Source organism: Paraglaciecola aestuariivivens, from assembly GCF_052983255.1.
The window spans coordinates 57,672-115,342 of the sequence record NZ_JBRKBA010000006.1; the positions used below are offsets into that span (position 1 = coordinate 57,672).

51 protein-coding genes (2 of these 51 cut by a window edge) are annotated in these 57,671 nt (G+C 41.6%); 28 read left to right on the forward strand and 23 right to left on the reverse strand.

From position 1 onward, the window contains the following. Nucleotides 1-60, forward strand: the 3' portion of a protein-coding gene (locus tag ACVCDT_RS10455; RefSeq protein WP_447132721.1) for an MGMT family protein. The gene continues 291 nt to the left of window position 1, outside the view; the window shows 60 of its 351 coding nt (coding positions 292-351); the start codon falls outside the window, past its left edge; its stop codon occupies nucleotides 58-60. A gap of 78 nt (nucleotides 61-138) precedes the next feature. Then, complete coding sequence (locus tag ACVCDT_RS10460; protein WP_447132722.1) at nucleotides 139-1,353, forward strand: cyclic di-GMP phosphodiesterase; 1,215 nt, start codon at nucleotides 139-141, stop codon at nucleotides 1,351-1,353. A gap of 23 nt (nucleotides 1,354-1,376) precedes the next feature. Here ACVCDT_RS10460 and ACVCDT_RS10465 read toward each other — a convergent pair whose 3' ends face one another. Further along, nucleotides 1,377-1,559, reverse strand: coding sequence for a hypothetical protein (locus ACVCDT_RS10465; RefSeq protein WP_447132723.1), 183 nt, complete (start codon nucleotides 1,557-1,559; stop codon nucleotides 1,377-1,379). 532 nt (nucleotides 1,560-2,091) lie between these two features. On the opposite strand from ACVCDT_RS10465, the gene ACVCDT_RS10470 reads away from it, so the two are divergent. From ACVCDT_RS10470 to ACVCDT_RS10505, 8 genes are all read left to right on the forward strand, one after another. Then, entirely contained in the window at nucleotides 2,092-2,970 is an 879-nt protein-coding gene (locus tag ACVCDT_RS10470) for an NAD(P)-dependent oxidoreductase (protein ID WP_447132724.1), read from the forward strand. 341 nt (nucleotides 2,971-3,311) lie between these two features. Continuing rightward, on the forward strand, nucleotides 3,312-5,603 hold the full coding sequence (locus ACVCDT_RS10475; RefSeq protein WP_447132725.1) for a chondroitinase-B domain-containing protein: 2,292 nt from the start codon (nucleotides 3,312-3,314) through the stop codon (nucleotides 5,601-5,603). Further along, the gene (locus ACVCDT_RS10480) at nucleotides 5,600-7,804 is read left to right on the forward strand and encodes a heparinase II/III domain-containing protein (RefSeq protein WP_447132726.1); all 2,205 of its coding nucleotides are present in this window, start codon (nucleotides 5,600-5,602) and stop codon (nucleotides 7,802-7,804) included. Before ACVCDT_RS10475 ends, ACVCDT_RS10480 begins: the two co-directional genes overlap by 4 nt. 60 nt (nucleotides 7,805-7,864) lie before the next feature. Continuing rightward, nucleotides 7,865-9,172: an MFS transporter gene (locus tag ACVCDT_RS10485; protein ID WP_447132939.1), complete on the forward strand. Its 1,308-nt coding sequence runs from the start codon at nucleotides 7,865-7,867 to the stop codon at nucleotides 9,170-9,172. Between the two features lie 4 nt (nucleotides 9,173-9,176). Next, complete coding sequence (locus tag ACVCDT_RS10490; protein WP_447132727.1) at nucleotides 9,177-10,157, forward strand: polysaccharide lyase family 7 protein; 981 nt, start codon at nucleotides 9,177-9,179, stop codon at nucleotides 10,155-10,157. 282 nt (nucleotides 10,158-10,439) lie between these two features. Next, complete coding sequence (locus ACVCDT_RS10495) at nucleotides 10,440-13,469, forward strand: TonB-dependent receptor (protein ID WP_447132728.1); 3,030 nt, start codon at nucleotides 10,440-10,442, stop codon at nucleotides 13,467-13,469. Nucleotides 13,470-13,572: 103 nt separating this feature from the next. Next, nucleotides 13,573-17,223 carry a VCBS domain-containing protein gene (locus ACVCDT_RS10500; protein WP_447132729.1) on the forward strand — a complete coding sequence of 1,217 codons (3,651 nt, stop codon included), beginning with the start codon at nucleotides 13,573-13,575 and terminating at the stop codon, nucleotides 17,221-17,223. A 477-nt stretch (nucleotides 17,224-17,700) separates the two neighbouring features. After that, the gene (locus ACVCDT_RS10505) at nucleotides 17,701-17,991 is read left to right on the forward strand and encodes a GIY-YIG nuclease family protein (protein ID WP_447132730.1); all 291 of its coding nucleotides are present in this window, start codon (nucleotides 17,701-17,703) and stop codon (nucleotides 17,989-17,991) included. Between the two features lie 268 nt (nucleotides 17,992-18,259). Here ACVCDT_RS10505 and ACVCDT_RS10510 read toward each other — a convergent pair whose 3' ends face one another. The 3 genes from ACVCDT_RS10510 to ACVCDT_RS10520 all read right to left on the reverse strand — a co-directional run bounded on the left by ACVCDT_RS10510 (nucleotide 18,260) and on the right by ACVCDT_RS10520 (nucleotide 21,158). Further along, nucleotides 18,260-19,732, reverse strand: coding sequence for a polysaccharide lyase family 7 protein (locus ACVCDT_RS10510; protein ID WP_447132731.1), 1,473 nt, complete (start codon nucleotides 19,730-19,732; stop codon nucleotides 18,260-18,262). A 66-nt stretch (nucleotides 19,733-19,798) separates the two neighbouring features. Then, nucleotides 19,799-20,800, reverse strand: a complete 1,002-nt coding sequence (locus ACVCDT_RS10515; protein ID WP_447132732.1) for a sugar kinase — start codon at nucleotides 20,798-20,800, stop codon at nucleotides 19,799-19,801. 19 nt (nucleotides 20,801-20,819) lie between these two features. Further along, entirely contained in the window at nucleotides 20,820-21,158 is a 339-nt protein-coding gene (locus ACVCDT_RS10520) for a cupin domain-containing protein (RefSeq protein WP_447132733.1), read from the reverse strand. 267 nt (nucleotides 21,159-21,425) lie between these two features. Here ACVCDT_RS10520 and ACVCDT_RS10525 point away from each other — a divergent pair, with 267 nt between their 5' ends. Then, nucleotides 21,426-22,157 (forward strand): FadR/GntR family transcriptional regulator, encoded by a 732-nt coding sequence (locus ACVCDT_RS10525; RefSeq protein WP_447132734.1) that lies wholly within the window; start codon nucleotides 21,426-21,428, stop codon nucleotides 22,155-22,157. Nucleotides 22,158-22,302: 145 nt separating this feature from the next. Here ACVCDT_RS10525 and ACVCDT_RS10530 read toward each other — a convergent pair whose 3' ends face one another. From ACVCDT_RS10530 to ACVCDT_RS10545, 4 genes are all read right to left on the reverse strand, one after another. Next, a complete protein-coding gene (locus ACVCDT_RS10530) occupies nucleotides 22,303-23,463 on the reverse strand; it encodes an AAA family ATPase (RefSeq protein WP_447132735.1) in 1,161 nt (386 codons plus the stop codon). A 160-nt stretch (nucleotides 23,464-23,623) separates the two neighbouring features. Continuing rightward, the gene (locus ACVCDT_RS10535) at nucleotides 23,624-24,034 is read right to left on the reverse strand and encodes a hypothetical protein (protein WP_447132736.1); all 411 of its coding nucleotides are present in this window, start codon (nucleotides 24,032-24,034) and stop codon (nucleotides 23,624-23,626) included. A gap of 69 nt (nucleotides 24,035-24,103) precedes the next feature. Beyond that, nucleotides 24,104-24,874: an ADP-ribosylglycohydrolase family protein gene (locus tag ACVCDT_RS10540; RefSeq protein ID WP_447132737.1), complete on the reverse strand. Its 771-nt coding sequence runs from the start codon at nucleotides 24,872-24,874 to the stop codon at nucleotides 24,104-24,106. A gap of 93 nt (nucleotides 24,875-24,967) precedes the next feature. After that, nucleotides 24,968-25,213, reverse strand: coding sequence for a hypothetical protein (locus tag ACVCDT_RS10545; protein WP_447132738.1), 246 nt, complete (start codon nucleotides 25,211-25,213; stop codon nucleotides 24,968-24,970). 665 nt (nucleotides 25,214-25,878) lie between these two features. Here ACVCDT_RS10545 and ACVCDT_RS10550 point away from each other — a divergent pair. After that, on the forward strand, nucleotides 25,879-26,859 hold the full coding sequence (locus ACVCDT_RS10550; protein ID WP_447132739.1) for a hypothetical protein: 981 nt from the start codon (nucleotides 25,879-25,881) through the stop codon (nucleotides 26,857-26,859). Nucleotides 26,860-26,910: 51 nt separating this feature from the next. Here the strand turns inward: ACVCDT_RS10550 and ACVCDT_RS10555 are convergent, their stop codons facing one another. Next, nucleotides 26,911-27,693 (reverse strand): restriction endonuclease, encoded by a 783-nt coding sequence (locus tag ACVCDT_RS10555; RefSeq protein ID WP_447132740.1) that lies wholly within the window; start codon nucleotides 27,691-27,693, stop codon nucleotides 26,911-26,913. Nucleotides 27,694-27,899: 206 nt separating this feature from the next. On the opposite strand from ACVCDT_RS10555, the gene ACVCDT_RS10560 reads away from it, so the two are divergent. From ACVCDT_RS10560 to ACVCDT_RS10575, 4 genes are all read left to right on the forward strand, one after another. Next, nucleotides 27,900-28,877: an NUDIX domain-containing protein gene (locus tag ACVCDT_RS10560; RefSeq protein WP_447132741.1), complete on the forward strand. Its 978-nt coding sequence runs from the start codon at nucleotides 27,900-27,902 to the stop codon at nucleotides 28,875-28,877. Nucleotides 28,878-28,879: 2 nt separating this feature from the next. Then, nucleotides 28,880-32,197 (forward strand): DUF3427 domain-containing protein, encoded by a 3,318-nt coding sequence (locus ACVCDT_RS10565; RefSeq protein ID WP_447132742.1) that lies wholly within the window; start codon nucleotides 28,880-28,882, stop codon nucleotides 32,195-32,197. Between the two features lie 199 nt (nucleotides 32,198-32,396). Beyond that, the gene (locus tag ACVCDT_RS10570) at nucleotides 32,397-33,062 is read left to right on the forward strand and encodes a hypothetical protein (protein WP_447132743.1); all 666 of its coding nucleotides are present in this window, start codon (nucleotides 32,397-32,399) and stop codon (nucleotides 33,060-33,062) included. Continuing rightward, nucleotides 33,052-33,654 carry a hypothetical protein gene (locus tag ACVCDT_RS10575; protein ID WP_447132744.1) on the forward strand — a complete coding sequence of 201 codons (603 nt, stop codon included), beginning with the start codon at nucleotides 33,052-33,054 and terminating at the stop codon, nucleotides 33,652-33,654. The genes ACVCDT_RS10570 and ACVCDT_RS10575 overlap by 11 nt, the downstream gene beginning before the upstream one ends. A gap of 73 nt (nucleotides 33,655-33,727) precedes the next feature. Here ACVCDT_RS10575 and ACVCDT_RS10580 read toward each other — a convergent pair whose 3' ends face one another. From ACVCDT_RS10580 to ACVCDT_RS10600, 5 genes are all read right to left on the reverse strand, one after another. Next, complete coding sequence (locus tag ACVCDT_RS10580; protein ID WP_447132745.1) at nucleotides 33,728-34,270, reverse strand: hypothetical protein; 543 nt, start codon at nucleotides 34,268-34,270, stop codon at nucleotides 33,728-33,730. Between the two features lie 18 nt (nucleotides 34,271-34,288). Next, a complete protein-coding gene (locus ACVCDT_RS10585; RefSeq protein WP_447132746.1) occupies nucleotides 34,289-34,864 on the reverse strand; it encodes a hypothetical protein in 576 nt (191 codons plus the stop codon). 103 nt (nucleotides 34,865-34,967) lie between these two features. Beyond that, entirely contained in the window at nucleotides 34,968-35,333 is a 366-nt protein-coding gene (locus ACVCDT_RS10590) for a hypothetical protein (protein WP_447132747.1), read from the reverse strand. Between the two features lie 225 nt (nucleotides 35,334-35,558). Then, nucleotides 35,559-37,301 (reverse strand): hypothetical protein, encoded by a 1,743-nt coding sequence (locus ACVCDT_RS10595; RefSeq protein ID WP_447132748.1) that lies wholly within the window; start codon nucleotides 37,299-37,301, stop codon nucleotides 35,559-35,561. 98 nt (nucleotides 37,302-37,399) lie between these two features. Beyond that, a complete protein-coding gene (locus ACVCDT_RS10600) occupies nucleotides 37,400-38,137 on the reverse strand; it encodes a hypothetical protein (protein WP_447132749.1) in 738 nt (245 codons plus the stop codon). A 187-nt stretch (nucleotides 38,138-38,324) separates the two neighbouring features. Here ACVCDT_RS10600 and ACVCDT_RS10605 point away from each other — a divergent pair, with 187 nt between their 5' ends. From ACVCDT_RS10605 to ACVCDT_RS10620, 4 genes are all read left to right on the forward strand, one after another. Next, complete coding sequence (locus tag ACVCDT_RS10605) at nucleotides 38,325-39,641, forward strand: hypothetical protein (protein ID WP_447132750.1); 1,317 nt, start codon at nucleotides 38,325-38,327, stop codon at nucleotides 39,639-39,641. A gap of 191 nt (nucleotides 39,642-39,832) precedes the next feature. Beyond that, nucleotides 39,833-40,036: a hypothetical protein gene (locus ACVCDT_RS10610; RefSeq protein ID WP_447132751.1), complete on the forward strand. Its 204-nt coding sequence runs from the start codon at nucleotides 39,833-39,835 to the stop codon at nucleotides 40,034-40,036. Nucleotides 40,037-40,045: 9 nt separating this feature from the next. Then, nucleotides 40,046-40,801, forward strand: a complete 756-nt coding sequence (locus tag ACVCDT_RS10615; protein WP_447132752.1) for a nucleotide pyrophosphohydrolase — start codon at nucleotides 40,046-40,048, stop codon at nucleotides 40,799-40,801. Beyond that, a complete protein-coding gene (locus tag ACVCDT_RS10620; RefSeq protein ID WP_447132753.1) occupies nucleotides 40,794-41,093 on the forward strand; it encodes a hypothetical protein in 300 nt (99 codons plus the stop codon). The genes ACVCDT_RS10615 and ACVCDT_RS10620 overlap by 8 nt, the downstream gene beginning before the upstream one ends. 35 nt (nucleotides 41,094-41,128) lie before the next feature. Here ACVCDT_RS10620 and ACVCDT_RS10625 read toward each other — a convergent pair whose 3' ends face one another. Next, nucleotides 41,129-41,617, reverse strand: a complete 489-nt coding sequence (locus ACVCDT_RS10625; protein WP_447132754.1) for a YqiA/YcfP family alpha/beta fold hydrolase — start codon at nucleotides 41,615-41,617, stop codon at nucleotides 41,129-41,131. A gap of 123 nt (nucleotides 41,618-41,740) precedes the next feature. On the opposite strand from ACVCDT_RS10625, the gene ACVCDT_RS10630 reads away from it, so the two are divergent. After that, nucleotides 41,741-42,961 carry a WYL domain-containing protein gene (locus ACVCDT_RS10630; RefSeq protein ID WP_447132755.1) on the forward strand — a complete coding sequence of 407 codons (1,221 nt, stop codon included), beginning with the start codon at nucleotides 41,741-41,743 and terminating at the stop codon, nucleotides 42,959-42,961. A gap of 594 nt (nucleotides 42,962-43,555) precedes the next feature. On the opposite strand, the gene ACVCDT_RS10635 is transcribed toward ACVCDT_RS10630, so the two are convergent. Beyond that, complete coding sequence (locus ACVCDT_RS10635) at nucleotides 43,556-44,419, reverse strand: YicC/YloC family endoribonuclease (protein WP_447132756.1); 864 nt, start codon at nucleotides 44,417-44,419, stop codon at nucleotides 43,556-43,558. Nucleotides 44,420-44,577: 158 nt separating this feature from the next. Between ACVCDT_RS10635 and rph the strand changes: the two genes are divergently transcribed. The 4 genes from rph to ACVCDT_RS10655 all read left to right on the forward strand — a co-directional run bounded on the left by rph (nucleotide 44,578) and on the right by ACVCDT_RS10655 (nucleotide 47,061). After that, nucleotides 44,578-45,291: a ribonuclease PH gene (rph, locus tag ACVCDT_RS10640; protein ID WP_447132757.1), complete on the forward strand. Its 714-nt coding sequence runs from the start codon at nucleotides 44,578-44,580 to the stop codon at nucleotides 45,289-45,291. A 9-nt stretch (nucleotides 45,292-45,300) separates the two neighbouring features. Then, nucleotides 45,301-45,942, forward strand: coding sequence for an orotate phosphoribosyltransferase (pyrE, locus tag ACVCDT_RS10645; protein WP_447132758.1), 642 nt, complete (start codon nucleotides 45,301-45,303; stop codon nucleotides 45,940-45,942). Continuing rightward, nucleotides 45,943-46,191 (forward strand): sulfurtransferase TusA, encoded by a 249-nt coding sequence (gene tusA / locus ACVCDT_RS10650; RefSeq protein WP_447132940.1) that lies wholly within the window; start codon nucleotides 45,943-45,945, stop codon nucleotides 46,189-46,191. It begins immediately after the preceding gene. 207 nt (nucleotides 46,192-46,398) lie between these two features. After that, on the forward strand, nucleotides 46,399-47,061 hold the full coding sequence (locus tag ACVCDT_RS10655) for a transporter substrate-binding domain-containing protein (RefSeq protein WP_447132759.1): 663 nt from the start codon (nucleotides 46,399-46,401) through the stop codon (nucleotides 47,059-47,061). Between the two features lie 74 nt (nucleotides 47,062-47,135). On the opposite strand, the gene ACVCDT_RS10660 is transcribed toward ACVCDT_RS10655, so the two are convergent. The 4 genes from ACVCDT_RS10660 to ACVCDT_RS10675 all read right to left on the reverse strand — a co-directional run bounded on the left by ACVCDT_RS10660 (nucleotide 47,136) and on the right by ACVCDT_RS10675 (nucleotide 50,644). Further along, on the reverse strand, nucleotides 47,136-47,888 hold the full coding sequence (locus ACVCDT_RS10660) for a class I SAM-dependent methyltransferase (RefSeq protein ID WP_447132760.1): 753 nt from the start codon (nucleotides 47,886-47,888) through the stop codon (nucleotides 47,136-47,138). A gap of 66 nt (nucleotides 47,889-47,954) precedes the next feature. Then, nucleotides 47,955-49,259, reverse strand: coding sequence for a metal-dependent hydrolase family protein (locus ACVCDT_RS10665; protein WP_447132761.1), 1,305 nt, complete (start codon nucleotides 49,257-49,259; stop codon nucleotides 47,955-47,957). A gap of 12 nt (nucleotides 49,260-49,271) precedes the next feature. Next, nucleotides 49,272-49,817 (reverse strand): DUF1285 domain-containing protein, encoded by a 546-nt coding sequence (locus ACVCDT_RS10670; RefSeq protein ID WP_447132762.1) that lies wholly within the window; start codon nucleotides 49,815-49,817, stop codon nucleotides 49,272-49,274. Nucleotides 49,818-49,819: 2 nt separating this feature from the next. Next, nucleotides 49,820-50,644, reverse strand: coding sequence for a DUF3014 domain-containing protein (locus ACVCDT_RS10675; protein ID WP_447132763.1), 825 nt, complete (start codon nucleotides 50,642-50,644; stop codon nucleotides 49,820-49,822). A gap of 237 nt (nucleotides 50,645-50,881) precedes the next feature. Here ACVCDT_RS10675 and ACVCDT_RS10680 point away from each other — a divergent pair, with 237 nt between their 5' ends. Further along, entirely contained in the window at nucleotides 50,882-52,117 is a 1,236-nt protein-coding gene (locus ACVCDT_RS10680) for a sterol desaturase family protein (RefSeq protein ID WP_447132764.1), read from the forward strand. A gap of 10 nt (nucleotides 52,118-52,127) precedes the next feature. Here ACVCDT_RS10680 and ACVCDT_RS10685 read toward each other — a convergent pair whose 3' ends face one another. The 3 genes from ACVCDT_RS10685 to ACVCDT_RS10695 all read right to left on the reverse strand — a co-directional run bounded on the left by ACVCDT_RS10685 (nucleotide 52,128) and on the right by ACVCDT_RS10695 (nucleotide 55,613). Next, on the reverse strand, nucleotides 52,128-52,514 hold the full coding sequence (locus ACVCDT_RS10685; RefSeq protein WP_447132765.1) for a VOC family protein: 387 nt from the start codon (nucleotides 52,512-52,514) through the stop codon (nucleotides 52,128-52,130). Between the two features lie 137 nt (nucleotides 52,515-52,651). Beyond that, nucleotides 52,652-53,155, reverse strand: a complete 504-nt coding sequence (locus tag ACVCDT_RS10690) for a DUF6702 family protein (RefSeq protein WP_447132766.1) — start codon at nucleotides 53,153-53,155, stop codon at nucleotides 52,652-52,654. After that, on the reverse strand, nucleotides 53,148-55,613 hold the full coding sequence (locus tag ACVCDT_RS10695) for a M1 family metallopeptidase (protein WP_447132767.1): 2,466 nt from the start codon (nucleotides 55,611-55,613) through the stop codon (nucleotides 53,148-53,150). Before ACVCDT_RS10695 ends, ACVCDT_RS10690 begins: the two co-directional genes overlap by 8 nt. A gap of 269 nt (nucleotides 55,614-55,882) precedes the next feature. Here ACVCDT_RS10695 and proB point away from each other — a divergent pair, with 269 nt between their 5' ends. Both proB and ACVCDT_RS10705 read left to right on the forward strand, forming a co-directional pair. After that, a complete protein-coding gene (proB, locus tag ACVCDT_RS10700) occupies nucleotides 55,883-56,998 on the forward strand; it encodes a glutamate 5-kinase (protein WP_447132768.1) in 1,116 nt (371 codons plus the stop codon). 15 nt (nucleotides 56,999-57,013) lie between these two features. Then, on the forward strand, nucleotides 57,014-57,671 hold the 5' portion of the coding sequence (locus ACVCDT_RS10705; RefSeq protein WP_447132769.1) for a glutamate-5-semialdehyde dehydrogenase. 593 nt of this gene lie beyond the right edge of the window; 658 of the gene's 1,251 nt are visible here — the first part of the coding sequence; the start codon lies at nucleotides 57,014-57,016; the stop codon falls past the right edge of the window.

Genomic DNA, 57,671 nt, shown 5'->3' on the forward strand with positions numbered 1-57,671 from the left:
TTAAACGACTTTCAATGGCAGCCAGACTTGGCAGAAATGTTATGGAAATTAGAGTGTTAGCTTAATATAATGAGTTATAATTGTTTTTCTAAGTAAGTACGCTATTTTTTTTCATTAACTACAACTGAGATTTATACAGTGCTTAAAACCTTTGATATAGATGAAATAGAAGAAGGGATGTTCATTGATTCTATCGCTAAGCAGCAAGGTCAAGTTAAGATCACAAGCCGCGGAAGGGTAACCTCAAAAAAAGCGATTTTACAACTTAAAGAGCGTGGCATTTTGTCAGTTGTGGTTGATCTTAGTAAACAACCTAAAGCAGAAGTTGAAGAACAAGATATTCCAGACCCTGCGCCAGAACAACAGCCTTCAGCAGAGCCAGAAGAAGAACTCAATCAAACTCAGCAGGTTTCTTTTGATGAAGAAATCTCAGTTGCAGCTAAGTTACACACTAAAGGTAAAGGCTTACAAAAGTCTATGTTAGACAGTGTAAGCAAAAGCTTACCCATAGACATAGCCATACCCGCAGAATTTACCAACAATCTAGTTTCATCTATTGATCGCAATCCTAATGCATTAATGTGCATGACTAAAATCCGCGAAAAAGACACCTATTTGTTAGAGCATTCGTTAAACGTGGCGATATTATTGGCCAATTTTGGGGCTTACTTAGATTTTCCTGAAGCGAAAATACAAGAATTATCCTTGTCGGGCTTTTTGCACGATATAGGTAAAATTAAAATTCCTGACGAAATTCTGCATAAGCCTGGGCGTTTAGATGAGCAAGAAATGACAGTCATGCGAGATCATGTTTATTACGGTGTGCGTGTTTTAAAAGAAATGGGCATACCCGACACTATAGTGCGTACCATCTCAGAACATCATGAACGCTTAGATGGTTATGGCTACCCAGACGGCCTGCGTGGTGATGAAATTAGCGAATTTGGGCGCATGATTGCAATAGTTGATACCTATGACGCCATTACCGCCGACCGTTGTTATAAAGCCGGTATGTCATCTAAAAAAGCGTTGCAAATACTCTTGCAAGATTCGCCAAGCAAATACGACGAAGCCCTAGTAAAACAGTTTGTGAAATGTGTTGGTGTGTATCCAGTGGGAAGTTTAGTCAAGCTCGACAACGACAACCTTGCTATGGTACTTAAGCAGCATAAAGAACAGCCAGTTAAACCAATAGTCAAAGCCTTTTTTGATATTAAAGGCGACCACTATATTAAACCAAAAGAGATTGATTTAGCTGCGGCTGGTAATCGTATTAAAATAGTAGATGCGGTAATAGCCAGTGACTTTAAGCTTGATTTTAACAAGTACTTTAACGAATCAATCGCTATTTAGTAGGTATAAGCTAGCCAACAAAGCTAACGAATATCTGCTTGGTTTAGTATTACCCTAACCTGATCTGTCGTCACATCAGACGGGCATATCCCTTTATTCACTAAGGTCTCTCTGACAATTTCAGGATCATGAGTTGAAAACTGAGCGCTATTTTTTTGAAGATAGCGAGTTAACTTTTGTTGCATTTTTCGTGTTAAACAAGACATCTGTACATCTTAACCACTAGTATTTTAATAAATATATTGGCCTGCTTTTTAGTTTTTAAAGCCGCAGACACACCAAATCAATTACAGGCTAAACCATATTCAATTACCGAGCCAATTTATTTTTATCTAAGTAAGTCAATAAGATAACTAAAAAACTTGGGTAACCTCATTTTCAACTTGTAAAAAATTTTGACAATATTTTTAAAGTTTAAACCTTTGGATAACCTTTACTTAATAATCGACCTTACCATAATGGTAATACAATATTGTATTATTGGTTGACAATTGTTTGCTTTGTTTATTAGTATTGAATTGTTGAAATGATGGTTTGGTTTAGGTTTACCTTTATGCATTAGATTCGTTTAGCTTGCTAAATTGATCTCAAGGTAGGAAAGGCATAAGTCTTTGCCCAGAGTTGGCGAGCTGCTTCCTTACAAAATTTATACTAATTTTTTTACAATGTAAGCCCACCTATGTGGTGAGCAATTTTCATACTCAAATACACAGCTATTTATATATTTAGGAGCAAAATATGGAAAAGCCTACCATAGGATTTATAGGCCTTGGCCTGATGGGCAGCAATATGGTTGAAAACCTTCAAAACAGAGGGTTTGACTTAATTGTTTTGGATTTAAACAAAGATGCAGTGGATAAAGTTGTAGCACGAGGTGCTCAAAAAGCCGAGTCTGCAGCTGAGCTTGCCGCCAAAAGCGACATTATTATGCTTTGTTTAACTACCTCTAACGTTGTAGAAAAATTGGTTTACGCTGAAGACGGTATTTTAGCTGGCATTAAAGAAGGCGCAGTCTTAATTGACTTTGGTACTTCTATTCCGGCTTCAACTCGTAAAATTGGCGCTGACTTAGCTAAAAAAGGCGCTGGCATGATAGATGCCCCGCTTGGTAGAACACCAGCTCACGCTAAAGACGGCTTGTTAAATATTATGGCCTCTGGCGACAAAGAAACCTTTGAAAAGGTTAAACCTATTCTAGAACAACAAGGTGAAAACGTATTTTATCTTGGTGCTTTAGGTGCAGGCCACACCACTAAATTAATTAACAACTTTATTGGTATGACAACTGTTACCGCTATGTCTCAAGCTTTTGCTGTGGCAGACCGTGCTGGTGTAGATCGTCAACAACTTTTCGATATTATGTCTACCGGACCTTCTAGTTCACCCTTTATGCAATTCTGTAAGAACTATGCAGTTGATGGAGTGAGTGATTTAGGTTTCTCTATTGGTAATGCCAACAAAGATTTGGGTTACTTTTTAGAAATGGTTAAAGATCTTGGCACCAGAGCGCAAATTGCTGAAGGTACCTCAGCCAATCTTCAAGCTGCATTTGATGCAGGTATGGGGAACGGTAACGTGCCTGAAATCTACGACTATTTTCGTAAATTAGACACCTAAAGTCGTCTTTTACCCCGGCCAGCCATAGCTTTAACTGTGGCTGGCAATTTTTTAACTCACCCTAAGCTTTGCCTTCGAGTTTATCCATCTACCTAGAATTCTGAATGAATAAATTAGTATTACCAAATTTGAATATATTGGTAATAATTTGTAATGGTAATTGGTTGACTTTTGGTGTGGTGCTCAGTTACATTGACTTTTACTGTTTATTTTTTGTGGTGATTTGTTGCTACATTGAGTTGGCTATTGAAAGCATTAGTTCATTAAGCCCAGTTATGACCAAGCTGTTGTGCAATTCCATGCGAGCTTAAAACGTTTTGAGTGATACGAGGTTCCGTTACATGTTAGCTAAAAATTCTACATTTCCGTATTGGGCTGCACTAATTGTTTCAATACTCTTTACTTTGGGTTGCAGTCATTCCCCACAAACTGCAGACCAATCAGCAAAATTGCAAAATAATGAAAAATTGGTCAGCACTCAACAACAATTTTTAGCTGTAGCTGAATCATTGCAGCCTGGCGACACTATAGTGTTAGCCAATGGCGAGTGGAAAGACTTTGAAATACTGTTTAAAGGTCAAGGTACTGCCACACAACCTATTAGCCTAAAAGCTCAAACCAATGGACAAGTTTACTTAACCGGTCTTTCTAATTTACGTTTAGCTGGTGAACATTTGCATGTTGAAGGCTTAGTATTTAAAAATGGCTACAGTCCAACAGGCGAAGTTATTGCATTTCGTCAAGACGATTCACTGTTAGCTAATCATTCGCGAGTCACTCAGGTGGTGATTGATGGGTTTAGCAACCCAGATAAATTTAATGCCGATAAATGGGTAGTGTTGTACGGTAAAAACAATAGGTTTGACCATAACCACTTATCTGGCAAAAGTAACGCTGGGGTAACTATGGCGGTTAGACTTAACTCTGTTGCCAGCCAAGAAAACCATCACAGCATTGATCATAATTATTTTGGCCCCCGTCCTATTTTAGGTTCAAATGGTGGCGAAACCCTGCGTATTGGTACCAGTAAATATTCTTTAAGTGATTCTTTTACCCGAGTAGAAAATAACTATTTTGATCGCTGCAATGGTGAAGTAGAAATTATTTCTAATAAATCGGGTAAAAATGCCTTTATAAACAATGTGTTTTTCGAAAGTCGCGGCACCCTAACCCTACGTCACGGTAACGGCAATTTAGTCGAAGGCAATGTTTTTTTTGGTAATGGCAAACATCACACTGGTGGTATTCGTGTGATTAACGCTAACCAAACCATACGAAATAACTATATGGAAGGCTTAACCGGCATTCGCTTTGGCGGTGGCTTTACCATAATGAATGGTGTGCCTAATTCCTCTATTAATAGATATCACCAAGTTAAAGACAGCTTAATTGAAAACAATACCCTAATAGACGTAGATAATATTAATTTGGCTGCAGGTAGCGACCAAGAACGTTCAGCCGTGCCAATCAATAGTCGCTTTGCCAATAACTTAGTGGTTAATCAGCAAGCACAGCATTCGTTCAATATTTTTGATGATGTGTCTGGAATTGCCTTTGCAAATAATTTGACTAACCAAGCCCCTCCAAAAGCCATTGCCCAAGGTTTTAAGGTAGAACAATTAGACTTAGTCAGAGGTGCCAACGGTTTATTACAAAGCCAACAGGCACAACAAAGCCAAGTAGGCGCGGCGAATTTAACCCCAGTAGCTAAGCAAGATACTGGGGTAACTTGGTATCCAAAAAATTCAAACACAGTGGCTTTTGACTCAGGCAAAAAAGTCGCTATTTCATCTGCCGAACAGTTAATGCAGCAGATTGCTCAGGTGCCAGACGGCACAGTATTAGAGTTGCAACCGGGCGAATACGATATTAATAAACAATTGCAAGTTCGTTCAGTGGTGACCCTAAAAGCCGCACAAGCTGGCACTGTTACCCTTTATCCTATGCGTTCTTTAACCTTTGAAATAGAAGATGGCGGCAACTTAAAACTACAAGGCTTACACATCTCAGGAGTAAAATCTCCCGACAATGCAGGCAATGTACTGATCCGTAATACTAAAGTTCCGACTTTACTTAATTATCGATTACATATTATCGATTCAGAAATTCGTGACCTAAATGTTAATCATTCTGCTCACGTATTTGATGCTGGCTATCGCAGCATGGCCGACCATATTTTGATCAAAAACACCCAATTTAAAAATATTACTGGCGATGTTTTGCGCTTAGACAAAGAGCAAGACGATCTAGGTATTTACAATGCCGAATACGTCACTATCGAAAACGCTAGTTTTGAAAACATTCAAGGCGCAGTAGCTAAAATATATCGTGGTGGTACTGACGAAAGCACCTTTGGTCCGCACTTTAGCCTAACCCAAAGCAAAGTCATTAATGTTGGCCATGGTAAACGTAATAAAAGCCGCTCTGCTATTTTCTTGCTAGGGGTACAACAAACATTGTTGCAAGAAAACCGTTTTGAGAATAGCAAGGTGACAACCATAGACCATACTGTGGGTGAGCCTATTACTCGTATACTCGATAATAAATTTTTAAACACCCCCATGCCTAAGGTCACAGAAACCTATGCAAAAGGACCTTCTACTGCACAAATGCAAGGAAATATCACACTATGAAACAGATTCTAAGTATTTTTACTTTGTGGTTAGTAGTTAATCTAGATGTAGTAGCTGGAAACTTACTCGACACCCCTCAACAAATAGACGCTATGCGTCAGGCGGCTCAACAAAGTGGTTCTTTTAGTGATGAGTTTAAACAGCGCACAGCCAAGGTTGATGCCGCGTTAAATCGTAAAATTAATGTGCCTTTGCCGGCCGATGCTGGTGGCGGTTATACCCACGAAGTGCATAAAACTAACTATGCATTGATGCGTGATGCTGGGCGACTTTTTATCATCACCCAAAATAAAAAGTACGCCACTTTTGTACGCGATATGTTGTTTAAATATGCCGATATGTATCCTACTTTGCCTTTGCACCCAAAACAAAAAGAGCAATCACCTGGTAAGCTGTTTTGGCAAAGTCTAAACGAAGCAGTGTGGTTAGTGCACAGTATTCAAGGTTACGACGCCATTAAATCACAGCTAAGCGCCGATGAAAGAAGCAAGATTGAGAAAGGCGTGTTTGAGCCTATGGTGCGCTATTTGTCAGACGAGTCACCACAAACCTTTGATAAAATTCATAACCATGGCACCTGGGCTGTGGCTGGTGTGGGCATGGCTGGTTATGTGCTAAATAAACCTCATTGGGTAGAGAAATCTTTATACGGTTTAGACCTATCTGGAAAAGGCGGATTCATGCGTCAACTTGACGAACTATTCTCGCCTCAAGGATATTACAACGAAGGTCCATATTATCAGCGTTATGCTTTAATGCCTTTTGTGCTGTTTGCCAAAGCCATAGACGTGAATCAACCCGAACGTAAAATCTTTGAATACCGAAATGAGATCTTACTAAAAGCCATCACTACTACTATTGAGTTAAGTTACAACGGTTTGTTTTTTGGCATTAACGATGCCATTAAAGATAAAGGCATAGATACCCTAGAACTGGTACATGGGGTAACCATTGCTTATAACAAAACCAAAGAAAAAGGTTTATTAACTATAGCCAAGCAACAAAACCAAATTTTGCTAACTGGCGATGGCTTAGAAGTCGCTCAAGATCTAGATGAAGGCTTGGCTCAACCCTACCCGTTTGAATCTACTGTTTACACAGATGGAATTAAAGGTGACGAAGGTGCCTTAGTGGTACTTCGTCAAAACCAAGCGGCCGAGCACCAAACCTTAGTATTCAAAGCTACCTCTCAGGGCTTAGGCCATGGCCACTTTGATAAATTAAATTGGATTTTTTATAACGCTGGTGAAGAAGTTGTATACGACTATGGCGCAGCTCGTTTTTTAAATGTTGAAGCAAAATACGGCGGCCACTATTTAGCCGAAAACAATTCTTATGCAAAACAAACCATTGCCCACAATACTTTAGTGGTCGATCAAACCAGTCATTTCGATGGCAACACTAAAGTGGGTAATCAACGTCACCCTGAATTGCTATTTACTGAATTAGACTCACACATGCAGATCACTGCCGCGCGTATGGATAATGCTTACGATGATGTGGCTTTTGGTCGCACTCAAGCGTTAATCAACAGCCCAGAAGGATTTGTATTTGTGTTAGATATTTTAGATGTTGAAACACAAGGCCAACATCAATTTGATTTGCCAGTTCATTTTAATGGCCAATATATAGATTCAAACATCAGTTTGCAGGCTCACACCAAACAGCAAAGTGCGCTAGGTGATAAAAATGGTTATCAACACTTATGGTTACAAGCACAAGGCAAAGTTGATAATCAATTAACTCGAGTGACATGGTTAAAAGATAAAACCTTTTATACCCATAGCACAGTTGTGAATACCCCGCACAATAAAAACGCCTCTTCGCCAGCGCATGAACTTATGATGGTGCGCATTGGGGCCAACGATCCAAACTTTAATCTAATCGCTAAACAAGCTCTGATAAATCGTGTAACAAGCGATAAAAACCTACAGTTTTTAAGCGTATTAGAAGTGCATGGCGAATATAACGGTACCCGCGAATTTACCGTAAACAGTGCCAGCCAATTAAAAGATCTTAAAAATGTAAGTGATAAAAGTAGCAATAAACAAGTGCAGCTGTTTAAGGTAAGTTTTGCTCCAGATATCACCTATTTAGTGGCCATAGCTCAAAATGCGTCAGGCTCAGAAAGCCAAACTAGTTTTAAGTATTTAGACAAGGTGTTTAGCATGCAAGGCAAGGCGCAACTTTTTAAATTATAAAAGTGTGTCATCTTTGGCAAAACAACAATAACTCAAACGGATAACTCTGCGACAGGTACGATTAAGATGAAAAATTTAAGATGGTGGGTCATTGCCTTGGTTGCGTTAGCAACTGTCATTAACTATATCGATAGACAATCACTTAGCGTGCTTTGGCCTTTTATGGGTAAAGAGATCTATCCAGAAAAAAGCGATGCTGAACTAAAAGAAGTGTATGGCATTATCAGCATAGTGTTTTTGTTTTCCTATGCTTTTGGTCAGGCCATTTTTGGAAAAATATTTGACTGGATCGGCACCCGCTTAGGTTTTGTTTTATCTATAGGTATTTGGTCACTTGCCACTGTATTACATGCTTTTGCTCAAGGTATTTTAACTTTTAGTATATTCCGCGCTATTTTAGGGGTATCTGAGGCAGGTAACTGGCCGGGGGCAGCCAAAGCCAATGCCGAATGGTTTCCAACCCGCGAACGGGCTTTAGCTCAAGGTATCTTTAATTCAGGTGCGGCCATAGGCGGCATTGTTTCTATTCCACTAATCGCTTACTTAGCCTTGTTTTTCAGCTGGAAAGTAATATTCATTTTAGTTGGCTGTACAGGCTTATTATGGTTAATCCCTTGGTTGATAGTCGTTAAGTCACCACCTGGCTCTCACCCTTGGATCACAGAAGAAGAGCGCGAATATATTCTGACTGGGCAAAAAAATGAAACCCTAGATGCCGGCGGAAAAATTGTTGCCGAATATACCCCAACAACCAAACAACTGTTATCGCACAAACAAAGCTGGGGGGTGATAGTCGCCACTGCAGCCATAGATCCTATTTGGTGGCTGTTTATTGTGTGGATCCCAACCTATCTTGTTGAAGTCTATCAAATGGACGTTAAAGGCTTAGCCATATATGGGTGGGTACCTTATGTTGGAGCCATGTTAGGTGCTTGGTTTGGAGGCTTGCTGGCACAAAACCGATTAAAAGCCGGTTGGTCGGTAAACAAAACCCGTAAGCTGGTCATTAGCTTAGGTTGCTTAATTATGTTGCCAGCGTTATTGGCCTTGGCTAACCCAGGTGGCGAAGTGGCAGCTGTATTAATCATGGCAACTATCTTATTTGGTTTCCAAACCTCTATTGGTAATGTGCAAACCTTACCCAGTGATTTGTTTGGTGGAAAAACCGTAGGTACTTTGTCGGGCTTTGCAGGCATGAGCGCTAAGTTAGCAGCTGGTTTGTTGATTTATTTAGTGCCTAGCCTTACTGCTGATGGTAGCTATGCCATAGTGTTTGCTATAGGCGCCGCCTTAGCCATTGTCGCTATGTTGGGCGTGTTGTTGTTATGCCCAATCATAGAGCCTGTTAAAGCTAAAGCTCGAGATTAATAGCATGTTCAAGCGTTTAATTTTTTCATATTTAAGCTTAACTGTGCTGGCTAGCAGCACAGTTATAGCATCGGAACATACACTTCCTGAATCACATCAGCAATTAGCCGAAGGTGTATTGTTAGGTGATATGAGCAAGTTAGACCCTAACAAAAAGCCTAGTGAAAACTTTGATTTATTAGACTGGAGCTTAACCTTACCCACAGACTTAAATAAAGATAAAAAAGCCGACATGGTTTACGAAAAACCATTAAGCGAAGGCTTTGAACTTAAGCCTTTATTTTATACAGCTGCAGACGGTGGGTTGGTTTTTGCTTGTCCTAATGTAGGGGCTAAAACCTCTAAAAATACTAAATATGCCAGAACAGAACTAAGAGAAATGCTCAGACGAGGCAACACCCGCCATAAAACTCAGGGGGTTACCGGTAATAACTGGGTGTTTAGTTCTGCACATGGTTCTGAGCGTAAAAGTGCTGGAGCGGTAGAAGGCAGCTTAGAAGCAACCTTAGCGGTAAACCGAGTCTCTACCACAGGTGATGAAAAAATGGTGGGGCGGGTAATTATTGGCCAAATTCATGCTACTAAAGATGAGCCAATACGTTTGTACTACCGTAAATTACCCAACAACGCTAAAGGCTCAATTTATTTTGCCCATGAAATCAATGGTGGCGATGACATCTGGATCAATCTGTTGGGCTCTCGTTCACACACTTTGGTCGATCCAGAAGACGGTATTGCCCTCAACGAAAAGTTTAGTTACAAAATCACCGTCGAAAATGACATTTTATTTGTCACCCTTATTCGTGAAAATCGACCCAACATTACTCGCTCATTCGACATGAGCAATAGCGGCTACAATAAAAGCAATCAATATATGTATTTTAAAGCCGGTGTATACAATCAAAACAATGGTGGTGCCGACGGAGACTACGTACAGGCCACTTTCTATCATATCCACAACATTCACGACGGCTATAAATTTTAACTTAACCCCTTTAGGGATTAAGCATGTTTTTAGATCTAAGGCGTTTAAATTAATTTTAAACGCCTAATTTTTTGCCCGCACTCTAAGCTTTAACCTAAGTGATTCAAACCAATTTTAAAATTGGTAAATGCTTATAAGTCATATTGGTTGAACTTTTGGTTTATCTATTGGTTGTTAATTTGGTTTTATTTGCGTATATTCTAGTTAACAAACTCGTTACACAAATACCACAAGCGATTAGTAGTCACATGTCGCTTTTTTTTAAACATCGGAGAACTCGATATGTCGTCGATATTAGGGAAATACCAACACCAAAATGGTCAACCAAAGCAACTCGTTGTATCACCTATTGCAAAATGGGTTAGAGCTGCAGTACTGGCCGGTGTTACCAGTTCAATTGCAACCTCAGTTGCCGCACAAGAAACCCCAGCGCAACCAGAAAATGATGACTCAGTAGAAGTAATTGAGGTAACTGGTACGCGAAAAACCATTCAAGACCAAATTGCCATTAAGCGCGAATCTACCACTGTAGTCGATGGTTTATCAGCTGAAGACATTGGCGATTTGCCTGCTTTGTCTATAGGTGAAGCGCTAGAGTCTATTACTGGTGCGGCTTCACACCGTGAAAATGGTGGGGCAACCGAAATCACCATTCGTGGTTTGGGGCCATTCTTAAGTGCAACCCATATCAACGGACGAGAAGCGACTAACGGTAGTGGCGACCGCTCGGTAAACTTTTCTCAATTCCCATCTGAATTAATGAAAAAAGTGGCGATATACAAAACCCAAGACGCCTCTATGATTGAAGGTGGTGTAGCTGGGGTTATCACACTCGAAACCCTTAAGCCTTTAGATTTTGGTAAACAACGTTTTCAAGCCGAAGTTAAACTTAACCACAATCCAGACCAAAGCAATGTTAATAACTCTTTGCAAGGAGATTTAGGTTATCGCGGCACCCTTAGCTTTGTTGATCAGTTTGAATTTGATAACGGTCAATCTTTAGGGGTGACTGTAGGTTGGCAACGTCAAGATATCAGCCAACCCGAAGCTGAATACCGTAGTTCAAGCCCTACAGGTTCGTCGCTATGGGCATGTTTAAACGACCCTAGCAATATGAACGAAGGTTTCTTCCGCAGCAGTGCTGGTGATTGTGAAGACCAAGTGAATGGCAGCAATAACCAGGGTTACCAAACCGATATAGATCCTGCCACAGGACGTGCCGAAAGTGCCGGTACACCTTATGCTTGGACAGGCTCTAGCCGAAGCTTTCGTCAAAACGAAACCTCAGACCAAAGAGACGCATTATTCTTAGGCCTACAATTTCGTCCGTCGGCAGATTGGGATATAAACTTCGACGCCCAAGTGTCAGATCGTACCCAAGAAGAAGCCCGTCACGACTTACTGTTTCTACAAAAGCGTGTGACTCCAGGGGTAACAGGGCAAAGCCTAATCACTAACAATGTAGGCGGCATTCTACAGTGGGCTGGTGAAGAACGTTTTGAATCGGCTGGCGAACAGTTTTCACGTGAAGAAAACTATCGTGGTGGTGGCTTAAGTGTTGAACATTTCTTTAATGAAAAGTTAACCATAAGCGCTGATGTTTCTTACTCAAAAACTAACCGTGAAGAACTACAAATTTCAAACCGTGGACGCACCGGAAATCGCCCTTTCTTTTCATGGCAAATGGGTGACTATATTCCTCACCTAACAGTGACTAATTTTGATGTCACCGACATTTCAAACTTTACCGACAGCTTACGTACCCGTATCGACCGTGAAAACGTACGCGAAAACGAAATTGTATCTGCACGCTTAGACTTTAATTACGCCTTAGACAGCGAGGTATTTACCAGCGTACAAGCGGGTATTCGTATGTCAGAGCTAAGTTTTGTGCAATTTGGGGGGAGCAATGGTAACGGTTCACGTAACCAATTTACCCTTGACGAAGGGGTAATCTCTGCCCTAGACGTGCTACAAGGTTGCCAAATAGACTTCCCAGAAACTGATTATATGTCATCTGTGTCAGACGGTGACTTGGTTACCAATGTTGACAGTGCAGGCAACCCTATCGCCAGTGGTACTGGGTCTTCTTGGGCGACTTACGACAATGTGTGTTTCTCTAAAGCTATAGTTGCTTCTCAGGGTGGTGAGTTTGCTTACCCTGAATTAGAGTACGAAAATGCTGGCACCATAGACGTGACAGAAGAAACCACAGCTGCCTATGTCATGACTAACTTTGATACCGAAATGCACGACAGAGTCGTACGCGGTAACTTTGGTCTAAGAGTTGTCAATTCAGAAGTCACCTCAGTTGGTTTTAGACAAGGCTTTAATGTGGTGACTAACGAACTAGGTGTGCTTAGTTTAGTGTCAAACAATAACATCGAGCGCATAGTAGGTGGCGGTGATTACACCGAAGTCTTACCTAGTTTTAACCTAGTAGTAGATTACGCAGACGACATACTATTAAGAGCAGGCATTTACCGTGGCATGTCGCGCGCCGATCCATCAGATTTAGGTTACAGCCGTACTTTCCAAACAGACGACGATGTAGCACCAGAAACCATCAGCGATTTATTAGTGGGTATTAATGGTTCAGGTAACCCTAATACTCAGCCACTTATGTCATGGAACTATGATGTCGCCTTTGAGTGGTATCCAAACGAAGATGCCATTTTAGCTTTAGGTTTTTACTACAAGCAGTTTAATGGTGGCTTCCAACAGCAAACCGTATTAGAAAACTTCACTATTGAAGGGGTAGATATTGCCTTACCTATCACTAACTCTGTTACCACAGATAAAGAAAGTGACTTGCTTGGTTTAGAAGCCTCACTTGCTTATCGTTGGGACAACGGCTTAGGGGTAAAAATTGGTTATAACTACGCTGATACTGACTTTGAATTTGAAGACAGTAACTACGGCGATACTTTTGTTACCGACCTTAACGGTGTAACTACCCAACTAACTGAAGGCATTATTCCTCCAGGCGCAGTACCTGGCTTCTCTGAGCACGTATTTAGTGGACAAGTGTATTACCAAATTGGTGATTTTGACTCAGCGCTTATCTACAAATACCGCAGTGAGTACTTTCAGCCATACACCAGTAATGGCACCAGACTTCGTTTTGTCGATGAAGTTGGCGTGTGGGAGGCGCGAGCGTCTTACAAAATCAACAAGCACCTGAAAGTAAAAGTAGAAGCTATCAACCTATTTAGTGCCCCTCGTTCAGACGATTTTTATGTGCAAGGTAACTTAGGGCAACTGAGTGATTACGGTCCACGTTTATTCGCGGGAATTAGCTTCAAGTACTAGTCGCTTGAAATTAGGTCAAATACCAAGGCAGCCACCTAGAAGGGTAAATTTAATCAAGGTGGCTGGTAACAAATAAAAAGTGAAACTTTCAGGAGTAGAAAGCATGTTTAACAAATCACTTATAGTTATGGTCGTTGCATCCACATTAGTCGCTTGTGGCAATGACGATAACTCAGAATTAGACGGTAATAATCGCGGAATCATTCAAATTAGTGGTAGCGATTTTATTGCTGGTGGCGAGTTGGTGGCATCTGTCACTGACGCAGACGGTATTCAACAAGATACCCTAAGCTATGCATGGTCAACCGGTACAACAGGTACCACTTATACCATCACCGAAGCAGACGAAGGCACAGTCATTTCTGTGTCTGCTGTGTATACCGACAACGCCGGTTACACCGAAGGTGTGGGGGCAAAAACCCCAGTGATCCAGCCTACTTTAGATGTGTCTGCCAAAGTAGTTAAAGGCCCAGTAAACGCTGCCAGCTGTGATATTTTTGAAGTAGATGCGAATGGTGCAGCACAGTCCTCAGCCCAAGGCTCTGGCATGTCTACCGAAGATGGTAGCGTGACCTTTAGCGATGTACATTTTGAAGGTACCGCGTTAATTGCCTGTGCTGGTGGCACCTATGTTGATGAAGCAACGGGCGAAACCTTAGATGCACCTACACTCAGATCTGTGGTAGAAGTAGTAGAAGGTGATGCAGACACCCCTGCCCCTTCTTATGTTGTGTCTCCCCTTACCGAAATCGCCGTTCGAGCTGCTGGCTCTGATTTAAATGGTTTTGCCGAAGCAGCCGCAGCCATTAACCTAAGATTTGGCATTCGCTTTGACACTACCCAAGTGGCACCCACAGTAATAGGTGTAGAAGCCTTAGGTGCAGTTGGGGCAAAAGATGCTGATAGATATGGCTCGGTATTAGCGCTGCTATCTCAATTAGATGCTGACGATGCCGACAGAGACATGGCTAGCATACTTGCCGATATCTCGGTTGATTTAGCCGATGGTTCGTTTTCTGAATCAGCGCTAACGGCTTTCGAAAACGCACAAACCAACCTACAAACCACCTCTATGGTGGCCTCTCAGGTTGATTCGTCACTGCTTGACGTTATTGGCTCGGCTGTGGGTTACAACAACGACCCTGTTGCGGCCATTATTGAAGGTGAGCTAAGCGGAACCGCGCCTAACGACTCAAGCGCTGCGCTAATGGGTACTGTAACTGTAATCGACCCTAACTTTGGTGAAGACGTCATCATTGCTCAATCTAATGTGCAGTTAGATTACGGTACTTTTAGCATTAACCCAGACGGCAGTTGGTCTTACTCGGTTGACCTAGCTAACGAAACTGTGGCCAACCTTGAAGTGGGTAAATCAGTGTACGATCCTGTCACTATTACTTCTTTTGATGGAACCACCGCCGAAATCAATATTCGTATCGCTGCATTAACTCAAGTGGTTAAAATTTCAGATACAGGTAACGACACAGGCGAAATCAGATTTAGTGTTGATAACTTACGTAAAGGAAAACTTAAAGCGTCTTTCTCTAAAGATGTGGCTTTAGGTAGCGACGGTAACAACAAAGACGCTTACATTACTTTGTACGGTTCATCAGGTAGCTCAAGCGAATCACTTATCGACTTACGTATTCAAGGTAATCAAACCGATAGTGCTGGCAATCCTATTGCCCCTCGCTTTTTAGTGCGTAACACAGATAATGCCGCCTACCCAGGCAACATGATTACTGCTCCTTTTGTTGAAGAGCAATTTTACGATGTAGAAATCATGTGGGATTTAGACGCCACCGAGCAACTTACCGTTATGATTAACGGTGAAATGATTGGCGGTGGTTCGTTCTCTACTGCCGCTGTAGTCGATTCTGACTTTACCAATTTAAATCAATGGTTTGCCGATGGTGTTAGAACCATTCAGTTTAGATTTGGTGATAACGACCGTACTATCCCATTTGGCTCTTTTTATGTTGACAACATAGCTGTGTATTCAGATATGGAAGGCACCCAAAGTGTATTTTCCGACGACTTTGAGTCTTATGAAGAAGGCGCCACTTTAGATGGTGTAGGCAGCTTATATTCTTTAGCTATCTACTCAGAAGTCATAGTGTTTGATGTGGGCGATGGTTCTGAAGAGCCAGTACCAGCAGCATTTTTTGACCTAAGCGCAGCCTTACCAAGCGACTCTACCGAAGCCATAACAGGCGCAGTAAGTGTGGTTGATCCAAACGAAGGCGAAGCCTTTATTGTTGGCGCTACCCTAGTTGGTACTTACGGTACCTTTACCATTAGCGAAGATGGTTCGTGGAGCTACATGCTCGACACTTCAAACCCAGTTATTGCTGCCCTTGTTAGTGGTGAGCGTGAAACCGACACCCTAACCATAGAATCACTAGACGGTACAACAGCTGAGTTTGTGGTAACTATTACTGGCGTTGGTGGCAACACAGGCGGTGCTAATAATGTGGCAGTTATCATAGATACTCTAGACTCAGACACAGGCGAGTTACGTTACGCGCTTGGCGATAATGGTCCGTTAGCTGCAGGTAAAATAGAAGTGAAGGTTAAGCGCTTAGATGACGATCTAGGTAATGGTGATGCCTTTATCACTCTGTTTAACTCTGCTACCAATAACGACGGGGCTATTTTGGACCTTAGAATTAGAGACAACAGCTTTGGGGTACGTAGCCCAAGTGACGTTGATACTTCTGCTGCTACTGTATTGCTCGACCAGTTTATGAACGTAGTGATCACTTGGGAATACCCAGGCGGCGACCTAAATGTTAATCCACTGGTAACAGTTGAAGTAGACGGTGTACGCTTTACAGCTGAAGGCTTTACCCCAACTAACAACTCTGTAGGCGGAGTAACACACGTAGCCTTTAGATTTGGCGACAACAGCGGGGTAAGAGAAGCAACAGGTAAATTTACTGTTGATGATCTGTATATCTACTCAGACACAGCAGGCGAAACCTTAGTTTTCTCTGATGACTTTGAGTCTTACCTAAATGGTGATTCGCTAGATACCGACAACCCAGCATCGCCTTATAATTCAAGTACTTCTGAAGCCACAGTAGAAACCATAGGTGAAGTGGGTGGCCCAGGTACAGAAGGCAACAAGTTAGCTGAAATTCGCGATACTGATGCTGGCGATACAGGTGAACTTCGTTATGCCTTAGGTGATGGTGGTCCACTAGCCCAAGGTCGTTTTGAAGTAGCGATTAAGCGTTTAGATGACGACTTAGGTAACGGCGACGCCTTTATTACTCTGTTTAACTCTAATACCAACAATGCTGGAGCGATTTTAGACCTACGAATCCGCGATAACAGCTTTGGTGTACGTAGCCCAAGCGATGTAGATACCTCTGCAGCCACAGTGTTACTCGACCAGTTTATGAATGTGGTAATCACCTGGGAATACCCAGGTGGCGACCTCAATGTAAACCCACTAGTAACAGTAGAAGTAGATGGGGTTAGATTTACTGCCGAAGGCTTTACCCCAGACAACGACTCTATTGGCGGTGTAACCCACGTAGCCATTCGATTTGGTGACAACAGCGGTGTACGCGAAGCCACAGGCGTAGTATCGGTAGACAATCTAGCTATCTACTCAGACTTAGCAGGCACCACAGAAGTCTTTTCTGATGACTTTGAGTCTTATGCGGTAGGCGACTCTTTAGATACAGATAACCCTGTATCACCTTACAACTCTTCAACATCTGAAGCAGTGGTAGGGGTTGAATAAAGGATTTGCTGATTTAGGCATCAAGCCAATTCAGAACTAATCTTAAGTTGATAAAAAGGCGCTTTAAGCGCCTTTTTTGTGTTTGTTGGGAAATTGATATTTATTATTCTGCTGCACCTTCAGCATCAGCTCTTTCGATTTTCACAGCGTCATTACCGCGCAGGCGGTAACCCCCTGCAACATCTGTTCAATAAAGTTTAGCGCCACGGTTGCTAGTTAAAGGTTCCCGCCTTCTCGGGAACGACGTGAAAGATTTTTAATATCCTCACCTTCAGCATCAGCTCTTTCGACTTTCACAACGTCATTACCGCGCAGGCGGTAACCCTCTGCAACATCCGTTCAATAAAGTTTAGCGCCACGGTTGCTAGTTAAAGGTTCCCGCCTTCGCGGGAACGACGTGAAATATTTTTAATATCTCCACATTCAACCTAGTCAAAGCTATATTTGATTATTAAATAATTGAAAAGGACTTCAATCATGAAACAAGCGTCTATTTACATCATTACAAATCGCCACAATACTACGCTGTACATAGGCGTTACCAGTAATCTGGTGCAGCGAATCTATCAACATAAAAACCAATTAATTAAAGGGTTTAGTGCCAAATACAATTTGAATAAACTCGTCTATTTTGAGCAATTTGAAGATATGAATAACGCAATCATTAGGGAGAAAAGACTCAAGAAATGGAACAGGGATTGGAAAAATCGACTCATCAACGAGTTAAATCCTAGTTGGAAAGATTTGTATCCAGACTTACTAAAGTGAGCGTTGTTTAAGCTTACTGTAACCGCAAGGAGGTTACCGCTTTCGCGGTAATAACGTGAGATGTTTTTTAATATCCTAACCTCTACACACCGTCTTCCCCGCGAAGGCGGGAACCTTTTACAAACAACCGTAGAGTTAATTGTTCACAGATGTTGCAGTGGTTTACCGCCTTCGCTGATGAAGTGAGATGTTTTTTAATATCCTCACCTCTTCACACCGTCTTTCCCGCGCATGCGGGAACCTTTTACAAGCAACAGTAGAGTCAATCCTACTCACTCTGACTATACCCAGTATGTGCATTTTTAATTTCGTAGAAAGTAGCTTGAACGTACTCAGCAGGATCGCTTGAGTTGTTTAAGTTATACACCCCAGCTTTAAAGTAATGGTACTGATCATCTTGGTCGTACAGGCTGTCGCTCATGTCGTAACTGGCCACTACATCGTCTTTGCCTTCGCGGCTGATGGTTACTGTGAGCAAATTAAGGGTAACATTAATGTGGTAGCTGAATTTTTCGTCTAAGGCTATGCCATCTGCTGGGTTAGCTGCACTGTTGCTGCGTGAGCCTATCATTTCTACGTAGGTTTCTATGTTATCGCCATCGCTGTCGGTCACCCGGCTTTCGTGGGCAAAATACACAGAGCCTAAAGTGTTGTTAGGCAATTTACGGTAATACAAACGAATAGGCTCGTCATCGTTGGCGTGAATTTGACCTATTACCACTCGGCCAATTTGGTAGTTTTCGCCGGTTTGAGTAACCTGATTAACTGCCAAAGTAACTTTTAAATCGCCATCTACGCCGCCTGCTTTAGATTGATTGGCGGTACTGGCACTCGAGAACACCCAGTTGTTTTTGTTGACCCCTTTAGTACTAATAGAGCGGTCGCCACGGCGCAGCATTTCGCGCAATTCTACCCTTACATAATTGGTGTTAGTTGAGGTTTTAAAGCCATGACTAGGCGAACGAAACACTATGCCACCATCGGCCGACGCATAAAAATATTCCGAATTATTGTAGCCATCAGCCAGTTGAGTTTCAGAGATAGAATCTGAGGTGCCGCTATTGTCATCATCGCTAGGTACACTTAAATACCAATCAAGCAATTCAATGCCTAGTTCGCTTGGCAATAACCCGCTAAATTGCCCTGTTGCTTGGGGGCAGCTATGAACTTGTACTTCTACTATGCCAATGTCGTTATTGTCGCTGCTGGCCAAGCCAATAATTTTTAGGTATCTGGCTTGGGTTTGCTCTAACTCAACTAATTCAAAACCACTATCTTTACCGCTAGTCTCGGCATTCACTAATATTGGTGTCCAGCTTTGTTGGTCGTTAGAGGTTTCTACCGAAAAGTTAATCACTCTTTGGTCGCCTCTGTACCATTTTATGGTTAAGGCTTGCACCGACTGTTCGCTGGCCAAATCTAATACCAACGCGGCATCGCTACCATTGTTGACCCAACGCGACTTAGCCGCAGTATTATTGTCTATGGCATTAGCAGGGGCGTAGTTAGGCACAAAGTTACCGTCGTCGCTGGCACTCGCTATGCTATAAATTTGATTCTCGCACTCACTAGGCTCGGGCTCAGGTGCAGGTTGTTCGGGCGTAGGAGTAGGGTTAGGCAAAGGTATTTGGGTAGTATTGTTGGCTTTACCCCCTCCACAACCACTGGCGATGAAAAATAAACTACTAACAATAATGGCAAGGGGGCGAACACAAAACGCACCAAAAGGGTTAAGTGGCATGCAGGAACCTCGAAACGTGAACGAACAACTAGTTAAATTGGAGAGTGGAATAACCTAAGGGCGGGTTTACGCCCTTAAATCGTAATCTTGCCAAAACGCATCAAATAATGGCTTAGGCATAATCGCCCCTGGCGTTTCTATTACCTTGCTAGAGGCAGCGCTGGCAGCCAAAGCGGCAGTTTTAGGCGCATAGCCCGACACTCTCGAACCCAGATATACGCCATTAAAGGCATCACCGGCAGAGGTGGTGTCTACTACATTGTCGTTAGCCACTATAGGCACAACCTCGGTGCCGTTGGCATGCACTATATGCAGATTTTTTTCGCCGTGTTTCATCACCAGCTCTTTAGGCTCAAATTCAAGGCAAAACTCAATGCATTGCTCAACCTCAGAAAAACCATATAGTTTTTCAAAGTCGTCTACCCCGGGCAATAACACATCGGCCAGTTGCAGGGCTTTTTCGATATGATGTTTGGCAACCTCTACCGATTCCCACAACTGCGGACGATAGTTAGGATCAAACACTATGGTTACCCCAGCGCGTTTCATTTGCGCTAGCTTGTGCCAAAACAGTGTGCGCTGAGACTCGGGTAAAATAGCAATGCTGATCCCCGAAAAGAAAAACAACCCAGCCGAATTTAAGGCCTCCGACTGCTGCTCAGATAAAGCACTCATAATGTGCTTAGCGGCAGAGTCGTTGCGCCAATATAAAAACGAACGCTCACCCACATCATCGGTAATGACCATATAGGCACCTAAATGATGGGTAGAGATTTGGGGTAAAAAATCGGTGTTGATCTGTTCTTGGGCCAAGCGGTCGAGCAACTCGTGGCTGAGTTTGTCTTGGCCCACACAAGACATAAAAGCAATGTCTAAATCGTTAAACGCGCGCTTTAAATACACACAAGAATTATACAAGTCACCAGCAAAAGACTTTCCTAATTGGGTACTGCTTTGGTTTACCAGTTCGAGCATGCACTCACCAGCAAATACCAGCGGCCCCTTTATTTTAGAAAAAACGTCTGAACCCTTACCAGACCCGCCAGTTTGAATGTTTTGCTGTGACATTGGATTATCTCATTTAAGCTTATTTTAAAAAGTCTTCGCGGCAAGGACTAAATACATCTAAAAGTACCCCGGCTTTTCTACAAATGGCGCCATGGTCGGCATTTGGCTCAACAAAAAAACAATCGCCGGCTTTTAAAATGCGTTTTTCTTCGCCTACTTGTACTTCAAACTCACCGCTTTCTACATAAGCAACCTGAGCATGATGATGGGCATGCACATAACCCACAGCGTTTTCGTCAAACCACACTTTGGCCATTAAAATTTGTTGGTTGTAACCCATTAATTGGCGCTTCATGCCATTTCCTAGGTCTTCGATTGGATGCGATTCTCCAAAAATAAAGGCGTCACTTTGTTTCATAGCTAATATCCCATGGTAATTTGATGGTATCTAATCAATATACAACAATATTGTCAACCATTGTTATATTATTTTATTACCAATATGTATGGTATTGGTAATAAAAAGATTGAAAGCATAAGTAAAACACTGGCTAGCGCAAAAAAGTGATTAAGGCATAAGGCTTTAGCTCAACAAAGATGTGTTTTACACTGGCGGCTAGGTTAAAATAATCCAAAAGCGCTAGAACGCGTTACAGTAGTCAAGATTGAGTATTAAGGTCAAAAAATGAAAAATCGTCGTATGTTTTGGCAAATCGTAGATAAAATCGAATTATTAATCGACTCTGGTAAGTATGCGCCAGGTAGCCGTTTGCCTCCTGAACGTGAATTGGCAGAAACCTTTAACGTGAGCCGCCCAACAATTCGCGAAGCTATCATCGCCCTAGAAGTTCGCCAGCGTGTTTATGTAAAAACCAGCTCGGGTGTTTATGTATTAGAAAACCCTAAAAAAGCCGAAGAAAACCTAAACGTTAGTGCCTTTGAACTTACCCAAGCACGTGCCTTGGTAGAAGGCGAAGCCGCTGCCCTTGCCGCTGCCACCATCACAGACGAAGAATTAGCCCAGCTCGAAGCCACCCTTACCGCTATGGCCGAAGGGGATAAGCCCGAAGTTGCCGACCGCGAATTTCACCTTATTATTTCTAAAGCCACGCGTAACAACGCCATATTATTAGCGGTAGAAAAATACTGGAAATTACGCGACTCAGAGCCCGAAATTATCAATGCTTACAAAAGCGTATGCGACACCAGTGTTAGCGCCCGCTTAGACGAGCACAAAAGTATTTTCTTAGCGTTAAAACAGCATAACCCCGCACAAGCACGCGCGGCCATGCACACCCACTTTAATCGCTTAATCAACACCCTATTTGAAATCAGCGAATCTAAAGCCCTAGAAGAAGTAAAAGCAAAATCTAACCAAACACGTGACTTGTATTCACTGACCCATTTAGTTAGTTAAACGGCGATTGCAGAGGGCCCGCAAGGGCTTTCTCAAAATAAACAACTTGGTGTTTAGGCTTTTTAAAAATATAACAACCCGGTGACCTGGCGTATTGCTAAACCTATTGGCTTCAGCAATACGCATAGATTGCGAGTAGTAGAACCTAATGTAAAACATCCCTGGGGGCATCATAGAGACTGGCTGTGGGATCACTAAAAGTAAAATCACTAAGCTGTAAACTGACTAATTCCAAGTCTTTCACTCGTGCTACCGCTTTACCTACTGCCGCTTTTAGCTTCAATTTAATTTCTCGAGGTGGTCTTTGAGCTAATACTTCTAGGCAACTTACCGGAAGTGTCGAATTAAAATAATGACCAAGACTTAGCTCTTCCAGAACACTTTTAAATACTGTGGGTATGATGGCATACATCTGTTCATACGAAGGTGCTTTAACTACAAAGTTTGTTAATCGAGAACTGACTGCCGCAGGTACATTTTCGAAGTTATTGGTAGTGGTTATGTAAATTGCATTGCTAACATCGATTAGTACGTCTAAATAAAGGTCGCGAAACCTTCTCGCTTGCTCTTTATCCAATACACTATAAAGCGGGTGATACATATTGACCCGTTCATTTTTGTTTAACAAACAGATTTCATCCAACAAAATAATTGGGTTATAGGTTTCGGCTTTTATTATTAAGGTTGTAGCAATCGCGCCTGCTTCAGCTCGTGTCCAAGTGTTGTGACCCCCCACCAATTCAAATTCGGCCTGCATGCCACTTATTGCTATTTCGAAAAACTCATGACCGATAGCCTCAGCTAACGCCTGTACAAATACCGTTTTTCCAATACCAGGAGGGCCTTGTAAGTTGACCGGCGGAATATTAAGAGGCTTACCAGTAAGCCGGCTTATTGCCAACTGCCCTTCATAAAAATCAATAACATGGGTGAAATTAGGGAAAGACTTTCTTAACGAAGAAAAAATATCTTTTGATTTATCCATACTGCACAGTCGTTTACACGGATTTTGCAGCAGAAATTGTGAGGGTGGTTCAAAGTCGTTCTTAGTTTTTTGAGACAGGCTTTTTTCAAGCTCTTTTTTGTCAAATAAAGGAGGTGAAACAAATTCTATTTCGTCAAACAAATCATCAAAAACAGAATCCAGTTCATCTACTGGATCCGGCTCTTTTGTTTTTTGTTTGTTTAAATTTGATAACTTTATTGCTTCCTCAAAAGCGGATGACATTTCGTCAACGATATCATCAGATCTGGATGATTTATTATTTACTTGATTTAACAAAGCTTGGTCTTTTTGCTTACTCATACAGATTCCTTATAAATGCATATACACGTCATGCTAGAGTCGAATAGCGTAGATTAAGTGGTGGCTGAAAATGTTATGGCTTAGCTAATGCTCTCGATTGAATTGGGTTCAATTCAATCGAATACACTAGTGAAAATAGCTACTCAGAGCTCAGTAATAACTACGAGAACAACCAGTCAAAGAATGACCAAGGGATCAAAACAATTAAGGGAATAAAAAATAAACCAATAGCAGTATCGGGTGCAGTAAACGCATCGATAAATACCCCAAGCAAAACAATCAAAGACAAGGCAAACATGCTATAAAAAAAACAACATAAAATTGCCAATATAGTGTTTAAATTTTCGTATTGGGTCCAAGTTGACACAGCATCCCACACCTCAGCGTTGACAGACAAAGGGTAAACAATAAGCGCGTAATAAAAAAACGAAACGTAGCGATATATACCCTCGTAGTCTGCCCAATGACTTAGTTTTTCCCAAATATAATAAGGAACGAATATAGCTAGGGCTATTTGTGCAAGTAAATAGTCTGCCGAATTAGTATTAGAAGAAGCTGAGTATTGAGACATAAATATACCTTTTAGTTATCAAAAAAACGCTGGGGAGTTGGCCAGATGATCCGAAAAACCATCAAATTTTTAATGACAAATTACGTCTTTAATGTCTGGATAATTTATTGAAATGTGTTTATTTAATTGTTGTAAAAGATGTAACGGAGGCTGAGCGTTTTCAAAGGATGCTGAAAGCGCGGTAGCCATAGATAAAATAGAGTCAGTGTCTCCACCTATATAAAGACCCAGGCGTAGGCAGTGCTCAACATTCCTTGCACTTAATCCAAGCCAAATTGCGATTGGTACAGTTGCTGTAGCTGCCGTTGAAAAACAGTAGTTCTCATATAAATCATGGGCGTCAAAATCTAGATCAAAAGAGTACTTTTGTTCAATTCTTGCTTTTATTTCAGATTTTTTAGTGTTTCTTCTGGCCAAATATATAGATTCGGCTAATGCACAGGCACCATTAACTGCAGACTCATCAGTATGGGTAATACGGGCATTCTCATCTACCATTTGCAGTACTTCGCATAACTCGTTATCTAAACAAGCAATTGGAGAAATTCTAATAGCCGCACCGTTTGAATCAGATTGCAGAATCGAAACATCCTCGCCAGCTAACCATTGCTCTATAGTTGAGCCGTACCCTACCGCCGGATACTTTCTACAAAACCATCGCAAAGAAGACTTGAATGAATTGTTTTTACTAATGGCATGCAAAGTAGCAAAAGTCATAATCGAATCATCGGTAATCCGACTTGAGGCAACAGTTAAAGGTAATGAAAATCCTTTTATATCTAGCCCCTCATAAGCACTGCCAACGTAATCACCTAAAATAGCACCAGTAATAGTATTCAAATTAAAATTTCCTTTTATCGATTAAACACGCTTTGCGTATTCCAATAGTGAAAATTCACTGCTTCAATTTAAAAACAAGCACTTAGCTGTTTGCTAATTTTTCTTTTGTTGATCCTTTTGGGGTGTTTGTCTAGCTGTGGTTTCTTTGTTTAACTCATCGACCATTATCGAAATTAGCTCTTCGGCTGATAGTACTTTGTTGTTCTCACTTTTCTTAGCCGTTTGCTTGGCAGGTAAAGCGTTTGAGCCTTCTATGGAGGTAGACAAACATTTAGTACCAACAATAGTTCGCTCGTCTGGACTAGGCTTGTAGTCACCTGCATATTTCAGTATTGCCATAATAAAATCCTTTAAAAATCTATCGAAAACCTAGCTAACCATGCTCGTTACACAGAGCAATGTTTTAACGATACGCATGCCTCATTGGCATTTTTTTAATTAGGCTGAGTTAAAGTGAAAGAATTTTTGTTACGAAACCGCACTGTGCTTTGAACAGAGGTCTCGCTTAAAGACTGTAAAGGTTAGAAAGTGACGCTCAATTGAGAACTAATATTTGAATGGAAAATAACTATATTTGATTCGTGTAGATTCAATGTTGATCTCCCTCTTGAATTGAGGGGCACACTTTACTAGAAATGTCAACTTTTGTCAAGTTGATTTTATTACTATGGGTATTTTGCAGGGTAAAACTGCCGGCTATTTAAGTATTACCGGGCTTTTAAAGAAAGTTAAGCTAGTTAAATCACCTACAAGCTAGGGAATCACCCCTAGTTTGTAGGGAGATTATCGCAACCCACCTAAGCCCCACATCCTAAACCTTTAAAACTAGCGTGTTTTACCCTCGCTAAACCTGCCTGAAAACTATACATGTGTTTCTGATCAGTCATTTACAGCCTATGGGTCACTTTCTATGCTTAGCCGTCAACACTCAAGCACCTAAGCGCTATTAACGCTCACAACAGCGCTAGAGTTGGCACTAAGTCACATTGATTAAGGACGACCTTATGACCAAGTTTACTACCCCCGAAATTGTTGCCTGCCCACATTGCCAGCAACACTACACGCGCCAAAGGCTGTGTACTTTTAATAATAAATGGCAAATTATTTTTTCAGACGGAGGCACCACCTACGATTTAGAATTTGTGGTGTTTAACGAAACCCGCTGCACCCATTGCCAACAGATTATTTTAGACGTACAAAACTTACCCTCGTTAGGCTTATTACCCGAACTACCATTCTGGAAGCGCTGGTTTAGCAAAAAGGTAGAATACCAACACTTACCCAAACCCACCTCAGACGTATACCTAGAGCTATTCGAACACTGCAGCGCCGACAAAAAAATGTTCTACGCGCTAAAAGCCTATCGAAAGTTTAACCAAACTCACAAGCTAGAAACCAAAACCATTAAACCAAGCCAAGCCGCCCTAACTCAATACAAAGCCGCAGAAGCCTTTATTTTGGCCAGCCCACCTAGCAGTGACCTGCCCGAATACCACCTACTCTGCGCCGACATTTACCGCCTACGCGGCCAGTTCGAAAACGCCCTAGCCTGCTACGCCAAAGTCACCGATGAACGACTGCAATACATAGTTGAACAAGGCATAGCCTGGACCCACAAAAAAATAACCTTGCTAATGCCAGTCAGATCAAAACAACAACACTACGAAGATAAAAACGGCCCAGTCGCCCCACCCGAAAACAAAGTCTACTGCAATATAAACGGCCAAAAACTATGCCCAAACCACTGGAACAACCTCACCCGCGTAAGCGACAGCCTAAAACAAAGGCTATGCAACAACTGCAACCAAAGAGTTCACCACATCTCATCTTTAGAAGCATTTAAGCACCACAGCCAACTAAATCACTGCATTGCCGCCAACATAGAACAATTAAAACTAAGCAACGACTTTTCAAAAATCTTAAATTCAAAATCAAAGTTAAATGATGAGGATTTTGATGGGTATGGGGTGGGGGAATCGCCTTAATTCGCAATTCTTCCGATTAAAAAGAGATTGAGTGGTCATGCCAAAGATTAATTAATTACTATTTTCAATGTATCTGCATTTGGGGAAGCTGCTACAGCCTACAAACTCTTTGCCCACATTAGGGCCTTTTTTGGCTTTTCTTTTGACCTTAGGTGATGAGCACTTGGGGCATAGTGAGTCGTTACTTTGATTTTTTGGAACTATGTTTGGTTCGTTATTTCGAACCTTAGCAATCATTTCGAGAAGTTGTTTTCCATCAATTAGTTTAACTGGTAAATCTCTCGCAAACCTAATCGCTTCTTTTGTAAAATATCCAGAAGCAACTACGTAAACAGCTTCTGCATTTGTTGCTTTCATCACGCCAAACATCTCTCTGACCACTGATACCCCTACTTTCGATGAGCGCCACTGTTTGCATTGAACAATATATACCTTCCCATTTTTTTGCAGGGTTAAATCAATACCATCATCGGGGCCGCTAACAACATTTTCTTTTACTGAGTAACCTTTACGGCGGAAAGCTTCACCAACAAGTACTTCAAAGTCACTCCAAGAAAGATCTTTAATTGTTTGAATACTAGTTTGATGTTGAATTAGCTTTTTTCGCTGAATTTGCTTAACAATAGATAATATTGCAGGAATGATGAAAACTCCTCCAAACAGCCAAGCAATGTTTTTAGCGGACGTTGCTACCATCAATAAGATCTGATTTTCACTTACTAACTCAGGAATAAAGAAACGTAGAACTAAATAGGCGATGGTGCCAATTAAGACACTTACCCACCAAGGCAAATAAGCTAGAGATATTAATAGTGAAGGAGTCTTGCGTGGCATGATCAATCCTTGATAAATAAATGAGTTTAAATATACCCCTAATTAAGTTTTATCAAATTGTTAATTTGATAATTAGTTATTGAAATTTATCTTTTTATTATTAGATTTTTAGAAATTTAAACTGATTAGTTTTGCATTAGAAACAAAGCGAAAAATCAGTTAACCTGGATTTAAATTGTATAGCGATTAAGGACTACTGCTAATTCATGTCATCTACTATTGATGTTTCTGCTGGAATAATAGTTAAAGGAAATCGAATTCTTGCTGCACGCAGAAAGCCAGGTCTCCATTTGGCTGGCTATTGGGAGTTTCCGGGTGGTAAAGTTGAGGTCAACGAATCTCCTGAAAATTGCTTAATACGAGAGCTTAAAGAAGAATTTGGGATAGATACTAGAATTCTTGCTTATGTGGGTGAAAACTATCACGACTATGGTGGGAAGACCATACGCCTAATTGCATTTCGAGTCGAACATTTAAGTGGTGAATTAAAGCTGATCGATCACGACGAAATAAAATGGCTTACAATTGATGAACTTGATTCGCTCAAATGGGCAGAAGCTGATATTCCTCTCCTTCAAGCTTTTAAGGCGTCAGTTAGTCTTACAAGTTTTTATCAAAAACAAGCCATTAACTACGCTCAAGAGACTGTAGGTATAGACTTGGGCGACTTATATTCTAAGTTTCTCCATTTCCTACCAAATGATTCTCATATTTTAGATTTAGGTTGTGGCTCTGGTCGCGATTCACGTTACTTTTTAGGCCAAGGTTATAGAGTCACTGCTTTAGATGGCAGCGCAGAGCTCGCACGTTATGCTGAGAAAATTATTAATCAGCCTGTTGTAGTCAGCCTTTATCAAGATATGGATTTTGAAGAATTATTTGATGGAGTATGGGCTTGCGCAAGCCTGCTTCATTGTCCTAAGGCCCAAATGGGCTCCGTCTTTCTTAATATTTATAAAGCCTTAAAAGTTGATGGTGTCTTGTACGCCTCTTTTAAATGGGGAAATAACGAATCAAGTGACGAGCGAGGGCGATTCTTTAATAACTACACCAGTGAAAACCTAGTTTCTTTAATAAATGGTGTTGGTGGCTTTGAAGTTCTAGAGTGTTGGCAAGAAGAGAAACCTCTAAGGGATTCAACTCAAAAGTGGGTGAACCTAATCACACGTAAGGTTGGGGCATAAAAATGAGTTCGTTTCCAGTTAAACACCTTACTGTTGGTGGTGATGACCCCTTCTTGCCTAGTTTGCTGCAGGCTATCAATCACGCAACGTCAATAAGCATAGCCGCAGCTTTTATACGCCAAACAGGTCTTAATCTAATTTTTACAGCACTAGATGATGCTCTTTTTCGTGGCGCTAAGGTCAGAATTCTTACTGGCGACTATATGGGGATAACTGAACCTAAAGCTCTACGCCATTTATTATTATTACAATCACGCGGTGCCGAAATTAAGGTCTTTGAGTCAAAGGCAAAGCAAAGCTTTCATATGAAAGCATACATTTTCCTAGAGGGTGACGAAAATCAAAGAGATGGGTATGCATTTATAGGTTCGAGTAACATTTCAAAAGCAGCTTTATTAGATGGTCTTGAATGGAATGTAAGTGTTGACCTGAAAACAGAACCCAAAAAATTCGAAACAATTCTGACCAAGTATGAAGAACTCTATAATGGAAATCGTTGCATTCATCTTACACATGAATGGATTGACGAATACGAAAAACGTATCCCAAAAACTTTACCGGTTAAGTTAGTCGCCAATGCAGACGATGAAGATTTTGAGCCAACACCAGAACCAAACATTATCCAGCAACAGGCATTGACTAAACTTCATCAAACAAGGTTAGAAGGCTATCAGCGAGGGCTGGTGGTTATGGCCACAGGAACAGGAAAAACTTGGTTATCTGCTTTCGACTCACTAAATCTTGGCGCAAAACGTATTTTATTTGTTGCTCACCGAGAAGAAATACTCGACCAAGCTGAAAACACATTTATCAGAATGTATCCAAATAGCAGGATTGGTCGATATTCAGGGAGCGAAAAACAACCTGATGTGGAATTGTTGTTTGCGTCAATTCAAACATTAGGCAAAAAACAGCATTTAGAGCTGTTTTCAAGTACGTCATTTGACTATGTAGTGATTGATGAATTCCATCACGCTGCTGCAAGTAGTTATCAAAAACTATTAGCCTATTTTACTCCTAAATTTATGCTTGGCTTAACTGCCACACCAGAACGTACAGATCAGTCAGATATCTTGTCTCTGTGTGACGATAATTTGGTATTTGAATTTGGTTTGTTTGATGGCATTAAGACCGAAATATTATGTCCATTTGACTATCAAGGTATTGCCGACACTGTAGATTACACAGAAATTAGTTGGCGAAATGGTAAGTTTGACCCTGAGCAGCTTGAAAACAAGTTAGCGACAATATCGCGGGCGAAACACAATTTAAAGCAGTGGTTAAAACACAAGAAAAGTCGAACGTTGGGCTTCTGTGTTTCCACTAAGCATGCTGACTTTATGGCGAATTATTTCTCTGGTAAAGGGATTAATGCGGTATCTGTGCATAGTAAATCTAGCATACCTAGAAATGTTGCTTTAAGTCAGTTAAGTGATGGTGAAATCGATATTATTTTTTCAGTGGACTTATTCAACGAAGGCGTAGATTTACCATCAATAGATACAGTAATGATGCTAAGACCTACGGATTCAAAAATCGTCTTTTTACAGCAGCTTGGTCGTGGTCTTCGTAAGAGCTTAGAAACAGGTAAAGAAAAATTAGTAATTTTGGATTTTATTGGAAACCACATTAGTTTTTTTCGAAAAGTGGATTCACTTTTTAGGATTGGCGTAACCAATAGTGCCCGTAAAACATTCTTATCAAATGCTAAAAACGGCAATTTGAGTTTACCGAAAAACTGTTTTGTAAATATAGAACTAGACGCGATTGATATCTTACAGAAGTTAGTTTCAAACAATTTTGATAAACAAACGGATATTTATAATGGACTTAAAGAGTCTTTTGATAGGCGGCCAACTCTATCGGAGTTTTATCGTGCTGGTGGCGCCGCAGAAACAATTCGAAAGGAGCATGGCAGTTGGTTTGAATTTGTAAACGATCAGCAAGACTTAGATGACGAAGAAAAGTTTGTATTTAAAATGTTCCATGGTTTCTTATCAGAAGTTGAAACCACTATGTTAACTAAGTCTTTTAAACTAGTTTTACTCGAAGCTTTACTAGAATTAGATGGATTTTTAAAACCAATTGAACTGCCAGTTTTGGCAGTGAAGTCATTAAATATTTTTAAACGACATCGCCCTTTACTACAAGATTTACCATTGGAATTTCGTGATGTTTCGAAAAACGAAAATAGAAATGATCCTAAGTGGACAAAGTATTGGAAAGATAATCCGGTAAATGCCTGGGTTGGTGGAAACAAGAAAACGGGCGATGTGTTTTTTAAATTAGAGAACAACAGGTTTTCAGCGATGTTTGAAATACCTGCCAACTTAAAAGAGTCGTTTTCAAATATGTTGCAAGAACTCGTTAATTATCGCTTTTTGCAATATGAAGCTCGAATAGCTAGCAAGGAAGCCAGCGCTGGTTTAGATTTATCAAACGACATTGTAATCGATCAAGTGCCCAAACAAGCCATACCTTACTTTCCTGATTTAAAAATTGCCTGTGGGCATTTTCGTTCAAGTGAACATGAAATAACTGAAATGCTCGATGTGCCAGAACATTACGGTAAGTTAGATCCCTCCAGACACTTTGTAGCGAACGCTAACGGCAATTCAATGAATGGTGGAAGGCATCCGATTAAGCATGGCGACTTGCTATTATTAGAAAGGATAACTCCAGAGCATGCAGGGAGTATCAGTGGAAAAACTATTGTAATAGAGCGCCAAGGAGAATCAGGTGATGATCAATACCTGCTTAGAAGCGTCAGTAAAATTGGAAATCAGCAATACAAACTTATAGCTCAGAATCCAGACTATGAACCTATGGACGCCGATGAAGACATGAAAACCTTGGCGTTTTTAAAAACGATTATTGACCCTGCTGACGTTTATATCCATAAGCAATTTATGCGCGAAGAAATTCCTTCATTATTTGGCTTAGAGTTTAACGAAGGTGCATGGAACTCAGGCCATGTAAGACCCAAAAATAGTGAAGACCAATTTCTGTTGGTGACATTAAACAAACAAGGCAAAGCTAAAGAACAACAATATAAGGACTATTTTGTTGATCAAACAACTTTTCATTGGCAAAGCCAAGCTAAAACTAAAAGCGAAAGCGCTAAAGGAAAAGCTTTACAACAAGACCAGAATGTATACTTATTTGTTCGAAAACATAAATTATCAGGGGGAAAAGCTTCACCTTTTTATTTTCTAGGAAAACTTGACTACAAAAATCATATTGGTGAAATGCCAATGAGTGTGACATGGAAATTACAAACACCTTTACCGCCTGTACTTATGGATTACTTTAAAACTTAGGTGTAAACGAGAGCGCCTTAACTTTTAGTTTCACAAAAAAGACACATCCTTAATAAAACAATTATCTTAAAACCCACAGTTAATAGTGAATATGATCAACAAGTGATTTAGCTTAAACCCCACTCACACCCCCAATTATTTGACTTAACCACTTAGCTCTCGTTATTGTCCTGCCTCAAATTTTTAAAGGGAGTGTTTTATGGACGAAATGGTTGCAGAGGTTTTTAAGATTTTTCATCAAGAGTATGCAACAAGAATGCAAACCTTTAGGCCGTGTAAGCCCGGTGGTGAAATTGTTGAAAGCAATCTTGTGCATCAATTTATTAATGCTTGGTTGAAAAAATGTCCTGATGCGCTGCATGCTTTAGAGGTGCCTTTTGCTACCAAAAGTGATACGCCATTAACCCCCAATTCAGACATTGAGGATGTGCTAAATACTGGGTGGGGTAATCATCTCGATGGTATAGTGTTGGCAAATGGCACCTTGTATTTGATAGAAGCCAAAAGAGACTATCCACCAGCCCAATTAATTAAGCGTACTAAAGCAGACTTTGACCGAATTCATTCTTTAGAGCTGGCTGCCAGCCTTAACATTATGTTTTTTAGGCAAGGGGTATACACCAAGCCCATTGAGCCAATTAAAGAGGTTAAAGGTATTATTCTGGCCGATACTTGGAGCCTTACTAATCAAAAACTGTGGCAAAGTGCCCACTATAAAGGCCAAATAGACTGGCTGGCAGATATGCAGCGCGAGGTTAAAGATTTAGGCATTGGCTCGTCTATTAAAAATGAGTCTTACGCTTTGTTGATTGCCCATACCCAAGCCATGCCAGAGCAGTTAAGAGTTATTAATAGTGGGCTTTGATATTTATTCTGACTTCATTCAAGTGATGATGGGCGACGAACCCCAACTGCTAGATTACATGGCAAAACTTATCACTCACCTAGAGCAAAGCGAGGTGCGTTATTGTTTTGCTGGCGATTTGGCCTTTTCGCAACATGGTATTGAGCAGTGTACGGTTAACTTTGATATTTTTATTCATCAAAACGATCTTGCCAAGCTAAGCCAAAACGCAGACATAGGCGCAAAAAACGCCCATTTAATTTATGAGAAAACCCTAAAGCGTTCGGGCTCTGCTAACTCACAGAGCGACAACAAATATTACCGCATTAAAGTGTTGCCTCTTGATGATTCATTGTGGCAGCAACTAACAGTAGAGCCCACACTCAGCGCCTTTGGTAAAGCAAAGGTAAAGGTGGTGGCAAAAACCAGCTTAGTTAATATGGTGAATATCATTCGAGGGTTTAAACACTTAACAGACTTAGAAACTAACTACTTTGATGTGCGTTTAATGCAGATGCAAGAGCTAGACGCGGGCATAGATCCCCAAGGCTACACAGTATCTTGGGCAGAGCTACAACAACAAAAACGCCAAGCCTGGTTAAAAGCTAAGTAAAACAACCAGCCCAACTTTGGTGATTAAAGTTGGGCTTAAAATTGGTTGTTGTGGTGGAGGTGTTTAATAAAGGTTATTTAGTAGAAACAGCTGATAGAAACTCAGGGTCGCTAAACAACTTGTTTAAAAGGGTTTGAATTAAATCGCTGTAGCTATTTTGTGCATTGGGTATGGCAACTGCGCCCATAAAAGACGAATCAAACTTATTTTCAGCTTGAATTGTCTTTTGGAAAATCTCTACATTATCTTGAGTTACTACAAACTTTACCGCAACAACTCCAGTTCCAGTGGAAAAACCAGCAACATCAATGTCATTAGCTACCAACTCGCCAGTTATAATTTTGTTCGATAACGGGTTGTAAGCCTTTGCAAGTTTAAGCTCTTCGATAATGGCATTTGTAATGTATGTACCAAAAGTGCCAGTGTTCGATTTTAATTGGGTTCCACGAAGTGATATAGAATTTAGGCTTTTTTGCGAGCTAATTTCATTTACAGCTACCGGCTCAATTTTCGACTGTTTAATCTGTTGAATGTTATCTATCGAAACTTGATAGGTAGGTGCCACTATTGAGCAACCAGATAACAGCAATACTAAAAATAGAATGCTAACTTTCATATTATTATTTCCTGTGGTTTAAAAAGAGTTTGATTTCTCAAGTTTCTCGGCCAATTGCAAAATTGCAGACTCAGTGGCTCGCTTAGCGGCTAAACCAAAATCATTTTTAAACTCATCAAATTCTGCCACGCCATTGGTTTTCACCGAGTCACTCCATACTATTTGACCAGCATCATTTAGTGCTTTAACAGACAAATCCACAGTGAAGTGAGTGGGTGGCCAAGTAAACAAACTAGACGAACTAGAGTTAGTGCTAATGGTGGGTATAAATATGAGTTTTATTTCATTTTCTTTGATGAAACTGTTGTCATTTAAAGACTTAACTTTGTATACATCTTTGAACTTATGGCTAAGTACAGCATAAAACGCCGTTTCCATATCTTTATATGGTGTATAGGTTATATCGTCACCTCCCCCACCTGGCGTTTGTACCTTTAAGTTTCTATCAGTTTCTGAAATATGATACCCAACTGACTTTTCTATTTTATTTGGTGAAGGGTTTAAACCATTTGTAGTAGGTGTGATTTGAATATTATGAGCGCAACCAGAAATTAACACAGATGTAAGCGCCATCATGCTTATTAATATTTTCATTATGTAATTCTCTATTATGGGTAGGAAATAACTAAGAGATGTTTTAATTAAAAACTAAAACACCTCTTGGCTATTAAAAACTTAAGCTAAATTTTATATGAGGTTAGCTTGCGCAGTTTTTGCGTTTGTACTGTGTAGATACAGCTTCGTGTTTGCCTTTTAGTAACGCGTACTCGGCTTGAAGTGCTCCATCACCACCCTCTAAAAAGAACAGTGCTGGCCAAAAAAGTACCAAACCAATACCCATTTGCCACGAGTCATTTGAAGCTTCTTTGTCTACTTGCCCAGTTATCACGCCAACTCTTTGGGTGATATCACGCATTTCAGCTTCTAAAGTTTCACAGTTGAAACTGGCGTATTCATTTGGTGATACATAAGTTGCTGGAATGTCTTGGGATTTACTGGCACAACCATTTAAAAGTGCAACGGTTGCTAACGATAGTAATGTGGATTTTATTTTATTATTCATGAGGATTTTCCTTTCCAAAACGTCATGTTAATACTCATCTCGTTGAGCATCGGCAAACAGGCTACTAGAATATATTGATAAAGACAATTGCAATTCTAGATTTATTATTCTTTTACTTGTTGAATTAAAAAGAGCTGTATCTGGCTGATATTCATACTAAATTTAACTGAGAGTTGTAAAAGCTAGATGCCGTAAAACTCTCATTTTATCGCTAAATTTTGTGGGTTAATTTTGAATACTTCTAAGCAACTGGCCGCTGGTTTCAACATCAAAAGAAATAAAGGCCTCGTTTAAAGCTATCGATGCGGCACACATTAAATCAGGTTGTTCCACAAAGTCTTCGGCAGAAACAATCACATTATAAAATGCTTCGTTTTCATCTCGTACTTTGCTAATCACATCTAGTATGAGTGATAGTTGTTTTTCTTCATCAATATTTTGGTGAGTGTCTTGGTAGCTGTTTATCAACATAGTTAACGCCGCACTTTCTAGGGCTTTACCTTCTGCAGAAATGCCCCCTTGGTTGCCATATCTTTTAGCTTCTGGCACCTCGTCGGGATACACAAAAGACGCGCATGCTAAAGGAAACTCTTGGCGCAACTCCTTCATTCTAAAAATTTGCGCTTTAAAATATTCCACTAAAGCCAAATTGCCGGCACTGGCAAGATAAATAGGCAATCTGTGGTTATACAGTAAATCAACCATTTGATTAATGATTTGGGCTTGGGGTAAGCCCTGGCGCATACCCACATAATTTAAATCTAATGCTTGCTGGTAGGTTTCGGGATCATGTTTTTTCATGGCCACCATATAGTCTTGGGTGAGCAATCCCGACTCAAGCTCTGCTTTAGTGATAGAAGACTCAGTGCCTAGCCCACTTAGAGCGTAAAGGTCTGGGTCAACAATTTTATCTACTACTCCTGCACGCAATAACTCTTCGTTTGATGGCGACCAAAAACTATCACTTGATGTGCTCATTACTTTGTCTACAAACCACTTAGGAAGGCCTTGATTTAAATAAGCCTGCTTTAGAGGATCACCCAATTCGCTAACAGTGTGACTCGACACTGTTCCTATTGAGGCGGTGTGAAATCTTAACTCCGCGCCCTCGCCTAGCAGTTTATTTTTACCCGCAAGATACACTAAGGTGCAAGAAGAACTACAGTCAGTTTTTACGTAGGTATCTAAGTCGTGATCACGCACAACTTGCATCATGCGTTTTGCCGCTAAAACTCGGCCACCTATGCTATGTAAGTGTAAAATTTTCACGTCTGGATTTAGGTTAAGCTGTTCAGCTAATAGGGTTTCAGAGCCTATTTCTAGGCCACCAAACACTTCTAATTCGGTGCCGTTATTTAATAATCTAAATTCAGTTGCTGGGTAACGCTCACTGCCAATCAGGGTCAGAAAACTGGTTTTCATTATAGGAAAACCGCTGTTATACATTTGGTAGAGAAAACCTAAACAGCCCAAACACACCATTACTTTTGCAGTCATAGCCCAACCTGCAGATCCCCCTCTAAGAGGGTGCTTGCTGGCCGAACGATAAATCCCAACCGTTTGCCAGCAGGTCAATACAATCATGCAAACATATAAGCCAAAAATATAGGCGCCGAGCAATTTGGCAGAGCTGGCGTTTTCTACTCCTACTTGGGCAAAATGACTCAGAATTACAATAACTACATTGGCCGTTACGCCAATTAACCAGTAACTTACTGGCAAAGAGATTTGCCCTTTCCAATAGCGAATAAAAAAGTTTGGATGTTGTTCTTCGTTAAATTCAGGCTGTGCTGAGTGTTCTGGGGTTATAGGCTTATCTAAGTCTGCGCCGCGAGCGTTAATTTCTTCAATCAGAGTTTGGGCTCTTTGTGGAAACTGCTCTTTGTCTATATTGGCTAGTGCATCTTTTAATTCTGCGAGGGAATATTGCTTGTAGTTAGGTGTAGTCAAACCAAGTCCATTTGTCATTTTTATTAAGCCAACAATATACGCACTATGCTACGGCTGCACAATAGCTTAGCTGGGGCATGTAACGCCCCCCAGTTTTTGTGAATTTATGCTTACTTTTAACTACAGTGCTTTTCTATTTTCGATGTCCATTGTTCAAGGTTATCGCGGTTATATTGTCTTGCTGGTGGTTCAAAAATGACTTCATTGCCTAAATTAGGAGGCGGAAATTGTTGTTGTACAGAATTAAGGTAGGTTTCGCTGTAGGCAAACACTTTGTTATCTTTTAACGACCAAAAATAACGGTTATTGGCTAACTCAATTATGTGGATCATGCAGTCTTTGTTTAGCTCATTTTTACCAAAGTTTATTTCAGACACGCCATGCTTTAAGCCTATAAATGCCAGCGCCTCTGAGCCATGTAAGCGGGTGTTTTTATTATCAAATATATAGCTGGTGGCATTACCGGCAATGGTTGTGACTAAAAAATACGCTAACACTGCAAAGGTTGTGATGGGCAGCGCAAAAAAGCGTTTAAATTTTTTATTACGCTCTGCTACTTTATCGGGCGCTTGTTGGCGTGGGCCTAGCATTATTTCGAAAGTGCCAAAACACGCCCAAAAAATAAGGTATAAGCCTACCAGGGTAACAATTAATAGAATTAACATATGGGTGAAGGCTTCTATGCCTAGCTTAAAGTAGTCGTCTAAGTCGGCTATGGCTAAAAAATTAATGCCAAACCAAGAGGTGACTATTGAGTTGTGTACCACACTGCTCAAAATACAAAATACGGTTAACACTAGTACCGCCAATGTAAGGTAGTTTTTTAGTTTTTCGGCTGTTCCTGTTTCGCTCATGCTTGGCTTCCTTTAGTGTTGCGTTAAAACTGGGTTAAGCATAGCCGCAAATTTCAGCATCATGGGTAAAAGGTTTGGCTGTTTTAATGGGTTACTTTAAGTGGGTATTTTTTAAGACAAAAAATGTCGCACGCTGCAGTTAAGCTTATGCCATTAATGTTTGGTAGGTAATAGTAAGAGGTTGTTAATGAATAAAACTGAGTTTCTCAGCAATAGGTACGTACAAGATTTTATCGGCTGGCTTTCGCACAACATAGACTCAGGAATAAGCCATACATGGTATTCGCTGGGGGCGGGCAAAGGCTTTTCAATTGGCGAGAAATGGAGCTGCAAGGGCATATTTAACGCGCATGCCCAGTACAAATGGAAGAGTAAACGCTTCGACACTCAGCAACCCATTATTACCTTTGAGCAAACCCGAGATTACCTAAACAACTTGGGCAGCAAACTAACTCAAGCTGTTACCAGCCAAAATCATGCGCTTTGCTTTGAAACCTGTATCGAAATTTTAGAATGGGGCGGGGTGAACGACAGCAACATTGCTATTAATATTCGCGAATTAAAACACGAATTAGCCTTATACCTAACTAAAGTGCAGGCATTTTTAAATTCAAACGAGTTGAATAGCGCGCAAAGCTTTGAATACCAAGCCACAAACGGCAAAGTCTATGGCTTGCATTTAGACTCTGGCACCACAAAAATTTATTCGTTATTGGCCAACGAATTTATTATTTACGACAGCCGAGTAGGGGCCGCATTAGGGTTGTTGGTGAGCAAGTGGATGGAAGACACAAAGCTCGCCCCTAGCGAATTGCCACAACTGTTAACCTTTACCTGGGGCAGCGCCAGGAGAAAGGTTGACGGGGTAAACCCCATAGAAACCAGAAACCCCAACAATGGTAAGCGTTTAGGCATGAAAACCTTTGCTCAAGCCGCCAGTACCGATCCACTCAAGCGTTTTGCAGATAACATACATACCTCTTGGTTATTGTCTGCATTATTGGCTAACCCAAAAACTTGCGGACAATTTGCTCAGTACCCCGTTGCCGAAAGAATTCATGCTTTTGAGTCTGCGCTGTTTATGCTGGGTTATGCGGTGTCTAACCAAGCATTAAGTGATATGCACAATAGGTTTGCTTTGGGCCAAAGTGCCAAAGCCAAACCCCAAGCACAAAACAAAGTTGCAAAGCCCGCAGCTAAAACTGGTCAGGCTAGCCCTAAGCGCTTAACCAACCACAGCAAGCTGTTACACCACATAAAAACCGGCGCTTTTACACTGCCTGCTACCTTTGAATACCGCCATGTGTATGCAGTGGCCAGCCAACTTAAGCTGGCTAGTACAGCTGCTGGTAGAGACTATGCTTGCATTAAATTTATCCAAAGCTTTTGCACGGTTTTACATAACGACCTTGCCCTAGAGCTAAGCAAACTTAACGATCCTAGGCAATCCGCCTACTTAACCACCCTAAGGCAAGGCTGTCAGTTTCAGCTCGCTCAGCTTTAAGTGCTGCAATCCTAGGCACAATATATTTTGCCCTAAGCTAGCCTGTGTCATTTGTGCAGGCTAGCAAACCCACTCTGTCCCCAACATAGCTACACTTTGTATAGCTAAATGAGTTAATTGATTTATTAAGACAAAAAATGTCTTGCTTGCCCAGATACTGTGCGTATTGAAATTAAATAAGGAATAAAACGATGCAATACATTCGCAACAGTAAAGGCCAGGCCATAGGTATGCAGCAAACGCTTAGCAATGGGATTAAGCAAGTGTATTCGGTTAATCCGAGCCGGTTAGTGGGTTGGTACGACCCAAGTTCAGATAAAACCATTAATGCCAAAACTGGCAATTGGATGGGGTATGGCGACCAAACCATCATGCTTTTAGCAGATTCTATATAGGAGAGCGGAATGACTAACATAGCCAGTGATTATTTTTTATTTGGGATCCCACAAGCCGCACAAACCGACGCGGTGTTATTGTTGGCCACCTCTGGGTTGCTTAATTCGGTGTCGGGCAAAATACAAATGTTTGTAGATTCTGTGTGTATCGATCAAAACGCCTTGCCCATGTTCGAAAACGTTCAACGCATGAGCATGACAGCCACAGTTGAATTTGTAGACTCAGAGCAAAGCGTAAAGTTCGACGCGCTAGGCTCGCCTGCACAGTGTTACGAAAACTTAGTGTTTAAATTTAGCCAGCTGCTTAAACAGCACAATGATGAAATATACTTAACCGCCCATGCGGTGCCGACAGTAGAAGACTTACTCGAAGACCAGCCTCAGCAAGCTGCAGCAGAGTCCACTAATTTATCTGCCATTCAGCAACAAGTAGATAGCTGGATCAATACCATAGGGGTGAGTTATTTTGACGAGCTAACCAACCTATCTAACCTAATCGAAGAAGTGGGTGAAGTGGCAAGGTTAATTGGCCGCGAATATGGGCAACAATCGTTTAAAGCTGGCGAGCGCCCGGCTTGTATAAAAACCGCTATTGCCGACGAATTGTCTGATGTGTTGTTTATTGTGCTGTGTTTGGCCAATCAATTATCAATAAATTTAGACGCGGCTTTTACCCGCAATATGGATAAAAAAACCAAAAGAGACAAAGCACGGCACTTAGCTAACCCAGCACTAGGGGCAAAGGCAGGGCAACGTCATGAGTAGATTTGCCTACCAAGCATTAATGCTGTGGGATAACCCCAATCAATTTGAAGATAAGGCCCTGTACAATTCAGTGCATAGCCTGTTGGGGTTATTAATAGAGCAAAGCATGCCCATTAGCGCCTTGAATGAATCGCAGAGTGAATTGCTGCATGAATTAGTGGCGGGTAGCTTAGATGCGCTAAGCCAAGCGGTGCAACACAATCAAGAGTTAGAGGCAAACAACGAGCTGCTGACTATGCTTGGCGATTTAATTCAGTTTTCTAACCAGCTCAGCCCAAGTACTCAACATTAAAGGCACAATGATGTGCCTTTTGCTGACTCTAAGTTTTAAAGGTTGCTTAAAAACTGCCTAAAGAGTTGATCAACCCTGTCTAGAGCAGCATTTAAACTGTGATCCCCCTCAATAACATGCAAAGACGCATGATTCTGCTGGGCAAATTTAATGCTATTAGCCACCGGAATAATATCGTCTGCCCAACCATGCACAATCTCGCAATAACCATCTATCTCATACTGCTGCATCTGATAGTTTGGCATGTACAAAGCCGGCGCCATTAAAAATAAGCCCGGCACTTGGTGGTTACTGGCATTAACCAGACTCACATAACCGCCCATGCTCGACCCCACTAAAATAGGCGGGCTTGATTCACTAGCCAGCAGCTTATCTAGCATTTCAACCCGCACATCTGGGTTAAGGGTGGCGGTGTAGTCTATGCTGTCTACCTCAACCCCTAAGTCTTGCGCACTTTGCGCTAACCTTTTAATTTTGCGCCCCCAAGGGCCGCTTTCTTTGCCATGTGAAAAAATAACTTTCATTAAAACACCCTATTGTTAACTGTTGTGCCTAGTGTGAGCGCCCTAAAGACAAAAATTGTCTTTACCTATTAGGGTGAGTTACTCTTGTTTAATTGCACTTGCTGTTTAGAAATGCTCTTTACTATGTCAATAAAATACAAAGTCTACAACGACCCATTAAAACGCGCTATTCGTAGCAAAAAGCCAGCTGCCCGGGCCATAGCCGAGATTCTGAATGACCAAAACATGCTCAGATGTGTAGCCACTCACAATCCCGAACTACTGAGTAATCAAGCCTCTGCACAGCACTACAACACCGACTCTAAGTTGTACAAAACCTTCTTTCGAAATATATCCCGGCGACTCGATGCACTAGTGCAAGAGTATCAAGCCTACGACCCACCTTATTTAGTTAAATCTGTGGTAAAAGAAGCGCGACACTTTGGTAAATCTAGTTTTTATTGGCTGAACGACGAATGCAGAAACGAAGCCCTAGGTTATGGTGCGGTGTCGGAAAAACGAGTAGAAGCCCGAATTTTTGCCTTTAGGTTTATCGATGCCTACTTAAAACACTTTTTCCCGCCCTCACTGATCCAAGAGTTAAAACAAGACATTGATGAATCAGATACCGTCAGCAGCAAATATGCAGGTTTAGACAAAAAGCTAAAATTCTGGCCCGCTTTTGTAAACAAAGAACAAGTGCAATTAGATAAAAGTGAACAGTGGCGAGCCGTATTTGCCGCACTATTAAACAACCAAGTTTTTACTGCAAATTACCAATCTCTGCACAGCGACATGATCCCAGAAAAGGTTACCCTGTCGCCGCAGCGAATTGAATATGTAAACTTAGACGTCAAGCTACTCGCCTACGTACACCAAACCAAAAGTTACTGGCGATTTCAAATGGACAAGCTCGAAGCAATCAAGCCCGACTCCACTACCCGCTTCCAAAAACTCGACTGGGACAACTTCGAATCCTATTACCCATTTGAATTTAGAGCCGCAGACTGGGCCGCACACTACCTAAAACGCATTGGCTTTGGTAAAGACACCAAAGTGGTTTCTATGGGCGCAGGCACAGCAAAAATCACCGGCCAAATACTGTTACCCAAACACCTTAATGGCGGAGTAGATGTATTCGACTGTGTGAACTACCTAGCAAATTTTGGCGACGCCCTACAAGTGTTAAAACCCAATATCATTCGCCAAGAATTTACCCGCAGAGCCAAAGCCATGTTGCAACTCTACACCAGCGACAAGCTAGAAATCAGCACCCCCATACTCCTAAAAAGCGCCCACCACCAAACCTCAAACCAACACATGCTCGAAGTGTTTAACAAACGATATGACAAGTTAAAAGAGTAGGCTGCAAGGAAAAGCTACTGATACCAAATAGATGAGTTGCAAAGTTCGCTAGCCGTTAGTTGCTAGCCCCAACATTCAACACCCGTCACACCTGCGAAGGCAGGTGTCTAGTGTGTACAAAATTCAAACAATAAATAACTGCAACGCAAAATACACTCTTTGGCTTAGTAAAACGGTTTGTGGGTTCCCGCCTTCGCGAGAACGACGGAAATGGTATAACCAAAGAGTGTGCGTCACACCTGCGAAAGCAGGTGTCTAGTGTGTACAAAATTCCAATAGATAACTGCAACGTAAAACACACACTTTGGCTTAGTAAGGCGGTTTGTGGGTTCCCGCCTTCGCGAGAACGACGGAAGTGGTATAACTAAAGATTGTGCGTCACACCTGCGAAGGCAGGTGTCCAGTGTGTACAAAGTTCAAACAATAGATAACTGCAAAGCAAAATAAACTCTTTGGCTTAGTAAGGCGGTTTGTGGGTTCCCGCCTTCGCGAGAACGACGGAAATGGTATAACCAAAGAGTGTCCTAAATATAAGACGTAACAACTTCCAATACCCGTCACACCTGCGAAGGCAGGTGTCTAGTATGCATTGAGCTATTCTATATTCGCGATCTGTTCGCGCATTTGCTCTATCAATACCTTTAATTCTACTGCTGATTGGGTGATGTCGGTGTTGATGGATTTTGAGCCTAGGGTGTTAGATTCGCGGTTGAATTCTTGCATCATAAAGTCGAGCCTGCGGCCTACTGCGCCGCCTTTATTGAGGATTTTTTGGGTTTCGCTTATGTGCGAGAGTAAGCGGTCTAGCTCTTCAGCTACGTCTACTTTTTGCGCTAGCATGACCATTTCTTGTTCGATGCGGGTGGGGTCGAGTTCAATTTTGGCTTCTTCAAAGCGCGTTTGAATTTTTTCTCTTTGCCATTTGATTACGTCTGGCATGTGGGCGGTGACTTTTTCGACTTCCACTTTTATGCCGTCTAGGCGTTGTTCGATCATGGCTTTAAGGTTGCTGCCTTCGGTAGCCCGGGCGGCAATAAAGTCTTTGAGGGTGAGGTCAAACTCGGCTAGTACTTCTGCTTGTATGCTGTCCATGTCGGCTTCTTCGGCGCTGATTACGCCAGGCCAGCGTAATACATCTAGTGGGTTTACTCCGGCTGATTGGCCGTGTGATTGTACCCAGTCGGCGGCGCTCATCACTTGTTTGGCTAAGTCTTCGTTTAAGCTTAGTTTGCCTACTGCTGCGTCGTTCGCCACATAGCGTAGTGAACATTCTACTTTGCCGCGTTGTAATTGTTTACGAAAGCGTTCGCGTAATACTGGCTCCATGCTTTTAAATTGTTCTGGCAGGCGAAAATAGGTTTCTAGGAAGCGTTGATTAACCGAGCGAATTTCCCACACAGCTGTGCCCCAATCGGCTTTAAGTTCACGGCGAGCAAAAGCGGTCATACTATAAATCATTGCGTTATTTCCTAAGTCAGCATTACTTTTTTTATTATACCTGTGTAGCAACTTAGGGCGAGTGTATTGCGCAATTATTTGTTGTGGAGTGCGTAAAACCCAAGAAAATTTTGTGCTAAGCCTTTATAATTCGGCGCACTATTATTGAGGAGAGCACTATGCGTCCAAGTGGAAGAACAGCCAGTCAAATTCGCCCCGTTACTATTACCCGTAATTTTACCTGCCATGCAGAGGGGTCGGTATTAATTGAGTTTGGCAATACCAAAGTGTTATGTAATGCCTCAGTCACCGAAGGTGTGCCGCGTTTTATGAAAGGCCAAGGCAAAGGTTGGGTGACAGCTGAGTACAGCATGTTGCCTCGTGCTACTCATACTCGTTCAGATCGCGAAGCCGCGCGTGGTAAGCAAGGTGGGCGTACATTAGAAATTCAACGTTTAATTGCCCGTTCGTTACGAGCTGCAGTCGATTTAAAGCTGCTGGGTGAAAACACCATAGTGGTAGATTGTGATGTGATTCAAGCAGATGGGGGTACACGTACTGCGTCTATCACTGGTGCCTGTGTAGCGCTTGCCGATGCATTAAGTTGGATGCGTGCTAAAGGTATTTTAAAAACCAACCCTATTAAGCATATGATTGCGGCGCTTTCTGTAGGGGTTTATAAAGGTGTGGCGATTGCCGATTTAGAGTACTTAGAAGATTCTGACGCCGAAACCGACATGAACGTGGTGATGACAGACACAGGCAAGTTAATTGAAGTTCAAGGCACAGCCGAGGGCGAACCTTTTGACTTTGATGAGCTTAACGAAATGTTAGCCTTGGCTAAACAAGGTATTCGTGAGTTATTCGACGAACAAAAAGCTGCCTTAAATTAGGATAGTTAAATGCAAGATTATCAAGCTGAATTTATCGAGTTTGCCCTAGCTAGAGGGGTACTAAAGTTTGGGCAGTTTACCCTTAAGTCGGGGCGCACTAGCCCGTACTTTTTTAATGCTGGGTTATTTAATACTGGCGGTGACTTAGCCAAGCTTGGACAGTTTTACGCTCAGGCCTTGCAGCGTTCTAAGATTGAATATGATTTGTTGTTTGGCCCAGCCTACAAAGGTATTCCTATTGCCACTACCACAGCAGTGGCTTTAGCCGATAAACATGGGGTAGATAAGCCTTATTGTTTTAATCGTAAAGAAGCCAAAACCCATGGCGAAGGCGGTAATTTAGTGGGTAGTCCTTTGGCCGGTAGAGTAATGCTAGTAGACGATGTGATCACAGCGGGTACCGCTATTCGCGAGTCTATGCAGTTAATTGAGGCTAATAAGGCTAACTTGGCTGGGGTATTAATTGCCCTTGATAGGCAAGAAAAAGGTCAGGGTGAGTTTTCGGCTATTCAAGAAGTGGAGCGAGACTTTAATACTCAAGTGGTGAGTATTGTGAGTTTGGCTGACTTAGTTGAGTATTTGGCGAATAAACCAGAAATGGCCGAGCACTTAGCTAACATTCAACAGTACCGTGTAGATTACGGAATTTAACTGCTTGTGAGTGACTTTGACTCTGCCGATCACCAACTCGATGCTATGGGGCTACGTTGCCCCGAGCCGGTGATGATGGTGCGCTTAAAAATTCGTGATATGCAATTAGGCGAAACCTTAACAGTGACAGCCGACGATCACTCTACCACGCGCGACATTCCAAGCTTTTGCCGCTTTATGGAGCATGAGTTGGTTGCGGCTGAAACCAGCCAGTCGCCGTATCGTTACATCATTAAAAAAGGGCGTTAAGTTAAACGCCCATTTTTATTAGAACTATTCGAAGAAACATCCAATTTGCAGCGTTGTTATTGCCAGCTAACAACATAGCCATGCAAACTTTCTTTTTGTCTGCAGATAATTGCTCTTTTTAACTAGTTTTTGTTACAGTGTTGTATGTTTTTTATACGGATGTGATGCTTGAATAGTTATGCCAAATGGATTCTAGCGACGGTTTTTATGCTGAACAGCTCGGCTGTGTTAGCTAAAAAGGCGGTAATATTTGCCGTTGTACTGTTACACCCTTATTCGCAAATCAATCCCCAAACTCGTGAATGCGAGGGCCAGACTATTGCCAAAACTCAACTAATATTTGCAAAATTTGAACGCCCATTAAAAGTGTTATGTTTTCCTCCCTATAGATTTATAAAAGAATTTAATGCTGGGAATATTGATTTAACCATCAACACTAAAATAAACCCACACATCAAAGCAAAGGCGCTGTTTCTGGATCCGCCTTTTAGAATGATAAAGCTTAATTTGTATACTAAAAATGCAAGGAGTCCAGATCGTACTATTGCTGCCATTAAAGGATTTGATTATGGGGGCAAACGCTTAGAGTTTACCCAAAATCGTTATGAATTATTGGATTTGCCCAGCGCGACTTCATCGTTGCAGGCATTTTTGCGAGGTGAAACGAATAAGCTGCTGTTTTATGATCCACAAATGGCGTTTTTTGTAAGTAAAAAACTTATTCAGTTAGACAACAGCATTAAAGTTGAAGAGCTAGATACCATTTATACCCACTTTGCTATTTTCAAAAACTCTAGTCACAAACAGGTGCTAAATGACTATATAGCCGCTTATGCAAACGCTCATAACACTCAGTTTTTTATCGATTAAATTAATCAGGCTAAAAAGTTCACATTAGCGCCAACAAGCTATTATTTTTTGCTGACGCTAATTTAACATTGTGTTTAGTTAGGCTTTCTAAATTTAAAAGTCCAACGGTCGGTATTGCCAGTAACTGATTTCACCCCTACTTCGTATCTTAGCTCGTCGTCGGCGCGGTAGTGCAAGTCGCTGTAATCAACAAACTCAAACCCAGCGGCTTGAATTTCTTTGATGGCTAACACTGGATCAACCCGGCGTTTGTTGGCAGGCGTTGGGGCTTCCATATGGCGAGCAGTGTGATCTACTACCGCATAAATTCCCCCTGGTTTTAAGGCATCAAAGGCTAGTTTATTCATGGTGTGGCGACCTGCCTCATCAAAATTATGATAGTTGCGAAAGGTCAGTACCATGTCTAAGTCTTTTACGCCTAATGAGTCGGCTTCTAGTGAATAAAAGCTGGCGCCTTCTTTGCGGTATAACTTGGCGTCTTCGGCTACAATTTTCATGTTTTCAAAGCCAGCTTGTTGTTGCAAAGCTTTCACTCTACCCGTGCCTAAGGCCGCGTAATATTGGCCCTTTTCGCTTACTACTGGGGCGAGGATCTTGGTGTACCAGCCACCACCTGGAATAAGCTCGGCAATTTTCATATCGTGAGTTAGGCCAAAAAAGCTTAAGGTTTGTAAGGCTTTACGGTTTCTATCACGCTCGGTTTCTGCTTGGGTGCGAATGTCGGCTTGCATGGCGGCTTTTATTTTGTCAGCGGTAATTGCAATCTCATCTGCTGCTAACAAGGGCGTACTTATGGCCAGTAATAATATGGGCAGTAAGGTTTTCATTGGGTTCTTCCTGTTTAGTTAAGCTTAAAAAAAAGCAGCCGGTTTAGGCTGCTTGTTTAGGTTGAGCTATTGGTGTTTGTAAACCACACCATCTTTCATAACAAACTGAATGTTTTTTAATAACGAAATTTGCTTTAACGGGTCGCCTTTTACTGCCACTAAATCGGCTAACTTGCCTACTTCTATGCTGCCTAACTTATCACTCACTTGTAATAAGTCTGCGGCGTTGTAAGTGGCAGTTTTAATTACTTCAATAGGTTTCATGCCAGCTTCTACCATAAGTTCAAACTCTAAACCATTGTCGCCGTGCGCAGATACACCTGAGTCGGTACCAAAGGCGATTTTTACTCCGGCTTTATAAGCATTGGCTAAGGTTTGTTGAATTAATGGCCCTATGGTTGCGGCTTTAGGGCGAACTAATTCTGGGAAGAACCCGTCTATTTTGGCTTTTTCTGCAACCCAAGCCCCAGCCATAACTGTAGGTACATAATAGGTGCCGTGCTTTTTCATTTGTTTAAAAACGTCTTTGTCCATGTAGGTGCCGTGCTCGATAGAGGTCACGCCAGCTTTAATGGCTCTTAACATGCCTTCTTTACCGTGGGCATGGACCGCGACTGTCATACCGTAGTCATTGGCGGTGTCGACAATGGCTTTTAGCTCGTCATCCATAAACTGAGGGTTTTGCCCACTTTTTGCCACACTTAATACCCCACCTGTGGCAGTGATTTTAATTAGGTCTGCTCCATCTTTATAACGTTGGCGCACAGCTTTACGCGCTTCTGCAACGCCGTTAATTACCCCGTCTCTTGGTCCTGGGTCGCCCATTATGCGTTTGTTGGTACCATTTGAAGGATCGGCATGTCCACCTGTAGTAGCAATAGACTTAGCCGCAGTAAAAATTCGTGGGCCAGTAATGTTGCCTTTGTTAATTGCATTACGCAGGGCCACGGTTTCGTTGTAACCATCACCTAAGTTTCTAATAGTGGTAATGCCAGCCATAAGGGTTTTTTCGGCATATAACACGCCTTTTAGTGCGTAGTCGGCTTCGTTTAGTGTGAATCTTTCCATATAACCGGCCAATCCACTGTTTTGACTAGTGATATGGGTGTGCATATCCATTAAGCCTGGCATTAGGGTGTAGTCAGATAAATCAATAACCTGATCGTTTTCGCCAGCTTGAGTAAAGCCAGAGTTAACAGCGGTGATTTTGTTACCTGTCACTACTATGGTGGCCTTGTTCATGACTTTGTCGTCACGGCTATCAATCACTTTACCTGCATGAATAAAAGTGGCCGACAGTGCCTGTAAGGGTAATAAAAAGGTCGCTAAGGCTAGCAAACTAGCAGTGGAGGTGAGTTTGAATTTTTTCATTTATTTTCCTTGTTATATTTCGCCTAGAGTAAAAGTGTAATTACCACTAGTTAGGGTTAAATGGCTTTGGCCATCTAGTGTTTGTGGTTGGCCTAACTCAGCCAATTGATAAAATACGTTTTGATGTAACCTTGCCCAAAGATTGCGTCTGACTAACACATAAGGCAAAAGGGCGGCGGTTTTTTTATCCGCAAAGATTTGTATAGGATGCTCCTCTCCTACAATTAGACTGTCTTCTGTGTTGGTGGTAAGTGCTAACTTGCCTTCTTCGAACTGCCACTGCGTAATGATAAAAGGTACGTCTTCTACTTGAATGCCAACTTTTTCGACTGGGGTGACTAAAAAGTACTTTTCATCTTCGCGCTTTAACACGCTTGCAAAAAGTTTTACTAAGGGTTTTCGACCTATGGGTGTGCCCATGTAAAACCAGCTGCCATCGTGTTTAATGCATAGGTCTATGTCGCCACAAAAGTCTGGGTTCCATTTGTCTACTGGTGGTAGGGCCGCACTCTGCTGATTAATTTGTTGCTGAAATGCGGCCAGGTCAAAATTTGGCATTGTTATAGCGATTCTTTAATTTCGCGTAATTTAGCTTTAATGCGGCGCATGTTTTCTGGGCCTGTGCGCAACAACTGCTTTTGCGGAGCCGTAAGCTTTTCTAACTTACTGTCGGCAAACTTGTACATTACGCTGTCGGTGTAAACTTCTACCGGCATAGGCACTTCTGGGGTGTCTAATAATACTTCTATGGCGGTTTTTAGTTTGTCGTTGAAATTGTCTCTGGGGCTGGCTATTTCAGCAAAAATTTCATCAATTGCAGGTTTGTACTCTTGGTAGAGCTGCATTAATGACTGGGTTTCGAGCGATTCAAATACCTCTACATAAGGGGCATAACGCTTGTAACTGGCAGGATCTATCCATTCTTTATCGGCTTGACGAAAGGTTCTAAAAGGTTTGTCTGGGGCGGCTAATACGCGGTTGTTTGCAGCTAAGGTTTCGTCGGCCAAGCTTGTGGTCATAACCACAAAACGCTGCAATAAGGCTTCGTCAATTAACAAACGCGCAAAGGCATCGTAATCAGACAAGGCTAATAATTTGGTTTTCACTGTGCCATCGCTGGTATCAAGGGGTTCTGGCACTGGCTCTGGAATAGGCTCTGGCTCAACCACATCAGGTAGGGTGTCTTCTGTGACTATTGCTGGCTCTTCTTCCACACTAGGTTCGATAATATCGGGTACAGGTGTAGGTTCAACCACTACAGGTTGTTGTACTACAGGCTCGGGCTCTGGCTCCGCTGGCCAGAATAAGGCAAGTAAGATAACCGCAATAACTAAGGCACCTATAGTAAAATGCGGGACCAAGGATTTTTTCGATTCTTCACTCATAATATTCCTATTCACCCATTTTTTGTCTGCATGATTTCAGACAATTTAGCCTACGCAAAATTCCATCAAAATGAAACGTGTAGATTGTAAAATACTGTTATCGTGTTTTAACTTCGACTAATAATACGCCTAACATTTAGCATTAGTTTGGTATATCTTAGCTGGACAGACCATTAGCTGCCAAAAGTGCCAAAAGTGCCAAAATGGTTAAGCCTAATTTTTATTGTGTGGTTGATTGTGAACATAATTTTATATGCTGTGCCGTTATTTTTTCTGCTTATTGCCGTGGAGCTGATATTAGAAAAACGCAAAGGCACTAACTTTTATCGGGTAAACGATAGCCTAAATAGTTTAACTGCTGGGGTGCTTAGCCGCATGACAGATATAGTTAAACATCTTATTCCTTTAACCATTTATGTTTTTGTCTATGAAAATTGGGCATTCACCCAATTGGCGCATAGTTGGTGGGTGTGGCTGGTGGCCTTTGTACTATACGATTTTTGTTATTATTGGAATCATAGGTTAGGCCACGAAATGAACCTGCTATGGGCGGCACATGTGGTGCACCATTCCAGTGAAGAATACAATCTCACCACCGCCCTAAGGCAAAGCGGCAGTAGCGTATTTAGTTGGATTTTTTATCTGCCTATGGCGTTATTAGGCTTTGATCCTGTGGTGTTAATTACTGTTGGCTCGTTAAATCTGATTTATCAGTTTTGGGTGCATACCCGACATATTCCTAAACTTGGCTGGTACGAATGGATATTTGTAACTCCGTCAAATCACCGCGTGCATCATGCGCAAAATCAAATTTATATCGACCGAAATTATGGTGGGGTGTTTATTTTATGGGATAGGCTGTTTGGCTCATTTCAAGAAGAATTAGACAACGAACCGCCCATTTATGGGATCCGTAAAGCGTTAAAAAGCTGGAACCCATTGTGGGCAAATGTGCATGTGTATTCGCAGTTAGCTAAAGATTGTTACCACGCCCAGCGCTGGCAAGATAAATTGTTGATCTGGTTTAAGCGCACAGGTTGGCGCCCTGCTGATGTAGAACAAAATTATCCTTTGCCCAAGGTAGATTTAACCAAATTTCAAAAGTTCGACATTGAGCTTAGCTTAACCAACAAATTGTACAGTTTGAGCCAATATGTGTTGATAGTGTTTGTAGGCTTATTGCTAATGATGAATGTGTCGGCTATTCCTATGACCGAGCAATTGTTGTTAGTGGGTTTTGTGTTGTTTGCTAGTTTTTCTGCAGGCGCGGTGTTAGAAAACAACCCTATTGCTATAACATTAGAATGGCTCAAAGTGGCCTGTTTGGTCTTTGCTTTGTTGAGTTATCCGTTGGCCAGTTGGATTGCTATAGTGTTGGCGCTGGTGGTGATGCTGAACAGCGCCATGTTATTGTTTAAAAAACAGCAATTGATCCAAGCTAAGTGGCCAAGCACAGTGGCCACCGAAAAATAATTGGCTTGGGTTATTGGTTGGTTTCGGAGTGCAACACTATTCTGTTGCCTTCGCTGTCGATCACCAAAGCGCGAAAACCGTGTGGGCCTATGGCATGAATAGCCTGGATGATTGACCCGCCTTTATCGGTAACTCGCTTAACGGCGTCTTGAATACGCCCATTAACATTAAAATACACCATAATACCTTGAGTGGCGCTAATGTCTGAGGGCATAGGCACTAAGCAGCCACCATTGCCTTGCTCGTGTGCCAACACCCCAAAAGAAAAGTCACCGGCTTGTTCAATACTTACCTGAATATCTAATACAGTGGCGTAAAAGTCTGCGGCACGGTTAAGATCGGCTACCGGAATATCAAACCACACCACTCTATTGTGCTGGGTATTTAAATCACTCATAAATCTCTCCCAAAAAGCTGAATGCAGCATTAGTGTTTTTTATATTAAAACATAGAGCAAAAAAAAAGCTGCAATTAGATTGCAGCTTTAATTAATACTTTGGCGTTAGGCATTAAGCTTAACCCTTTTACATCTTGTTACTCATGCTCAAAGGTGACTTTTAATAATTCGATAGAATCACTAAAGGTTAGGGTTTTAAGCTTGCCTTTTCCTTCAACATTTATGGTATTGATTTGTTCAGGCCATAAGTCGCGTAACGCATTATGGCTTATGGTTAAATCTGCCAACTGAGTTGGTTGTGTGGTTTCTTGGTAAACCCAAAAAAACTTACCGTCAATTTCGTAACCTACCATGCTAAGCGGTAAAGCTTGGCCTTGGTGGTCAAATAAATTAAAGCGTTGGTGCACATAATCACTAAAAGCTTGTTGCGTGCTTTTAGCGCCAATAATGTCGGCTTGTTTACCAAAAATTTCTTTTACCGCATGCTCGGCATCATGCACTCTAAAGCGGTGCATAATTTCGATATTTTCAGTACGTGGATTAAATAATACTGTACTGATAGCGGTTTTTTGTTGATGCGCAGACACCCCAAGCGCTGCAAAAAACAGCGCTGCGGTGACTAGCTGAACAATCTTAGTCATTGTTATCTTGATCGTCATCTTGCTTGTTGTCATAAGTTTTTAGCTCAGTTTTGATGTCTTGCATAATGTCTCTTGCAACTTTACTGGTGCTTTTCTTACGCTTATAAGCTTCGATGCGCGAAGGAATAATTTGACGTGGGTAGTGGTTGTTTTCCACATTCACGTCAGCCGTTTCCCAGCGAGGATCTACTTCAACGCTAACTAATTCTTTGTCTTTGTCGGTAATAATTAACTTGCTTACCGCTTTAGGCGTACGACGCCAAATTTCAGCCGGAATGTACTGGTTTTCTTTGCTACCGTCGGCAAAAGTTAGCTCTAAAATAATAGGCATAACCAAACCACCTTTATTAGAAAAATCTAATACGTAGTAGTTTTTGTCTTCTTTTACGGCGCGTTCAAATGCGGTTTTTTCCCATGGCTTAAGTTTGCTCATCCATTTGTTATAGGCATTACGCTCTTTGTTGGTAACAGTAAATCTGTCGTTTTCGTCATAAAAGTCGGTAATGTCTGGGAAGCGATCGATCCACAACTTTCTACCTTCGGCTTGATTGCGTTCATCGGTTAAAGATAGAGGCTTGTCTAGCTCTTCTTGACGTTGACGAGCAAAGTCGATGTCTGGATCTTTAGTATCTAGGCGTAGTTTAGATACGCGGTCGATTGAAATATCAACGTGGTCTGTGCTGTAGAACCAACCACGCCAGAACCAATCTAGGTCAACACCTGACGCTTCTTCCATAGTACGGAAGAAATCTGAAGGTGTAGGGCGTTTAAACTTCCAGCGCTGAGCGTATTCTTTAAAAGCAAAGTCGAAAAGTTCACGACCAAGAATCGTTTCGCGCAAAATATTTAACGCAGCAGCAGGTTTAGTGTAGGCATTTGGACCTAAACGTAACACGCTGTCTGATTGAGTCATGATAGGCACTTGAGTAGAAGACTTCATGTAGCTAGTGATATCGCGTGGCTCAACACCCCAAGGAATAGTTGGATCCCATTCACGTCCGGCTACACCGTCTAAAAAGCTGTTTAAACCTTCGTCCATCCAAGTCCACTGACGTTCGTCAGAGTTAACTATCATAGGGAAATAAATGTGCCCTACTTCGTGGATAACTACGCCTATTAAAAAGCGTTTTTCGGCTTGTGAATAGGTACGAGTGCCGTCTTTTTGTAATTCGGTACGTGGGCCATTAAAGGTAATCATAGGGTATTCCATGCCACCTACAGGACCATTAACCGATTGCGCAACAGGATAAGGATAATCAAAAGAAAAACGGCTATACACTTCAAGTGTTTGAATCACGGCTTCGGTTGAATACTTTTTCCATAGATCGCCACCTTCTTTTGGATAAAAAGACATGGCCATCACTAACGGCTGGTCGTCGCCACCTTGCTGATGACCACGTGCATCCCACATAAACTTACGCGACGAGGCCCAAGCAAAGTCACGCACATTCTTGGCGCTAAACTTCCAGGTTTTTAATTTATCTGTGCCGGCTTTTTCGTTTTCTAACGCTTCTTCTTCGGTCACAACAAATACAATACGCTCAGCTTTTTCGGCTTCTTTTAAACGTTTACGTTGAGTGGCAGTTAATACTTCTTTAGGGTTTTGCAAAGCACCAGTTGAGCTAACAATGTGGTCGGCAGGTACGGTTAATTCAACATCGTAGTTACCAAACTCTAGAGTAAACTCACCACGGCCAATAAATTCTTTGTTGGTCCATGCTTCGTAATCGGTGTATGAATGTAAACGTGGGAACCACTGGGCTAACAAAAAGATGTCGTTGCCGCCTTCGCGAGGATCATCTGGAAAATGCTCGTAACCAGAACGCGCAGACACGGCATCTTCTTCTACTATGTTAAATGCAAAGTCGATGGCAAATTCAACCTTTTTACCTGGCTTTAAAGGCTTAGGTAAATCAACACGCATATTGGTGCCAACTATAGTGTGCTTAAGGGGGTTGCCACGGCTGTCGGTAACTGCCTGAATGTCGTAACCTAGAACATTGTCTTCAACAAACTGTTGACGACGTAGTGCGCCTAAACTTAATTGCGCTGGCTTACTGCCACTTGCAGCTGCAGTTGCTGGCCCTCTATTGCCTATGCCGCCAAATGTAGTAGTAGTGGCAGACATAGAGTCATTTTTAAATTTATTTTGATCTAACTGTACCCATAAATACTTTAAGGTATCGGGAGAATTGTTGTGATAAGTAATATCTTGGCTAGCTTCAATACGGCGCTTTTGCTCGTCTAGCTTGGCCTTAATTTTATAGTCAACTTGTTGTTGCCAATAGGCATGACCTGGTTCACCTGCGGCATTGCGGTAAACGTTAGGTGTGGGCAATGACTCATCTAGTTGCCTAAACTTATCTTCAAAGTCACCTTTGGTTTGATTCACAGATGCTGTGGCAAAACCAACAACAATAAGCGATAGCCAGGCTATCGTTTTTATTTTATTAAACATATTATTTCCTGATTTGGTTCTGGAATGCGCAGCTATTTTGGAACAGTTTATTGTTGCTGCGGCGCTACTTTAATCTAATTCACTGCTAAAAGCTTTTATTCAGGCAGATTGCTTGGCATTAAATTGTGTAAAAATATTGCAACAGCTGTGCCTAGATCATGCAAAAGACTACAAATTGTGCGGTGTTTTTAACCATAGCTTATAACTAGTTTGGCTTGTTTAAGCGCGTTTTTATCGTAATCTAAGCAAATTATGGTGAGGGGATGTGCATGGCTAATTTTGAATGGAAAAGAGCGGTAATTAAAGTAGGTAGCAGTTTAATTGCGCCTAATCAAAACCAATGCAGCCAAGAGTTTATTGCCCCCATAGCCGAGTTTATCAAACATAGTCGCCAGCAAGGAAAGCAGGTGATTTTAGTTTCTTCTGGCAGTGTGGCTGCGGGTAGAAATAAAATTGCCTATAAACACAGCCCATCTATTGTAGAAAAACAAGCCATGGCCGCCATTGGTCAAACACAGATGATGGCCAACTGGGCCAAATTGTTTAGCTTTGATTGTGCACAAATATTGTTAACCGCCGACGACCTGCATAGCCGTACTCGTTATGTAAATATTAAAAACACCTTAGCTGAATTATTAAAAAACAATGTATTACCCATAATTAATGAAAATGACTCTGTAGCCATTAACGAATTAAAAGTGGGAGACAACGATAATCTTGCCGCATACACAGCCTTAGTTGCCCAAGCCGACAGCTTAATTATTTGTTCTGATATTGACGGTTTATTTGATGCTAACCCCAAAACTCAACCCAAGGCTAAGCTTATCCCAGAGGTTAATAAAATTGATGCGCGCCTTTATCAGTTAGCGGGAGGTGCTGGCAGTGAATTAGGCACAGGTGGCATGCAAACCAAACTTCAAGCTGCAGAAAAGTGTACAGCCTCTGGTATTCAAACTTTAATAGTTAACGGTCGAAAAAAAGAGGTGTTTAGCCAGCTCGCCAAAGGGCAAATACCAGGCACCCTTTTTGTGCCTAATAAAAGTTTGGCAAGCGCCAGAGACAATTGGCTTAGGCATAGTTTAAAAGTAAAAGGCAACCTGATAGTTGATACTGGAGCCAAACAAGCTTTATTAGACAAAGGTGCGTCTTTGTTGCCTTCTGGCATTGTAAAAGTGGAAGGCCGTTTTAATGAAGGTGATGCAGTACAGATAAGTTGCGATGGCCAAGTAATTAGCAAAGGCTTAGTGCAATTTAACAGCCATGACTTACATAAAATACTTGGTTTAAACAGCCAAAACATTGCCAAAGTGCTGGGTTATACCAGTACCGAGGTAGCGGTTCATAGAAATGACCTAGTGCTATATGCAGGCCAGTTAATAGATTAATTTTTAGGAGTGAGCATGAGCTTTTGTATAAAACAAGCGGCGCTGGCAGCCAAAAAAGCCTCGCGCCAGGTAGCCCAATTAAGCGCTGCACAAAAACATTTGTTACTCACAGACATAGCAGAGGCACTGTTAGCCAAGGCCGATGACATTTTAGCGGCCAATCAAAAAGACTTGGCCGCAGGGCAACAACACGGCTTAGACGCTGCCATGTTAGATAGGTTAGCCCTAAACCAAGACCGGTTAAAAAGTATTGCCCAAGCGGTTTTAGACATTGCCGCTCAAGCTGATCCTGTAGGTAGCATTGCTAAATTAGAGACTATGCCCAGTGGTATACAAGTGGGCAAAATGCGTATTCCGTTAGGGGTAATCGCCATGATTTACGAATCGCGCCCTAATGTCACTATAGATGCTGCAGCCTTATGTTTAAAAGCCGGTAATGCAGTGGTGTTACGTGGCGGCAAAGAAGCCATACATTCTAATCTGGCTTTGGCAGACTGTATAAAAACCGCCCTAGCGAAACAAAATATCGACCCTGCTGCAGTGGTAGTGGTACCTGATACCGATCGTGCGGTTATGAATCAACTAATGACCCTTACAGAGTCCATAGACCTAATTATTCCTAGAGGGGGCGAAGGCTTAATTCGGTTTGTGTCTGAAAATAGCCAAATTCCGG

Excerpts from the sequence above, each read along its gene's own strand:
- ACVCDT_RS10570 (WP_447132743.1), top strand. The coding sequence starts at position 32,397 with ATGGACGAAATGGTTGCAGAGGTTTTTAAGATTTTTCATCAAGAGTAT.
- ACVCDT_RS10565 (WP_447132742.1), top strand. The coding sequence starts at position 28,880 with ATGAGTTCGTTTCCAGTTAAACACCTTACTGTTGGTGGTGATGACCCC.
- ACVCDT_RS10555 (WP_447132740.1), bottom strand. The coding sequence starts at position 27,693 with ATGCCACGCAAGACTCCTTCACTATTAATATCTCTAGCTTATTTGCCT.
- ACVCDT_RS10625 (WP_447132754.1), bottom strand. The coding sequence starts at position 41,617 with ATGAAAGTTATTTTTTCACATGGCAAAGAAAGCGGCCCTTGGGGGCGC.
- ACVCDT_RS10490 (WP_447132727.1), top strand. The coding sequence starts at position 9,177 with ATGTTCAAGCGTTTAATTTTTTCATATTTAAGCTTAACTGTGCTGGCT.
- ACVCDT_RS10465 (WP_447132723.1), bottom strand. The coding sequence starts at position 1,559 with ATGTCTTGTTTAACACGAAAAATGCAACAAAAGTTAACTCGCTATCTT.
- ACVCDT_RS10590 (WP_447132747.1), bottom strand. The coding sequence starts at position 35,333 with ATGAATAATAAAATAAAATCCACATTACTATCGTTAGCAACCGTTGCA.
- ACVCDT_RS10505 (WP_447132730.1), top strand. The coding sequence starts at position 17,701 with ATGAAACAAGCGTCTATTTACATCATTACAAATCGCCACAATACTACG.
- ACVCDT_RS10685 (WP_447132765.1), bottom strand. The coding sequence starts at position 52,514 with ATGAGTGATTTAAATACCCAGCACAATAGAGTGGTGTGGTTTGATATT.
- ACVCDT_RS10660 (WP_447132760.1), bottom strand. The coding sequence starts at position 47,888 with ATGAAAACCTTACTGCCCATATTATTACTGGCCATAAGTACGCCCTTG.
- ACVCDT_RS10635 (WP_447132756.1), bottom strand. The coding sequence starts at position 44,419 with ATGATTTATAGTATGACCGCTTTTGCTCGCCGTGAACTTAAAGCCGAT.
- ACVCDT_RS10480 (WP_447132726.1), top strand. The coding sequence starts at position 5,600 with ATGAAACAGATTCTAAGTATTTTTACTTTGTGGTTAGTAGTTAATCTA.
- ACVCDT_RS10695 (WP_447132767.1), bottom strand. The coding sequence starts at position 55,613 with ATGTTTAATAAAATAAAAACGATAGCCTGGCTATCGCTTATTGTTGTT.
- ACVCDT_RS10550 (WP_447132739.1), top strand. The coding sequence starts at position 25,879 with ATGACCAAGTTTACTACCCCCGAAATTGTTGCCTGCCCACATTGCCAG.
- ACVCDT_RS10605 (WP_447132750.1), top strand. The coding sequence starts at position 38,325 with ATGAATAAAACTGAGTTTCTCAGCAATAGGTACGTACAAGATTTTATC.
- ACVCDT_RS10675 (WP_447132763.1), bottom strand. The coding sequence starts at position 50,644 with ATGAGTGAAGAATCGAAAAAATCCTTGGTCCCGCATTTTACTATAGGT.
- ACVCDT_RS10600 (WP_447132749.1), bottom strand. The coding sequence starts at position 38,137 with ATGAGCGAAACAGGAACAGCCGAAAAACTAAAAAACTACCTTACATTG.
- ACVCDT_RS10620 (WP_447132753.1), top strand. The coding sequence starts at position 40,794 with ATGAGTAGATTTGCCTACCAAGCATTAATGCTGTGGGATAACCCCAAT.
- ACVCDT_RS10530 (WP_447132735.1), bottom strand. The coding sequence starts at position 23,463 with ATGAGTAAGCAAAAAGACCAAGCTTTGTTAAATCAAGTAAATAATAAA.
- ACVCDT_RS10630 (WP_447132755.1), top strand. The coding sequence starts at position 41,741 with ATGTCAATAAAATACAAAGTCTACAACGACCCATTAAAACGCGCTATT.
- rph (WP_447132757.1), top strand. The coding sequence starts at position 44,578 with ATGCGTCCAAGTGGAAGAACAGCCAGTCAAATTCGCCCCGTTACTATT.
- ACVCDT_RS10470 (WP_447132724.1), top strand. The coding sequence starts at position 2,092 with ATGGAAAAGCCTACCATAGGATTTATAGGCCTTGGCCTGATGGGCAGC.
- ACVCDT_RS10665 (WP_447132761.1), bottom strand. The coding sequence starts at position 49,259 with ATGAAAAAATTCAAACTCACCTCCACTGCTAGTTTGCTAGCCTTAGCG.
- ACVCDT_RS10690 (WP_447132766.1), bottom strand. The coding sequence starts at position 53,155 with ATGACTAAGATTGTTCAGCTAGTCACCGCAGCGCTGTTTTTTGCAGCG.
- ACVCDT_RS10560 (WP_447132741.1), top strand. The coding sequence starts at position 27,900 with ATGTCATCTACTATTGATGTTTCTGCTGGAATAATAGTTAAAGGAAAT.
- ACVCDT_RS10525 (WP_447132734.1), top strand. The coding sequence starts at position 21,426 with ATGAAAAATCGTCGTATGTTTTGGCAAATCGTAGATAAAATCGAATTA.
- ACVCDT_RS10580 (WP_447132745.1), bottom strand. The coding sequence starts at position 34,270 with ATGAAAGTTAGCATTCTATTTTTAGTATTGCTGTTATCTGGTTGCTCA.
- ACVCDT_RS10655 (WP_447132759.1), top strand. The coding sequence starts at position 46,399 with ATGCTGAACAGCTCGGCTGTGTTAGCTAAAAAGGCGGTAATATTTGCC.
- ACVCDT_RS10495 (WP_447132728.1), top strand. The coding sequence starts at position 10,440 with ATGTCGTCGATATTAGGGAAATACCAACACCAAAATGGTCAACCAAAG.
- ACVCDT_RS10515 (WP_447132732.1), bottom strand. The coding sequence starts at position 20,800 with ATGTCACAGCAAAACATTCAAACTGGCGGGTCTGGTAAGGGTTCAGAC.
- ACVCDT_RS10615 (WP_447132752.1), top strand. The coding sequence starts at position 40,046 with ATGACTAACATAGCCAGTGATTATTTTTTATTTGGGATCCCACAAGCC.
- ACVCDT_RS10545 (WP_447132738.1), bottom strand. The coding sequence starts at position 25,213 with ATGGCAATACTGAAATATGCAGGTGACTACAAGCCTAGTCCAGACGAG.
- ACVCDT_RS10585 (WP_447132746.1), bottom strand. The coding sequence starts at position 34,864 with ATGAAAATATTAATAAGCATGATGGCGCTTACATCTGTGTTAATTTCT.
- proB (WP_447132768.1), top strand. The coding sequence starts at position 55,883 with ATGGCTAATTTTGAATGGAAAAGAGCGGTAATTAAAGTAGGTAGCAGT.
- ACVCDT_RS10510 (WP_447132731.1), bottom strand. The coding sequence starts at position 19,732 with ATGCCACTTAACCCTTTTGGTGCGTTTTGTGTTCGCCCCCTTGCCATT.
- ACVCDT_RS10475 (WP_447132725.1), top strand. The coding sequence starts at position 3,312 with ATGTTAGCTAAAAATTCTACATTTCCGTATTGGGCTGCACTAATTGTT.
- ACVCDT_RS10670 (WP_447132762.1), bottom strand. The coding sequence starts at position 49,817 with ATGCCAAATTTTGACCTGGCCGCATTTCAGCAACAAATTAATCAGCAG.
- ACVCDT_RS10520 (WP_447132733.1), bottom strand. The coding sequence starts at position 21,158 with ATGAAACAAAGTGACGCCTTTATTTTTGGAGAATCGCATCCAATCGAA.
- ACVCDT_RS10535 (WP_447132736.1), bottom strand. The coding sequence starts at position 24,034 with ATGTCTCAATACTCAGCTTCTTCTAATACTAATTCGGCAGACTATTTA.
- ACVCDT_RS10595 (WP_447132748.1), bottom strand. The coding sequence starts at position 37,301 with ATGACAAATGGACTTGGTTTGACTACACCTAACTACAAGCAATATTCC.
- pyrE (WP_447132758.1), top strand. The coding sequence starts at position 45,301 with ATGCAAGATTATCAAGCTGAATTTATCGAGTTTGCCCTAGCTAGAGGG.
- ACVCDT_RS10500 (WP_447132729.1), top strand. The coding sequence starts at position 13,573 with ATGTTTAACAAATCACTTATAGTTATGGTCGTTGCATCCACATTAGTC.
- ACVCDT_RS10610 (WP_447132751.1), top strand. The coding sequence starts at position 39,833 with ATGCAATACATTCGCAACAGTAAAGGCCAGGCCATAGGTATGCAGCAA.